This window comes from Bacillus sp. LR_5, assembly GCF_042709275.1.
In genome coordinates this window covers 54,994-111,219 of record NZ_JAVAXX010000002.1, presented here as the reverse complement: position 1 = coordinate 111,219, position 56,226 = coordinate 54,994, and the positions used below count along the sequence as shown (strand labels likewise).

The window sequence follows — 56,226 nt, the reverse complement described above, 5'->3', positions numbered from 1 at the left end:
ATTGCCGGTGCCGCCATTGCGTCAGCCGGATTTGCTGCGTTAAATTATAAGGGATTCATTAAAATCATTGAAGCACTTATCTTTTCACCGATTATTGCCTTTGTCCTTGGCTTTATTCTTTACAGCATCGTCAAGCTGATTTTCAAAGACAGCAATTTGGCGAAAACGAACAAGCAATTTCGCAGAGTGCAGATTATAACAGCTGCCCTGCAATCGTATACACACGGAACAAACGATGCTCAAAAAGCAATGGGAATTATCACAATGGCTCTCATCACAGCGAATTTACATACTTCGTCTAACGATATTCCAACTTGGGTGCAATTCGCCTGCGCGACAGCCATGGGTCTCGGAACATCAATCGGTGGCTGGAAAATCATCAAAACCGTTGGCGGAAAGATCATGAAAATTCGTCCGGTAAACGGTGTTTCTGCTGACTTAACCGGTGCAGCTATTATTTTCGGCGCCACATTTATTCATTTGCCGGTCAGTACAACCCACGTCATTTCTTCATCAATCCTTGGCGTCGGCGCGTCACACCGGGTAAAAGGCGTAAACTGGGGTACGGCCAAGCGGATGCTCATTACATGGATCATCACGCTTCCGATTTCAGCGACACTTGGTGCCATCGCCTACTTTCTTTTAAATATGATTTTTTAATGTTACACCGCTTCTGTCAAAGGAGCGGTTTTTTTGATGGAACAGGAAAACCACCCGTATCTCTCGAATACAATAAGCAGAACCTATTTCAGATGTGAGGGATTGATGTATGCTTTTATTCTTTCAGATCATGGTCTGGTGCATCATGGCCGGATTGGGCTTATACGTGTATGCCACATGGCGTTTCGAATCGAAGGTCAAAGAAAAAATGTCCGCCATCCGGAAAACATGGTATTTGCTGTTTGTTCTGGGCGCTATGGTATACTGGACATATGATTCCTCTTCCCTGTTTACTCACTGGGAACGGTATCTCATTGTCGCCGTCAGTTTTGCTTTAATTGACGCTTTCATCTTCTTAAGCGCATACGTCAAAAAACTGGCCGGCAGCGAACTGGAAACAGACACAAGAGAAATCCTCGAAGAAAACAACGAAATGCTTCACATGTATCTCAATCGGCTGAAAACATACCAATACCTATTGAAAAACGAACCGATCCACGTTTATTATGGAAGTATAGAAGCATATGCTGAAGGTATTGATAAACTGCTGAAAACCTATGCCGATAAAATGAACTTAACGGCCTCCCTTTGTCACTATTCGACACAGGCTGATAAAGACCGGTTAACCGAGCATATGGACGATCCGGCAGACGTGCAAACTCGGCTTGATCGAAAGGATGTTTATTACGACCAATACGGAAAAGTGGTTCTCATCCCTTTTACCATCGAGACACAGAATTACGTCATCAAGCTGACGTCTGACAGCATTGTCACGGAATTTGATTATTTGCTTTTCACATCATTAACGAGCATATATGATTTAGTGCTGCCAATTGAGGAGGAAGGTGAAGGATAATGGAACGCGCATTTCAAAACGGATGCGAGCCCCGAGCGGCGAAGCCGTTTAAAATCCTGAAAAAACGTTCAACCACCAGTGTCGCGAGCTATCAAGTCAGTCCGCATACTGCAAGAATCTTCAAAGAAAACGAACGGCTGATTGACGAGTATAAACGAAAAAAAGCATGATCACACTAAAAGGACAAGAGAAAACAGCTCTTGTCCTTATTCCTTTTCTTATAAGGGTTACATATAATAAAACAAACAGAGGATATTGTCAGGTGATACAGTGAAAAAATTGGTGAGGCGTGTGAAGTTTGTTGATTACGGAAAGTTTGGCCTTTCTGGGTATTCGCTTCGGGTGAGAGAGCGGAGTGCAGGAATTTTAAAAAAGTTAAAGAAGAAAAAATAAATCCCGGAGAAACTCCGGGATTTTCCGTGCGCTGTGATCAGCTTAATTGTGCTGCGATCTTCGCTTTTGTCGCCGGCCCGTAAATACCGTCGGCGGTTAGACCGTTAACAGACTGAAAACGCGCAACTGCATCAGCTGTTTTCGGTCCGTAAATGCCGTCAATTCCGTTGTTAACAGCTCCTTTATCAGGATAAAAATAGAGGGCCGCCAATGCTCTTTGCACCTGAAAGACGTGTTCTCCTGAGGTGTAAGGCGTTGTTAGTTTGATAATGCCGTCAGGTAGCGGATAGAGTTCTGGTTCTTCAGCGTACGATGGCGCACTTACAATTAACACTTGACCGACCTGAATGAGATTCGGGTCTTCGATATTGTTCCACTCTTGCAGCTGAGCAACAGTAACACCGAACGCTCTCGCTATGGATGTAAGCGTGTCACCTTGTTTCACAACGTAAGTTTGGCTGCCGCCTCCCCCAATCCCTGCTTTAAATGTATCCCACGTATCCAATAGTCTGCGCGGACATTCCTTCCCAGACCAATATTTATGAGGGACGACATTGGCGAGGCTGATATTGTGTTCAGCCATTAACGTTTTAATAAGCCACTGGGCATTTGCTGTTGCTTGCGCAAAATCTCCATCCGCATTTTCACAAATTTCAATTCCGATAGAAGCCCGGTTGCCGCTGCCGTTTCCGTCTCCTGCATGCCAGCCGTTTTCATTTAAAGGCAGATGCTGATAAATTTCTGTATCATCAACTGTAAAATGCCAGCTTGTCGCCGTATCAGGATTTTTCAAATAGCGGGCATGCGCCTCAGCATCCGCTCCGGCTGCAGTGTTCGCTGTATTGTGCACTGTAATGTAAAGGGGCGTCATTGCGTAGCCTGGACGGTTATTTGCACCAACTGGAATAAAGTCTTGAATAATGTTTACCATTTAGCTCTCTCCTTATTTGGTCAGATTGTTTTCCTTTAACAAGTCACGCTGTTTTTTCCCTTTTTCTGTTACATAATTGTTTTTAAACCAAGCGGCAAGTGTCGTTCCAATTGTGAAAATGACAGATCCGGCAGAATAAAGAGCGTCAGCAAGCTGATTGACCTGCTCCTCTTGAATGTCCAATGGTGATTTGCCAAGCATCAGCATGGTCTGGTTGATTAATGCAACCAAAAGAAGCACCGTCCTAATGACCGTGCCTTTGTCAAACGTTTTCATAAAAATCCCCCTTTAATGCTGCAGCAGGTTGTACATAATGGCGATGGCTCCGCCAATGATCCCTGTGCATACTGCTGTAATGATGGCACCTGTGATGGTGCGTTTAATCCACGTTGTATTTTCATCAATTTTGTTTAATTTTTCGTTCAGCGTCATGATTTGCTGATCTTGCCGGTCAGACACTCGTTCTAATACGGAAACCCTCTGCTCCAGCGCTTTGTGCTCACCTTTCATGTCTGCTAAATCCTGCTGAACCACATTCACATCTATCTCTTGCTGCATCACTCACTCCTCCTTTACATGCGGATCACCTCCCTTCCGAGGGCCGAAATGGTTATGAAACCACGGTTCCTTTTATCGAAAGAGTCCCGCCGGTGATACTGGCGATCTCCATGATGATCTCCTTAAACCCTTTAATATTAAAGGCCCACGCCTCAGCTTTACTTAACGTACTCGAGGCTGAGGACGCATCATCAGATTTCACGCCTCTGATCGGAAGTTTCTGTCCTGACACTGATTTCCCCCAAAATTTCACCTCACTCGTTTCCGCTGTGCCGTATACTTCAACGAGTAAATGCGCGGCACCGTCCACTGGTAAAGCGGCACCCTCGCCGGCGGACTCGACATTTTCATGAAAGACAAAGTCAAACGTTTGGCTGGCTTTTACTTTTAGCCGTCCATCGCCTGTTTGAATCTCCGAAAAGTCTATCTGCAAAGGGGCTTTTTCATTTACACGCACGTCCATTTCTCCCGCGCCGACTGATTGATATAATACAAACTCTGATTGCTGAAGGTTCCCGTTCACATAACGAAAGCGGTAATAGCGTTTAGAAAGGTACACCCAGTCCGTCGCTGTCAGGACACCCGCTGTGACATTAACTGTTGCTGTCGTTGTCCAAGCATTGTTATTGTCGCTTTCTTCTATAAAGAGCGTGCCTTCACGATCTGCATACGCCCATCCCTTCACTTTCGAAATCAGAACTGCACCCAGCCTGTCTTGCCCGAGCTGACTGTATGCCTCAGTCGCCTTTAAGGCAGCGTTTGTTAAAATCTCCCCGACACCTGACAAGTTCGAAACAGGTGTCACAAAATCATTTTTTTCTCCTCTATAGGGCTTTACAGCTCCGGCTTTTCCAGTCTTATCGAGAGGAAATTCATATTGATACTTCACCATCTTCACCCTCCTTTTGATCTAAAAACAGGCAAAATAAAAAAGCCTTACATGGCTTTACCGGTAATTTCTTCATACTGGTCAGATGTAATCAGCTTTTTGTTCACCCCCTCTGCCAAATCCTCAATTGAACAGTCTTGATATGCTAAAGCCTGTTTCACCATATCCGTTGTCGCCCACTCATAATGGAGGGCAAGCACCCAATAATTCATTCAACATGATCTCCTTTCAAAGAAAGTAATGAGAGCTTTATATCTGCCAGTTCGCTCCCCAAAGTTTTGTTCAGCTCTTCTAGCTGCTTACGAGCCAGCTTTTCTTGTGACAATTCCTGAGCGAGAAGCTCCACCTGATCAGGCGGCTCATACGGTGGGTTTTTTTGTAGCTCTTCCCACCAGGATTCGAGTTCTTTTTGAGTTGGGATTGGGGCGCGCAGGTTCCATTCGGCTATATAAGACCCTTCCCCATCATTTTGAACGATAAAATCTTTTGTTGGATCTGTATTGGGGTATTTATACATGATTGCTTCTGCGATCATCGTTTTTCCTCCTATACTTATATTGTAGGATAGTTAAGCCCTCCAAGTTCTTGAATGTCTATATAATTGTATACCTCGTTATAATCGGATACACCTCTTCTATCATCACCATGATAGTTGCAATAGCAATAGATCTCTATATAGTCACCTTTGTTCATAGGAACGGTTACATTCCCATTTAAGTCAAGATTCATTTCACTTTCCTTATTATTAAAGTCCCCTCTCTTATGGTCAACCGGTTTATACAATGATCCATTTAGATAGAGTTTCAAATGAAAATTAATGTATGCCGGTGTATTTATCATATACAGCCCAACTCCTACTAAAAACATCCCATCATTAGGGGCAACGAATCTACTATTTTTTGTATCAAAAGCATTATGGCTATCTTTTATTTTGCGATTGAACTGAATTTTTGTATGGGCTGCTTTATCAAGATACTGAATACCTGTAGTTCGGATATACGCATGAGCGAATCCAGAAATTTTATGCCAAGCTGTCCAGCCGGAATCTGCCCACCAATGACGAATCCAAGAACCTGTGTTAGTAAAGTAGGAGCTAGATTCATTTCCAGTTCCATAAAAGTATTGAGAAAATCTATAGTTACTGTGTTTTTCATTTTTTACAATACCATAGGTAAGCGGGTATCCTGTTGTATTATTTGCTCCTATATCCATAAAAGTCAGCCCAGCAGGATACTCATTGCCACTTGTTCTAGCGTCTTGAATTGCATTGGATCCTGTAAGAACTGTTAATTTATTATTCGTATAATTAGAGTCAACATAGTTTTTAGCATCAGCTAAAGCTTTATTTGCTTTACTTTGTGAACCTTCTGACGTTTCTAATATATACCAATCAGTATAATCAGTACCATTAACAGCTACCCTTGTATAAAGTGTTTTCGTAGAGATGCTAAACCAATCTTGACGTGTAGCCCATTTATTTGCAGAAGGGTAGATAATTAATAAACCTGTTCTGTTATCATTTATCGGAAATTGATTTTGCAATACTGGATTTGCATTCATGTAATTAGTGTCTAAACGATAAGTGCCAGGCGGAAGATTTAAATCATTTGCATCGGTTATTGAATTTAGTGGCCTAGTAATAAAGGCAGTGCTATTAGTATAATCTTTTGATTGATTCAAAGCCGTATCAGCTTTTTTCTGCGCACCATCCGGAGTTTCCTGCTTAACATTCTCAACATTTCCGAGGCCTATTTGTTGTTTAGTAACAGAATGGGGATTAGTTTTATCATTTTTATGAAGTTCTAAAACAGATTGAACTTTATCTACCATATCTGTTGTCGCAATTTGTTTCCATCCTCTAAACTCACCGTCTGTGTGAACCATTCCAATCCACATTGTAATGCCCCAACTTTGGTAAGCTACTATTGTTTTCCTTCCTGAACCACCTTCTATAATATCGTAGTTATACCAAGCTACATCTCCTTCCACCGGATTGTTTACAACTGATTTACCAACTGCATAATAAAATCCAGAAGATAGTGTTAGAATATCGGTACCGTCTTGGAGTTGTATTCTTTTACCGTCATCTCCAGTAAGTTTAATTAGTTGTGCGGCATTCCATTTGTTTCTCTCACCTTCAGATACATGAACTTTAGTATTGCTTAAATGAGCATCAAAATCTGCTTGTGAGGCTTGTTTCACATTTTCGACATTCCCAAGTCCGACTTGTGCTTTTGTTACTTGGTTAGGATTATCCCTTCGCGCAGCAAAGTTGTCTGTATAGGCTTTTGCGTTTACTTCAGCTTGATCGGCCTTATTCTGAGCTCCGGCAGGTGTTTCCTTCGCATTCCATTCCTTACGTTCTGTTGATGTAATATGCCGTGTTGAATCATTATTATGTTCATTAAATTCCGCCTTTGAAGCCTGCTTCACATTATCCACGTTCCCCAGTCCGACTTGCGCCTTTGTTGTGTTATGGGGGTTGTTCATGTCGTTTTTGTGGGCGGCCAGGTCTGTGTGGGCGTCTTTTATTCCTTTTTCCCAGCGGTTGACGTCATCTTCGTTGATTGGGTCATCCGGAAGCCAGTCTGTTTTTTCTTCGTATGCCATGTTTACACCACCTCAAAAGTAAATCTGAAATCGAGTGTTCTGTTTTCGCTGACGTCCAGGTCTGTTTTTCTTTCTGTAATGATGTTGCCCAGTTCGTCAAAAATTTGTACCGTTTCGATATGCTTGATGTCTTCCTCACGTTTTGTCAGAACGGTGACTGTCGCTCCGTCAATGGAGAGCTCTACTATTTCTGTTTTTTGTCCGTTAAGCAGCACGTGAGCAATTCTGCTTTTTAGATCAGCAGCTGTACGTTCTCTGTATATGGTTGAAATCAAGTTAAAACCACCTCATTGTTGTTAAGGGTGACAGAATAACCGACTTTCAGCTCACTGGCTGTTCGGTATCTGCGGTGATTCAGGATAACTGTATCTTTGATTTGAATCGTCTCATTTAATCCGCCTCTGAGCGTATACGCCAAATGAGCGGGCTTCATGTTTTCGATGACTTCGATCAGTTCATTCATGTGCTGAAGGTCATCAACATTGATATCTACGTTAAATCGGTATTCGCCGGGCAGCAGGCGGATCTGTGCAGACGGTTTTTTTAAGAAACGATTCACGGCCTGCTCAATGGCCCTGTAGGTGATTGGCGGGATGTTCGACATTTTAGAAATGAGCCGCAATCGTCTGATTTCATCGGTGTCACCTGATTCCCGCGGCACGTTTAAAATCTTTTCCCAGCGGCTGAGCCCCCATGTCGCTGTCGGTACAAATAGCTGATCCGTCAGATCAAATATGCTGTTATTCTGTTTATCAAACTCAGGCGCTTCCGCTTTCAGCAGCTCAGCCATTTCTTTAAGGCTGGTGAGAAACGGAGGCAGATACGCTGTCATGTCATCTTGTTTGCTCAATGATCTTCACCTGCCCAAGCTTAGGAATTTCCACGTCGCTCAGCACCAAATTTTCGGAGGTGCCGTTGATTTTAATGTTGGAATAATCACTGACTGACGGTGAATTATAGACGATATTGTTAATTTGAGAAAGACGGATGACGTTGTCTTCGAACGCCATTTTTTTAAAGAGATTTAAAACGCCCTCTTCAATTTCTGACTTCACTTCATCAATTGAGTGATTGATCTCAGGCAGCACTTCGGCAGAAATCTCAACTTCCTTCCAGACGGCGCTTTCTACTGTGACAACGGCTCCGATTGGCGCCTGCCCCTCCCCTCGTCCTGGTTCAGGGTCGATATAATCTTTCACTTTTTGAATTAAGATATTGGAAGCCGGCTCAAGATTCGCATTCGTGACGACAATTTTGACCGTGCCGTCTCCGTTCCAAAGCGGGAAGATCTTTGCTTTTCCAACACCGTCCACTTCTTCAGCCCACTCTTTATAGTGCATTTTGTTAGCGCTGACAGCCTCGCGCCGAACCCTTGTAAAATACCGTTCTCTTAAGCTGTCATCTCCTTCTTCCTCTCGCCCCGGGATCAGGATTTCTTTGACAATGGCTGTTTCTAATCCGGGAATGGTATCCAGCGACAGTAAATTGCGTCCGGTCAGATTGGCGTTTCCTGCTTCACCAGGTGTTTCACAGATGAGCGTCCCGTCCGCCGTATATTGAAAATAAAGATTATCCACATAGAAGCGGGAGCCCACAGGAATGGTAATCCCAGACGTAAACTCTCCCGCTCTGACCGCCTTTGTCGCGGCTGTCCGTTCAATCCCAGCTTCCGCTGCACGCCGGTCTAAAAATTCGCCTTGCGCGGTATCAGAGAAGACTAGCTCAAGCACTGTATCCAGCCATATATATGACTTCGCAAGCTCGGCTGCCGCCGGAGCTAAGGCATTATAAATGACGCTGCCTTCTCTTGTGTCAATATCTGCGGAGATGCTGTTCAGCATACGCTCCATAATCTCTTCAAAGGTCTGATCTTCAAACATCTTCGCCAATCACCTCCTCAATCTCAAGCGTCCCTTCATCTGTCTCCACCACAAAGGAAACATGAAACGCATCGCCTTGTTTTTCTATCTCAAAATCGGTTACAGCAGATATCCGGTCGTCATAAACCAGTGCCTCTTCTATCAGCCTCGGAATCTCCATTTTTTTGTAGGCATCAGTCGTCTCATGATCTGTAAGCACGTCTTGAAGCTCATTTCCGACATTATGACTGTATACGGAGTACGCATATCGTTCTGTTTGTAAGGCGATATACACGAACTGTCTGATCGCTTCAAGTCCGGTAATCAGTTCATTTGTAATTCTTCCGTTTTTAAAATCTATTTTGTATGTTGTAGAGGTTTCAATGACTTCGCTGTCATCTCCGATATCCTCAAACTCCACTTCTGGTGTCAGGGCCATGATGCCCACTCCTTTTTACAAGCTAAATAAAAACCCCTTCATAAGAAGGAGTTTGTCTATACTTTATCTAAAATAAAAAACGATTGCCCGCCAGTCAGAGCCGCGGTCATGACGCGATCCCCCGGCTCGAGTGCATCGTCTCCCCCGGACTGCATTCGTTTTGGGATGATGATGGCGTCAGCCGGTATGATCAGTTTGCTGTTTTCTTTTAATTTGATTTCCACAGGAGAAACCGAAACCACCTCAGCCGGCAGCAACTCCACCGGAGACTCAGCATCAACTGCGCCGACGGCCAAATGTTTAATAGCCTCACTCAATCTCATCAGGAAACTCCTTCCGGCATCGTATTCTTTTCGACAACATCAATGGTCATCGTATGTTTCGTTCCTTTAAACTCGTGCCGGTCCGTATCCACCCAGTAGGTTTTCTTGATCCCGGCCTCCGGTATGGAAATATAGACAGGCAAACCGCTTTGCACTTCTGGGATGCCGACTGCCTGAATATTTTTCAGTTCTTTTTTCACGCCCTTTTTTTCAGCAAGGCGCACATCTGCCCGCTGCTGAAGCTGTGCCTGGTTGATGTCATCAGTGACCGTTTCCGTATATTGAAGCACACCGTATTTGTTTACGCCTGAACTGTCCTTGGCAGAGGCTTTATACGTCTTATTGTCCTTCTGCCGGCGGAGCACCACCCGTGTGGCAGTGTCGTTTATAGAAGTGCTGAATTGGTAGCCCGTGATGTTGACGCCTGTTTCCAGCACCCATACCTCTGACGGATCTGGCCAAGCGCGCAGACCGAGCTTTCCTTTTTCCGAATACAGCTGATAATGTCGTCCCGTCTGGCTTTTCGTCTGTTTCAACGCTTTTAGTATGATGTCATACAGGGTCGTATCATTTTTAATGACTAGGCTTTTAATCGTATGGCCTGTGTTCGCAATCGAGGTTGTCGGTATTTGAAAATCATTGGCGATCCTTTTGATCATTTGATCAGCGCGCTGATTGGAAAACACGTACACATCCTGATTTTTGACCAGGTACTGAAGCATATCGTATGCGCTGAAAGCAAGCGTATGCTCGTCCGGGGTTCTTGCAAAAACAATGCCCCGAAAAAGCTCTTTTCCCTTCCACTTAAATAAGACCGTATCTCCTTCTGTGACGCTGTAATACGTCTGGTCGCCCTGTTTGATGACGATGGTCGCTTCAATGGAGCGCGGCGCCTGATAACGGTGGCCTTCCAGCGATACGCTTTCTGCAACCAGCTCAAGCCACTCTGTGTCTTTAATGACGAACAGTTCAATCATCATACATCACCTGTTTCATTGCGGTATCTTTAATTTTTGGCCGGGAAAAATCCAGTGGCCCGGCTGCCTGATATTTCGTTTGCTTCGTTTAATCATTGCTGTTTTATTGGCGTTCCAAATTTTGCGCCATTGCGTGTTGTTCCCGTAAAACCTGCCGGCAATGTCCCACAGCGTGTCTCCCTTTTTCACTGTATAGGTTTTCGGAGATGCCTTCGACGGCCGTTTTGCCTTTGTTTTTTTCTTCTGCTTGATTTTTCGGGGGGAAGCGGTTTTGTATTCTTTTAATTGAATATCAAACGAACGATCGCCGATATCCTGCTGGCCTTCGCTATAGGAAAAACCTTCAATGCTGCAAGTCAGGTTCACTTTAGTTCCCGTAATCAAAAACTGGACCGGTTTTTTGGCCTTCATCCATTTTTCAATTTTTGTTATCGCATTTTCCGGCGACGGGAAGTTTTGATATTCAGCTATCGGGCTGTATTTCTTTGGAAAAAACGAAGAGAACGAAATTTCTTTCGCTCCCTGTTCGTCAATAAATGTAAGGTCACCAAACTTGGCTACTTTAACCGTCTCATTCTGAACCGTATTTGAAATGTTCAGTTGGTCGGGAAGTACGGGGAGCCGCAGCTTGTCCTTCCCTTGTGAAATCCAAAATTCATATACGGATTTAGTCAAATGCAACGACTCCCTTCGTTCCAATATTGATATCCTTTTGCAGCTCGTCTATAAGCGCCTGCTTGATTTTCGCTGCAAGGCTTTCGGCATCTTGTCCATTATGGAAATGCTGGTCACCATTAAATTGAATATAAATCTCTTTTGATCCGGAAACCGCTGCGGTTGGCCGGCTAGCTGAAGTAACAGCGGAAACTTGGCCTGATGAAAGCTCAGACTGCTGAGTTTGTGATGGATCTGTCACTTCCATTCCTAAGGCTTGGGCTGCTCTCTGAAGGAGGTAGCGGCCGCGTATGCCCCGCTCCTCCGGAATGATCCATTCCCGCTTGTTCCCTTCACCGACACGGGCAATTTGTTCTTTTGTAATCAGCCCGCCGTTGGCATAACCGACATAGGGACCGCCACGTTTCAGGCTTTTAATGCCAGGTACATTATCAATTGAGCCGTATCTGCTTTTGATATAGCCGATAGCGGCAGCAGCGTTGTGAATCGGATTTCTAATGTTACCCATGCCCGGTGCTTTATGAGCATTAAATGTGGTCGGAACTGTCTGCATGAGTCCTTGTGATGGATTCCCCGCCCTCGCGTTGCTATCCCACAGGTTAATAGAGTTCGGGTTGCCCCCTGATTCATACTGTGCAATCGTCATTAATCCCGAGAGCCAGCTCAATGGTGTCTTTGTGGCCATCATTGCTGCCATAAGCCACTGTTTCACATTTCCCCCTACTGCACCCATTCCGGAATAAGCAGCTGCCAGTGAACCGGCTTGCTTTTCAGCGTATTTTTTCACATCGACAGAATCCAACCCTTTTACTACACCGACAGATGCAAAGCGACCGAGACTCATCATAACTCGAGAAGGCGAATGGATATCTAATTCTTCACGGAAAGCCTTCTCCACTTTTTTCGCGAGTTCCTTGGCGGCTTCATGGACTTCACTTGCCTTTGAAGTCATACCTGAAACAAAATTCCCGATCATACCGGTTCCCCAGCCGTTTGATGATTCTTTAGATCGCATAAACGGCTTATTTACATGAGTATTCACGTATTGATCAGTACCGGTCTGGGAACTATTTTGTCCGGAAGCAAATCCTTTGATTGTACCGCTTCCCCATGAAGAGGATTTATTCACAGTGTTCTGGAATGGTGTTTTGACTTTCGTCTGCAGGAATCCATCTGTTCCGGTTGCCGTACTGTTCTGACCATTAGCATAACCATTGACCACCTGTTTTCCGTAATTCGGAGTGTAAGAGATCAAATTTTTCATAGGCTGGCCGACGTTTTTCTGTTTCCAAGTGTCCATTGAAACGACATTATCGCCAATACCTTGATCGAAGCCTTGTGTGAACTGTTGACCGAAAGAAGCCGCCTGTTCATTTAGGCTCGACGTATCAACAGTAGGAGCTACCGTAGCGGTGACTGATGCTGCGCCGCCTAATGGAGAAACTGCTGATTCTCCGCCTGCAGATGAAGCAGAAGCCATGTCGTCAACAACGTTCATCCCCAGTTTTGAAGCAGCCTGAGAAAGAAGCATTTTTCCGCGGCCCTTGTTGTTATCAACAGGGATCACAAACTCTTTACCCGCTTCACCAATCCATGAAATGGTTGGTTTCGTAATATATCCGCCCGTCGCGTTCGTTTCAGTTTCAAGAACGCTTTTTTGTTTAGGAAAAATACTTGTTGGCGCTGATGACTGAGACTGGACAAGACCAGCAATTCCTCCGCCACCGCTAGAATTTTTACCAGATGAAGACTTACCGGATTTCTTTGTTGGCAATCCAGTAGCTTCCTCACCTCTACCTATAAGGTTATTTATGAACCGTCCTCCAGCGCCGGCCAATTCTTGGAGTTTAATGACCCATGCAAAAGTATCTTGGAATTTCTCCTTAATTCCGTCAGCTATACCACCTAACGGATCACCCACATTTTCTTGGAACCAAGTCTCAATATCTTTCCAAGCGTCTTTAACTGCTGTTATAGCTGACTCGAATTTTTCTGAAATGGATTTTTTGGCATCCTCTACTTTTGTAATAATTGGATTCCACACATTTTCACTGAACCAAGCTGAAACAGCACTCCATTTGTCAGATATCCACGTCCATGCTTCGTTAAGCTTTGTCCAGATCCAGCTTGCTGCATTAGTGACAGCATCACTTACCGGCGTCCAAACATTATCCATGAACCAAGTTGAGACTGTAGACCATAAATCTGAAATAAAAGTCCATGCTTCGTTGATCTTCGTCCAAATCCAATTTGCTACGTTACTAACTGCTGTACTGATTGGATTCCAGACGTTGTCATAAAACCAAGTTGCCACTTGAAGCCATTTTAGTTGGATCCAGATTCTCGCATAATCAATATGTGCTTGTATCCAGCCAGCCACAGTTGCCACTGCATTACTAATCGGATTCCAAACATTATCCATAAACCAAGTTGAAACAGTGGACCATGTGTCTGAGATCCATGTCCAAGCGTCATTTATTTTTGTCCAAATCCAATCAGCTGCATCAGTGACACCGTCAACTAATGGATTCCAGACATTATCCATAAACCAAGTTGAAACAATACTCCAGAGAGCTTGGATACCATCCCAGGCAAATAAAAAAGCACCTACTACTAAATTTATGATCGGTACTGCCGTGTTATAAATAGGTGTCCACACGTTGTCCACAAACCAGGATGACACGTCATTCCAGGTATCAGTCAGCCATTTCTTAGCATCCTCGAATTTTTCGGTGATCTTATCAATCTTATCTCCTGCCCAATCACTAACAGGAGTCCAGACATTATCCGTGAACCAATCCGAGAAATCAGACCAAGTATCGCTGATCCAATCGACAGCATTTTTTGCACCGTCAACAATTCCATCCCAAGCTTTAGAAGCGCCGCCATCATCAAACCATTTGCCAATGGATGATCCTAAATCAGAACCCCCTATACCGCCTGCTATACTCCCGACAACTCCGCCAACAGCAGTGCCAACAACAGGGACAACAGAACCAATGGCTGCTCCCGCGGCTCCACCTGCAGCAGCTCCGCCAAGATTCCCGGCGAAAGAACCAACTTTCTCACCTGCATTTTCTTTGTTCATACCTAGCAAATCGGTTGCCGCTAATGCAGTTCCCAAAAGAGGTATACCTTTCGTAAATTTCCCCAAACCTTTTAAAGGCGTTAAAACTTTCCCCCATTTTGATGAGTCGGTGGCAGCGGACCTCATGCTTCCGAGCCAGTTTCTGAACTTAGAACCAGAATTTCTTCCGCTTATGGCATTTTCTCCTGATGCACCGCTCTGACGTCTTCGTAATACCTCGCCTGGAACTCTCAGTGTTCGTCCTGAAGTCCTTGCACTTGTCGGACTTTTTCTTTTTTTATATCTTTTGTTGACTTTGCTTCCAGAGCTATTACCTCCGCACCCACAGCAGCAGCAACAGCATCTCTGCCCGGTGTTGCGTTTATCAACTTTCTCATTACTCTGCGTATTCCCAGGCGCATGATTTGGGGTATTTTCTTCATTATCATTTTTTTTAAACCAAGGAATTTTTTCAAATAACGAGTCAAGAATCTTTTCTATCACTTTATCTTTAAAAGCTGTTCCGAAGTCTTCTAATGTTTGCATAAACCAATTCTTTTTTTCTTCCGGTTTCTTCTCGTTGATCTTATCAGCAGCTAATTTTTCTTTAGCGATAATATTAACTGTATATGTTTTTTCAAAATCTCTTAAAAGGGCTGTAATTCGATTAACGGTTTTTGTTATTTCATCAATCACTTTTAATTTAACTGAATACCCATTTTTAAGGTTCTTTTGCAAATATCCCAATATTCGTTTTGTAGCTGGGGTGATTTGATCATTGACGAAAAGACCGACTGAAAACTGATTTCCGCTCAACATTTTTCTTATTTTTTTATAAGCATCTGTTACATGTTCAATTAGACTTACAGTAATGTTTCTTTCTTTTGGGAGCCGTTTCAGCTTATGCTCAATAACATTAAGTCCGGCAGTAGCCTGATCATCAAGAACCACTTTAACTTCAAGTGATTTTGCGAATTTCAAAACAATATAGTCATTGATCTTTCTCAATCTGTAAAAGGCTTGATCCTCTGCCTTAATACTGATTTTGATTTGTCGATTAATGGTTTTCACCTTTTTTTCGACCATTTGAAACCCTTTATGAATTCGTTTTAACTTTTTAGAAACTTTATCTTCCAGGTCAAAACGAGCTGTCAATTTAGCGATATTATGTACCTCCTTTCCTCGATTCTTTTTCCATTAATTCAAGCTTATATCCAATCAGTCCATACAACAACGCCTTGAAGTTTCGAGGCGCTTCATACAGTTCTAATAAATCTGATGGGGAATAGTGAAGCTCGTGCATCGCATAGTAGAGATACACGGCTTCTTTATGCCCATCTTTTATTAGTTTTTTGCTTCTTCTTCCAGGTCTTCTAATTCATCTTCGAATCCATTAATCTCAATCGCTTTGTTGAGCCAGTTTGCGTATTCGCCTCCTACAGACAGGACACGTTTCGCAACTTCTACCGGGTCAGCCGTTTTGTAAGCTTCTCGAAGATCTTTTGAACGGAAGTCAGGGTAAACGGTTGATTCAACTGCGATTCGGGCATAAAAGCGCTGGCTGTCTAAATCTTTTACACGGCCTCTGCCTTTGACATTTTTATACGTTGTTGTTTCTTTTTCCAATTCATCAATGCGCTCCGTCGTGATCGCTTTAAAAATAAATGGCACGATATTCCCTTTTTTATCAACAAAACGCTTTGAGATCGGCACTTTGATTTCCTCAGCTTCAATTGTTTTTCCCGGCATAAAAAAGGAAAGATCATATACGTTTTCGTTCTTCTCGCTCATGTAAAAAACTCCCTTATCTTTTAATTGATTTCATCATGTAAAAAACAGACCTTTCTGAGAAAGGTCTGCGTATGGCTGGTTCAGCTTTGATTAAAACGTGTCAGAAAGTTTTTCAGGCACGTCGAAGTCTTCGAAGGTAAATGGAACTTCTTCCTCTAGCGCTTCTGAATCGACATCAAGGCTTGCGATTTTGGCAGAGTCAAAGTTGACGTCGTACAGCGTGACTCGCTCTGTGCCTCGTCCGGAGGACTTATCATCCAGCACAGCTTGCAGCGTAAAGTAAGGATCACTGCCTTTTTTGACATAGTCCATCATCAGAATCACGAATTTTGATGTGACTTTATAGAACGTTGCTGTTCCAGTTCCGTTTGCCCCTGTTGTTTTATGGCCTGTCATGCGGCGGCCCATAATGTTTACTTCAGACTTGTTTTTCTCCACATTTGCTTCAAATGTTTTGATGTGCGCCATTTCTTCACCATCGAGAAATAAGCGGCCTTCTTTTCCTGAGATTGTGTTCTGTGCTTTTAATGCCATATTAGTTTACCTCCACATTAAAGTAGAATTTTTCTGCTGCGTCGACAGGCTGTACAGCCAGGTCAATCAAGAAGCCGTCACGGTCTTCATTCATTGAAATTGTGATATCTTCATCAGAATCAAAGCCAGTGATGCCGCCAGCATCCTGAAGAGTTGTCATATATTGTGTGATCATCGTTTTCACATATTGAAGTCCGTCTTCAGACGCCGGAATATCGCTTCCGCTGCCTTTTCTTGATTTAATTAAGGCTTTCAGTTCGCGTGTTAAATCATTATTCACAGCGTCCAGGACACGGACGATTTTGTTTTTCGCAAATTTTTTGTTTTTCTCAGCTGTGAACGTAACGAGTGAGTTAATGTCCTTTTCTACGCTGACAGATTTATCGCGGGCGTCGAATGTGAATAAAAATTCGCCTTTGCCCAGGCGTTCAACAATCGTATCGTGGTCAAGGCGGTGTAACACATCAACCGCGCCTTCGTACTCTACAAATGTAAGTGATTGATTAAAGGTTGCTCCTGCACTCGCTCCAGCTACCCAAGCCGTTGCTTTGTCTGGCGTAACTTCCGTGCCATCTTCCAGCAGCACACCTTCTGTTACGTTGATGATGCCTTCATAGTCACCTGCATAATTGGCTGTGACCCCTTGCACTTTTTGTCCTTGGCCGTCGCGAAGACGCTTAATGAAAGCAGCAAATGTCGCCTTCAGCTGATCACCTTCCGCAACAGGCAGCACAATCACATCAAAGTTCTCCGTTTCAGCCGCGGCTAAGAAATCTGTATAGTCGGAGTTGACAGGAGCTTTATCCGTACCGCCGGATAAACGGATTCCTGCAGATGCATTCAATGTCTCAGCTGAAGTGTCTCCTTCTGATCCAGTGAGCGGAATCGTCGAAGAAAGATCGCCTGTTCCAGTAAAGGTGACATAGCCGTTAGCTGTTAATTCTTCAGCCTTTTTGACGGTTTGTTTATCAACCTCTGATTCATCCATATACGTTGTTACATCAAAAGAAGCAGCATCCAGCACATTTGGATTAATGCGGATGATAATGTCATTTCCTTTTGTTCCGCCATATACCGCAGTGGCTTTGACGCCTTCAGCAATATCAGCAGACGCTCGGACACCTTCGGTTAGACGGTACATCAATACCGTTTTCGCATTTTTCTTTGCTTCACGCAAAAGCAATAAAGATGGATCATCAATGCTGAGGCCCACTTTTTTGTTGAGATCCTCAACGCTGGAAATGGAGACGAACGTTTTCGCTTCGCCCCAGCTTGATGCAACCGGAAGTGCGACTGTCCCCCGTTCACCGAGTGACACCCGCTCCTGCGCTGTCGTTTTAAAGTTAAAATAAATGCCTGCACGTTCTTTTTCTTTGCCTGTTGTAAATGTTCCGCCATTCATGATGACATGACCTCCTTGGTTAGAAATGTTTGAATCAATTGACTGGCTTCTGATTTCGTCATACGTGTTTGATCCACGCCAAATAAAGCCCCCTGAAGGATATCTGGCTTAACGCCAAACAGCTCCTTCGCGTGCTTAATCAAATCCGCTGTATCAAAAAGAGCTTCCCGGCTCTCCGTATGTACAGCCTTCTTCTGTTGTTTGTCCTTTGCCACCGCTTATTTCACCCCGCTGTTCATGTCGATATCCTGTAAGACAGGCTGTTCTGTTTTGTGATAATAATATCGGCTGCTCCACCTGATCACCATGACCGCCTCGCCCCTGTCTCCTACCCTTGTCTCAATTCGGGTAACGCGAACCATATCCCCCGTCTTCTCACCGGATTCACTGAGCAGCGGAACCATATTTCTCGCTTCTCTGATGGCATCCGCGAGCCTGTCCGCTTCATCCAGCGCCTGAACGGAGTCATGATGAAACAGCTTCACATTGAGACTGTAGGTTTTTTTAAATGTGGAGACCGTATCTGTTTCCTCGAAAACAGATGGCGATGGGACGTATAACGACGGCACCTGAAATTGATCAGGCAGCTCACGTTCATAAATGGGAACAGACCACCAGCTGTACAAAAACGCCATGATCGATCCTGTTTCGCTGTTCATCCTGCTCCTCCTTTACAGCTTCTTCAGCCAATGGCGCAATTTGCTTTCCAGCGATTTTTCAAACAGCTGTTCATATAAAAGCAGCGCATGATCCCAGTAGCTCGTGCCCGGGATCCATTTTTTCTTGAGCGCCATTCCCGTTGAAGCCGCGGGATCATAAATAAACCGCGAGCCTTGGAAATGCCCCGGCACCCATCTCACATCTTGTTTTGACGTCCAATGGCCGTCATTAAGAAATGAGGCGTAATCAAGCTGTGTACCCACCTCAAGCGATAGCCCGCCGCTTTGCACAATCCAGAGATTGTCTTCGGCGCCTTTCTCGAACGAGCTGAGCAGTTTTTCTGTATCAATCGTTTGTGTGCTGATGAGTTCAGATTGGACGATCTCCAGAAAATCTTGCCCGCACTCCTCAAGCCACCGGGATGCCTGACGTGAAAAGCCGCCTGCCGCTTTTTTTAATGACGTGTTTAGCTGTTTCAGTCCCGCTATTTTCATAGGCTTTCATCCCTGACCGCGATGACTTCCCAATGATGATGTCTGATCTTTTTCGGCAGCTTTAGTATATATTTATGATTCTCCCAAATGATTTTATCGTTCACGCGGATGTCCGCTGACAACGGAAAATGGACGAGAAAGCTGTGATATACAGTTTGATCCGGCTCCTCCTGGATCAGCTGCTGCGTTTTTTCAGAAAAATAGCAAGGGACATCTTGTTCATCGGGTGTGTCCGGATATGAAATTACCGGCTGCAGCTTGTCTGCCGGAATCCCAAATCGGCCTGCAGACGGCGCTTGCGCCGCTTCATGATAAATGTCGCAGCGGTGAATGAGCATCTGCTGATAACTCATAAAGACCTCACCTTCAGTCTGGAGGATTCAGGGACGTAGCCCGGTATGATAAACTCTTCGAGCAAATGATACACCTCTGGCCGCTGAATGCCGCCTTCTCCGGAAATCGTGTACGAATAATCCCCCATTTTTTCAGACTGATAGCTTGATGATGCTGATTCATCGCTATTTACAAGCGCAAAATACTGGGCAAGCTTCAGCAAAGCCAATTTCGCCTTGTTGGGCAGCGGGTCATAAACGCTGTCTTCAAAGCAGTGGCCCGTGATGAGAGCCGCTTCCGCTTCCGCCTCAATGATATCCTGCGCCAGCAATTCTTCCGGCCTGTTTTTCACCCGATCATAGACCGAATAGGAGGCTACGTCAGATGGTTCAATGAGCATGAGCTGACCACCTCGTTTCTATTATTCTTTTACGTTAATTAATTTCGCACAGGCATCCTCTTCTTCGAACTTGCTGTCCAGCTTGGCCGTTAAGACAATAATGAATTTACGGGAGCGGATGTCTTTGTCGACTTCAATTCGGATATTGCGGGAGAAGCCGAGAATGATATTTTTCGGATGTGTGAGAATGATATCAGAAGCGTCATATTGCGCGTCTCCCTCACCGACTGTGTACGGCTGAATATTGGATACCCCTTTAACCGGTACGCCGAATGCTGTTGATAACCCCCCCTGAACAGCCAGGTCCCCAAGGTTTGTCTGGCGGTCTGCCACACGGTCCTTCCATTCAACTTCTAAGCCGTGAGACGTATAGAATCTGAATTCCTGAGGAATACGCAAATATTTCGGCGGAACAGCCTTTAAGCCTTTCTTGAATGTCGCTCTGGACAGTTCTTCACCATTCATGTCAACGATGTGGGACACCGCTTGTTTGCGGATGCCGTCCAGCTGCGCCAGATACGGATCAGCTGATGCTGTATCGCCGTTTACAATCAGCTCTTCAATATCAACGGCTGCGCGCTCTGCTAAAATTTGCATGATCGTCTGCTGTAGGCCGTCTTTTTCAATATTGTTTTCGAGTGTGTCATACGTAATGTTGATTTCCGCAATGACTTCTTTCGTGTTCAGCTGGACAGTGCTTGTCGTTGGAACTGTCAGCTCGTCGTTTGATAGTGCTTTTCCTTCTTGAGCAGCCCGCAGAATACGCTGGCCGAACCCGATTTTCTCAAATTTTTGCGAGTCATTTTCCATTTGAATCACGCGGGATTCACTAAAAATGGTCGGCGTGTTTTGCACCATGCGGATAAAAGCCGATGCTTGCGCAGGATTCATAAGCCCTCCGCTTTTTAAAGCAGAAAGCGACATTTCCGCTTTCCGAATGATCTCTTGATTTCTCAATTGATTTCCTCCTCTTTGACTGGTTTACAGCAGTCCGCTCCAGATTGATTTTTTAACTTGCTCTGTATTGCCGCCCGCATCGTCCGCTGTCTGCTTAGACGCGCCTCGCGCTTTTTCCAAAGCCTCGATTCGTTCAATCAGCGGGGCGAGCAGGTCCTCAACGAGCTTTTTCAGACGCTCGTCATCACCCGTCTGCTCCGGCTTTTCCTCCGTGTCTGTGTTTTTTTCAATCCGCTCAAGCCGTTTGAGCAGAGGGTAAAGCGCATGCTCGAATGATTCTTTCATGTCTTCTTTTCTCATTTCTTCAGTCTCCTTCCCTGTTTTGTCAGCCAGCATCTGCTTGAACACACTGAAAAATCCCGCCTTTTCAACCGGTTCTTCCTCATACACATCAGCAGTGCCCGCCATGCTGTAGCCGGTGATGATTCCAGCCTTAATCTGTTCCCACACCTCGTCAGACGCTCTCGTCACGAGCACCCACGAACCCTTTGCAATCTGCTTTGACCCGATCATAAAATCATCGGGCGCCACATATGACTCGACCACGACGCCGGTTCCGCCCTCAAAGCTGTGATTGATATCAATCTCCCGTGCCTCCGCGAGAAAGCCGTGCGCCGCTTTTTCAATTTCCTCAGCGGTCATAAAATCGCCGTGGGCATCAGGAACATCAGGCTCATACACGATTCCGTACACGAGCTTTTGTTCATCCTGCTCACTTTTTGTAAACAGCCGAACCTTTTTTTCAAATGACGGAGGTCCGGCTGACTTCGTAAAGAAAAATTCTGTAAGGTTAGCCGCCTTGTCCACATAGCTGACAAAGCTGATTTTGGCATTTCTTAATTCCCGCGCCACCTGCTTGATTCACCTCCCTTCAGGACGTTTTGATGTCTTCGATGCTTTCTTTCAGCTCCTGCATGAGCGCAGTCAGGTTTGTCTTTTCCGCATCCTGTCCTGCAGGCCGTTTATAAATTTCCTCAGGCCACTCCTCCAGCGTTTTTCCAAGCACCCGTCCGGCAAGGTCGCGTAAATCATTCGGCGAGACCGCTCCGGCTGTAATAAAAGGACCGAGCACTTTCGCAATCTCAAGCGGATCACGAAAGTCCGGTCCTTTTAATGTCAGCCTGACATCATGAATATTCAGCTCCGGCAAAAGCAGCGTGTTCAGTTTATTCACGAGCGTTTTTCGCTCCGGCTGAAAGACCTGCTCCTCCGTAATTTTTCTAGCCGTATCAGCTGTCGCCCGGTTGTATTCCTGAGCCTCGCCTGTATACAGCGGCGGGAGGCGGAACGCCGAGCGCAGCTTATTTCTGCTTTTTTCATCATATTCAAGAAACAAGGCGTCATTTTGCAGAATTTCCGCCAAGGATTTGATTTCCACGGACACTGGCGTAATATCCTCGCCTCCATGGAGATCCTTCTCTTTTGCGATTCCTTCCGCTTCAATCAGAAGAAATTTATGCGCGTTTTCCACGCCTTCAAGATCATTCATATACTCTTGCAGCTCTCGGTAAGAAGTTTCCGACAGCATCCCGTTTTCCACTGTGATTGCAGCGGGTACGTGACGGCCCTGCTTAAAATACATAAAATTGAGCTCTTCCGCTTTTCGGGCTCCGTATAAGTTGACGATATTGCCGACCCAGCGGGGCACGCCGTACACGCCGCTTCCGATTTTGAGGTGAATGGCTTCATTCGCTTGATGCTTTTCTGCTAATGTGTTTACATATTCACCCGTGCGCATGTCCATTTTTCGCGGATCGCCGTATTCCTTGAAAAATACTTTCTTTCCATTGATCATCTGCACATATTTTCGGAAGCGTTTTTGCCTTTTGATCCTTTTCATTTTCCCGTTTTCTTCATATACAAATGAGACCTCAACAGGTTCACCGGCTCCGCATACACGCATATTTTTCACATCTAAATATTCAATGCCGGCCGGTTTTCCCATCCCGTCGCGAAGCACTTCCATAAAACCGTTGCCTGTTTTTTCTCTGTCTTCGATGGCATAGCCTAAAATCATTTCGGCTGATTCGTCAAAGTGAAGACATTTATAGAAGGCTTCAAGTCTGGCCCATTCTTTTTCCGCTCTTTTCTTTTTCGTCTGATCAACGTCACTTGCGTTAACATCAAACGTGTACTCAACATCGAATCCAAAACCTGTAATATTCACTCTGTACGCATCAATGCATTGCTGAAGAATCGTCGAATATTCAGCAATGGTCTTAAGCTCGATGATGTTGTAGGGCGGTGCGATAATATCCTCTCCGTACAGCTCAGAAAAGTCATCTTCATAGATTTGCTTTGTCTGAGGAACGGCGGCATTGGCTTTGAACACAGTCGCTCTGACTGTTTGATTGTGCATCATTTATGACCTCCTCCTTTCCCGGTTGGGCCGGATTCGTTTGTGTGCTGTCTCTTTCATATCAGCAACCTCATAGTCATCTAGCGCATACCAAATGGCAGAAAGCGTATGCGGGTCAATCGTAAATTCATCCTCTATCAGCGCGCCGTTTTTATCTTTAGCATACGTTAGCGTCTTGAGCTCATAGATGACATTTTCACAGCGGTCCGAACAGAAGATTTTTTTGAATCGTTTCACCTTTTTGGTGTATTGAAGTCTGGAGCCGGGAAACTTTCTGGCTCCGACCATCCGAAAACCCTGCTGGCGGAAATATTGGATGCTTTTCGGCTCAGCAGAGTCGGCTTTGATCAATTCCTGTGTGTCAATAAACTCACGAAGCTCCTCAGCCGTCCTGTCATCTGTCATTTTGTTTTGATAATACTCCCAATAAATGTAGAGGTATTTTTTTTCAGGGTCGACAGCGAGCCGGACGACGGCATTGTAGGATTCCTCGAATCCAAAATCCATGCCTGTGCGAAATATCGGCTTGCTGATGGCTGCGATGCGTTCTTTTACTTGGCCATGCGGGAGCACCTCGAACTGCGGCAGCACTCTGATCCCGTTGACGCCGAATCGTCCTTTACGGGCAATCCGGTACAGGTCGGGATCATACGCCTCGAGCCCGTCGAGCTGTTTCACATAGCTTTTCGGGAGAAAGAGGTTGTCGTTCGCTGTGGAATGATGATAATACGTATCTCCCTTAACAATCGTCCGCTTTTCGTAAAGTTCGCTGTCATCAAGCACAAACCGTTTATTGCGTTCATCCCGAAAAAAATGCCGGTACGTCCAATTGGAGATGCCGACGGGATTAGTGGTGCAGATCATATGAAGCTTCAGCTCAGGATGGCGAAGACGTCCGATTAATTCCTTAAAGCCTTCATACTTCACCTCTGAGCACTCTTCAATCCATATTAATGAAATGTTATGAACTGACTTCAATTTCGCCGGATTGTCCATTCCTTTGAACATGATCCGGCTGCCGTTTTGAAACCGCAGCTGCAGCGGGGAAGAAAGGGATGCCACAGCCTTTGTGAGGCCGAGCTCTTCAATCACCTCTTGAAACAAGGCAAAGGTCGAATCCCGATGGGTATCGAACACCTCGCGGATGACAAGGGCCGTCCGTTTTTCCTTCAACAGCTTTAACACGATTTTCAATGCGGTATGATAGCTTTTGGATGAGCCGTAGCCGCCGACGAGAAACTGGTACGTCTGCTCCCAATTGAACACATAATCTTCGAAATGAGGGTTGATTTCTTTTACAATCATGGCTTGGCCTCTTTTCGTTTGATCATGATTTCAATCGGCTCTTGGCTGTCATCTGTTTTCTCCGCTTTTTGTTTGGCAAGCTTTAATTTTTCGTTTTCAATTTTTTGTTTAAATTGATCCGGAAACAAATCAAAATATAAGGACAGCTTCTCAAGCGCCTTCATTTTATCGGCAAGCTTGATGGCGATGCCCTCTTTGCCAAGCTTCGCTTCCGTCACAATGGTGCCGTCAACGAGCCCGGAATCTTTGACATCGACAAAGCTGATTTCCTTCATAATCGGGTTATCATCTTCATCAAACAGCGGTCCCGATTTCCCGACAGCCTGGACCTCTTTTTTTCCGAAAGTCACATAGTCCGTAATATCCGCAAAAGCGATCTTGATATAAACCTGCAGCACGTCCATCGCTTCAATAAACATTTCACTGACCATTTCTTTTTTAATGCGTCTGATTTCAGCAGCGACCTTTTCATTCTTTAACAGCCGGCTGCCCGTCACATGGGCGCTGTCCGGAGAATAGCCCGCTTTAATTGCTGACTGTGTGGCATTGAAGCTTTTGACGTAATACAGGCAAAACAGCCGCTGGCGTTCATTTAATTCTTCATTGTCTATCCGGCGCTGTGTTTGTTCGTTTCTGGTTTCAGAAAACATGGCTTCTTTCCATTTGTCTTGTTTTTTCCAGATGCCGATTGTTTTCGCGGAAACGCCGATTGTGTCCGCGATCGCCCGATTTGTGATCTTTCCTTGATGTTGTTGATAGATTGCTAATGCTTGTTCGCGCTGTTGTGTTTTCATGCTACGGCATCACCGCCACCTCCAGCATGGATGTCTATTCATAAAAGCGGCTGATCGTGCCAGCCGCTTATGTGTCATGCTCTATTCACTTATAGGTGGCAAACGTATGACAAGCTTTCAGGCAAGCGATCGATTCATTTCTTCCTGCTGTCTTTGCATCTTTGCGATTGCCCGTTTGATGGTCGTTTGCACAGTCGATTTTTTCACACCGAGAAGATCAGCGATCCGTTCATAAGAAAAGCACTCTACCTTATGCAGCAAAAACATTTCTTTTTCTCTGTCCGTTAACAGGGATAACGCTTCTTGGATTCTCTCTCTGTCTTCTTCTGATACCTGCCCGTCCGGCTCAACCATCATTGTGCTGGAAAATGATTCGATGATTCTCGGGTCCTTGATCATCAGCCGCTGGTAGGCATCACGCCGGTCAATCGCCCGTCTGATGCCAGGCTGTCTTCCTTTTTCAAGCCATTCTGTTATATATTCAAGATCCGTGATGATATTTCTAATGATCTTTTTATCTTTCAGCTCCTCAGCTGAAAGCACGGATTCATCTGCTTCAGCGAGCGGTTTATATTGTGTTCTTGTTTGTTTTAGCGTGCGTTTATATTCAAATAGTAAGTCTTGCATTCTATGATCCTCCTCATTTTTGGCAATAAAAAACGGACACCAATCAACGCACAAATGCTGTGCAGTTGATCAGTGTCCGCAGGCTTTCCGTCTTGGACGTATTCTGTTTTCGCTTTAATTTAATTTGTAGCCGATTTCAAACTCCACGCGGGCAAGGTCTCCCTTTCTCGTTTCGACGAGCGTTTTTCCATGCTCCGGCGCTTCTGTGATCCATGCTTCTTGCTTGATGCCATCCACAATGATCACGCGGATTTTTCCCTCCTCCAGCTGGCTCTCCAGCGTGATAGAATCAATATGTAGCAGTTTTTTAGGATTGATCATGTTTCTTTTCCTCCCTTTCCGGTGCAGCGCTTGTTTTGGCTTTTTCTAATAGCTGAATAATGCGCTCCTTTGAATGAACAGAATTCCCTTTCAGAAAATCAAGAGCTGCTTTAGCCGCTTCCAGCAGTTCAGGTGCAGCCGCCATCAAGGCGGCATTGCTTTTTTGCGAATAAGAGCTGAGGTCAAATACAGCGGCGATCAGCCGGCCGTTTGAATATGGGAATCTTTCTTTTTCTTCTTCACTGTACGCTGAATAAATATAGATCGGTTTCGTATCCCCGCACGGGACAGCACGCCACGGTGCAGGACTTTTCTCTGCTTGTTTTGTTTTTGCCAACACTTTCACTTCCCGTCATCCTTATACCATTGTTCAATGTTTTTTTCTGTTCGCTTTGCCCGAAACAGCAAAGCAATTAGAGCAGTCAGCTGTTTAATCATGGACATCCAGCCTCGCTTTTTCCGCTGTCAACATTTGCTCCAGCTTTCGAATGACCGGCGTTAAATCAGTGCCGGACCGGCAGTTCGGACATGGATGAAAAACGGCTCCAATTTCGGTATGCTCCACAATGACTTTCTTTGTTTGACAAAGCTTGCACATTATCTGACACCCTCCAATCTATGATTCAGCTCGTACGCTGCTCCTTTGATAATCACTAAATAGTCGCTGCACATTTCGTAGATTCTCGTGCCGAGCGCTTCATCGACCCGTACAAGTGTTTCAATCGTCAGCTCGCTTGAAAGCAAAATTGGTTTATGATTTAAGTAGCGGTAGTTAAGTACCGAATACATTTGCTCTAATTGCCAATCTGTGGCGCGCGGTTTGCCGTTAACCGGTTTAAACAGGTCATCTATGAACAGTACATCTGCTTGCTTCATCCGGCTCAGCTTCGCTTCCAAAAGGTCAAAGTCATTTTTCAGATCGGTAAAGCCTTCCACGAACGGAAAATAAATGACCGGCACATGGCGTGTTCTCATTAATTCATTGGCAACAGCGGTCAAAAGGTGCGTTTTCCCTGATCCGGGCTGTCCTAAAAGGGCAATGCTGTTTTTCCGGCTCTCCTTGATTTGTTCATAATCGGCCACATACTCTTTTGCGCATTCAAACGCGTCTTTTATGGCCTGCGGCTTTCCCTCCGTGCGGAATTCTCTGAAGCCCAGCTGTCTGAAGGCGTGAGTAATCTCGCTGGCACCGAGCAGCCGCTTCACTTTCCGTTCTGCCATGCAGCTGCACATTGTCCAGACTTCCAGGCCGTTCTGCCGGATGAGATAGCCTCCCTGATCCTTGCAGCGCGGGCAATCATACCGGCTTGCGTCTGATTCGGCCGGTTTGTCCGCCAGTAATGGACGTCTCCCTCTTCGCAGCTCCTCTAAAATTTGCTCGATTGTTCGTTTTGTCATGTCTTTCCACCCTCTCTTGTTGAATTGCGGCATTGTTTTTGGCCTGCTGCGCTAAAAATCGGTCTTCAATGAATTTTGAGCAGTAGCGAAAGGCCTTGATTGTTTCTGAAGCGGCGGTCCGCCGGTTTTCAAAGGCTTGAAAGCATTCCTCAAGCCATTTGATTGTTTGTGTTACAGGAACGCCAATGGCAACAATACGGGCGATGGCTTGATAATCTCTGGAGGAAGGATACACGGTGCGTCCTTCTTGAGCCGAACGTAATTGTGTAAACCGCTTCGCAATGTAATCCACTGCATCATCAGCAGCAGTATTTATATTTGTGTTATCTTTATCTAAGCGGACGTCTGTGTCCGGTGCCTGCGGCGAAAATGGCCGTTCCTTTATGCTCCGGTGTGCAGTTTTGTCCGATCTGAAACTGAATTTTTTGGAATGCTTTACAGAAATCATCAGTCCGTATGGCGCGCGGACAGCCTTTATGTACTCATGGGTTTCGAGAAGCTCCAGCCATCTTCTGACGGTTTTCTCACTCACCCCAAAAACAGCCGCCATTTCTCTCGCTTTTAACGGCTTATGGCCAAGTACGATTCCCCAGCATACGCCGTCTTTTTCAATTTCTTTTGTTGTTGCACTGATGAACCAGAGAAACAGCCATAGCGCCGGACCAATTTTGTCATAATGTTCTGAATTCAATAACCCTGAATATGTAGGAAAAGGATAGCTTTTATCGGTTTTCATTGTACGCCGCTTCTCCTTTTAACATCATGTATGTTTGAAACTGTTCTTGCGTTTCAAAGTGGAACACCGGAAGGCCGCATGCCGTAAACGATATGGTGCCGCCGGCTTGTCCGAGATGGCGCTGATCTATGGGATTTTCACTAAAAACAATTTGGATTGGATACATGTGATCACTCTCCTGATCTGTTTTCGATACAATTCGTATCAACTGTTACCAAGTATAAACGATACAATCTGTATCATCAAGTTATTTTTGATACTTTTTTTATCATAACTTTATTTTGATACAGATTGTATCTATAATCATAAGTAACTTAGGGAGTTTAAAAAAGAGAGGTCATAGTATGATAGGCAGCAGATTGAAGAGTCTCAGAGGGAAAAGGACACAGGAAGAAATCGCATCTCACATCGGTGTGTCAAGGGCACGATATTCCCACTATGAAAACGGGCGAAGCGAACCTGATTACGACACACTCCAAAAGCTGGCTGATTACTTTCAAGTAACGACTGATTACTTATTAACAGGGAAAGACAAAAAATCCGATGACGATATGTTCTCAGATCCGGACTTGCAGGTAGCATACCGTGATATGCAGGATTTTTCCCCAGAAAGCAAACAGCAAGCCATTGAATTTATCAACTATTTAAAAGAAAAAGAGAAAAATCGGAAACCAAAAAATAAATAAATATTTCTCTGTTCTCTAAAACATATGAAAAATAGACCGATATAAAGAAAAAAGTGTTTATTTTTTTAAGAAAAGGGAAAGATTTCAACACACTTTCCAGTCCTATAAGGGCTTTTCTTTCTCGCTAAAAACAGAACACACGTTCGAAAGGGAGTATTCAATTGGGCGATTACCTATCACATCTGGAGGAATACGTAAAAAATTTATACAGTCGGCTGGGCATCACCTCCCCCCATCACATTGACATGCTGAAAATCGCAAAGGATCTGGATATTTGGGTTCATTTTGAGGATATGGGGAGCATGATGGTCAAATACGACGGCATGTATAGTATCGTATTGAATCAGAGAAAATCACGGGAAGAGCAATGGGAAGATTTTGGCCATGAACTGTGCCACGTGTTAAAGCATGCAGGCAATCATTTTCAGATGAACAAGCTCTTCAGGGAACTGCAGGAATTTCAGGCGAATCAATTTATGTACCACTTCTGTGTGCCAACCTTTATGCTGTTGCAGATGGAACTGCCGCAATGGAGAAGCCAGGCGCTTGCCACAATCGCGGGGGTATTCCGGGTAACAAAGGAATTTGCTGAAAAAAGGCTTGAAATGTTTGAACGGCGTAAAGCAGGTATTCAATTTCAGAAGAGGCTCGCTTACTTATTATCACACAAGCGGCCAATTGTGTACGAGGAAGGCGATCAGCAGCACTTGCAGGTCGCTGAAGAAAAAGCATTATATCATATCGGCAAATACAGCTGATCAAAAGCGGGCTGGGAATATATATCCTCAGCCCGGCAGAAAAACTAGCATTTTGACATTGGAGGCATCGTATTATGCACCCACATTGGCGCCGGTTTAAGGTGAGGCGCAGGCCCGAATGCAATCGGGGCCGGAATATACCGGAATTCACCTCGGCCGTCAAAGGCTTCGCCATGAGCCCATCTCCCCTGTGAGCTTTCATCCCCTCTGGAAAAGTTAAACAGGTCATAGGCCACTTCCCGCTTTTCGAGCTCACGCGGGAATGTTGTTGGCACGACAATATCCCGTTCTCTTTCTTCCAGCTCTTTAATAGCCGCATACCACATATTTTGATGATAAGTATCCCTTGCAATCAAAAATGACAGCATATCTCTTACCCCTGGATCATCGGTCATCGCATACAGCCGAGTCACCTGAAGGCGTCCTTGAGATTCCGCATTTAAGTTTGCGCGAAAATCCGCCAGCAAATTCCCGCTTGAAATAATGTATTTGGCATTCCAAGGATAGCCCTCACTATCTGCTGGCATTGCACCCAAACCGGACACAATCGCATGCTGAGGATTCATTCCTGACATAACTGCTGCAATGGCAGGATTGCTTTTATAAGCATCCTCCTGTACATCGGCTGGTGCATTATCCAGAAGCCTGGAAATCATCGTCGCCAACATTTCTACGTGTGCAATCTCTTCAGTACCTACGTCACATAACAAATCTTTATATTTGGCGTCCGCCCTGCAGTTAAAGCCTTGGAACAAATATTGCATCATGACACTGATCTCACCGAATTGGCCGCCCAGTATTTCTTGAAGTTTTTTTGCATAGACAGGATCAGGACGTGCTGGCTTTGCTTGATATTGAAGCTCTTTTATATGATAAAACATATTCATTCCTCCCTACACTTTCGCACAACCCCAGCGTATGAAGGAATAGGCCGATCGTGCAGGTCCCGTTATATTTATTCATAAAAGCCAAGCTTAATGGCTTCCACATATCGATAAAACAGATCGTTTTGTGTGTAACTTTCATCACGGCAGCCAAAATTGCGGAATAACGCCTTTCGCTGTGCCGTGCTTACTTCCAATTGCAGTCCCATTTCCCTCTTCGTCCGATTGACAATATTTTTCGGATGGACACCTGCCAGCCGGTCTTTCTCACTCGTGAGCTCGGCGCTGAAGCCAGCTTCATTCAGCTGCTCACAAATGCGCTTGGCTTTTTTACGGTCCGCACCTCCGACCAATGTATGCGGAGTTTTAGGATCATGATACCCATGAAATGCTAATGCGTAATGGTGGGCATTCACTTTTTCTAAAGCCAGCGGCTCGTCAAAACGAGTGCTTGTCAGGTGCAAGGAACGGTTGTTTCGCTGCTTCACACCTTCAAACAAATAAATGGAACATTGATCGGAAAATGCCCGCACCAGCTCACTGACGCCAGGCTCAATTCTGCCGCCGTGGGGACCGAGGACGATAAGCTCACTTTCGTTTTTCTCCTCATAAATAATCCGGTACTCCGATTCAGAAGCAGAAAGGGCTGCAAAGCTGTCATACATATCTTTCATTTTGAATGCTCTCCTTTACCAGTCAGCACCAGTTTACTCTACTCGCCTATGTATGAAAACCTTTTTTATAGTATGATTTGATAGAATACGTATTAGGAGGTATATCATGGGATTTATTGATGGATTACTTGGCAATGCGTCAACACTGTCAACGGCTGCGGTGAAAGAAGAGCTGGCTCATATTTTACTCGATGGTGAGGATGTCGATGCCGCGTTTAAATTGGTTCGCGATTTAATTGTCTTTACTGACAAGCGCCTTATTCTTATAGATAAGCAGGGAATCACAGGAAAGAAAACGGAATTTCAATCGATTCCGTACAAAAGCATTTCTAGATTCAGCGTGGAGACTGCCGGCCGCTTTGATCTTGATTCAGAGTTGAAAATTTGGATCTCCGGCGCAGAACTTCCCGCTGTCTCAAAGCAGTTTAAAAAAGACGATAGCATTTATGATATTCAAAAGGCTCTTGCCGCAGTTTGTATGTAAGAAGAAAACGGAAGCTTGGCTGCTTCCGTTTGTTGATTACAGCTTTTCCTCTATTTTCGCTTTCGTTTTCGGACCGTAAATGCCATCTGCCGTTAATCCGCTGACAGACTGAAAACGTTTCACGGCATTTGCTGTTTTCGGGCCATAAACGCCGTCAACGCCGTGATTTTTCGCTCCTTTATCAGGGTAAAAATAAAGGGCAGCTAAAGCAGTCTGCACCTGCTTTACGTTTGTCCCTTTCGTTAGCGGACTTGTCACTTTGATCACTCCCGATGGGAGCGGATAGGAAGACGCGGCATGGCTTTTAGAAGAAGTTGCCGCCTGAGACAGTTTAATCACCTGTCCGACTTTGATGTGATCAGGGTCGGTGATATGATTTATGCTTTGCAGCGTTTTCACACTGACACCATGTGATGCGGCAATCCCCGACAGTGTATCGCCTTTTTTCACATGGTATTCAGACGACGAAGAAGAGACTGAAGCCTTTTTCGCTGACACGGCTCCGTTTAACTCCTTCTCAATTGCCGCCTTCACTTGATCCCAGCGCCCCTCTGATAAAATACGGTGTGGGCAGTACTTTCCGCTCCAGTCCTGATGCTTTCTCACTCGGTCTATTCCCCAGCCGCGCTCTTTCAAAAGCTGAGCCACGAAAGAAATCGCCAAGGCTTCGGCGGCCTCATATTTTGGACCTCCCGATTTGCTGTAGCAAATCTCAACGCCGATTGATTTGCGGTTTCCTGTACCGTTAGTGCCGTCACCCGTGTGCCAGGCGTTTCGGTTTAGCGGCAGACCCTGAATCACCTCTTTATCATCCACCGCAAAGTGAAAGCTTGTTGAGCTGGTGTTCCCAATCATATAGCTGATTTCATTAGCCGCTGACGCATCATTTGCCGTGTTGTGAATGGTAATGTATTCAGCGGACATCGCATTGGGGCACTTCAGCGCGTATTTCGCTTCAGAAACCAAATTTTTCTTCACTTGAATGCTCACCTATCATCTCTCCTTTTTCTTTTTCATAAATAGGTGGCATTCGTAGGACGAAAAGCTCATACCATCCGGCGTCACCGGTATATGGATAATTGTGTTAAACTGAAGTTCAATAGGAGGGGTATGAGATGAATACGTACTTAATGCTGACAACGAGAACAGATCAATTCAATCAGGAGCATGTAGCCGGCCACTATGAATTTTTGGATCGCTTACAGGCAGAAAAGCGCTTGAAAATGTTCGGGCCATTCAGCGACGCCACAGGCGGAGCCTACGTCATCGAAACTGGTTCGCTGGAAGAAGCGGCGGAAATCGGACATGCAGATCCTCTGGTGGCAAGCGCATCTTCTGAGCTGACCATAAAAGAATGGAAGCTAAAATAAAAAAGACCCCTGAGGGTCTTTTTTGTCATCATCATGTTTGATTGCGTGCCGCAATATGGAATGTTTTCCCCTCTGCGTCTGCTGTTTCTCCTGCATGGACCATTACCTGAGTAAAGCTAAACCCGATCGCAACGAGCAACAAACCTGACATCCATTTAGATTTCATATAAACAATCTCCTCTCTGGATTTGTTTTTGTGCGTGCACCATTTTCTCATAAAATGAAAGTGCTTTTTCGGGCTGTCCGTTTTCTATATAGAATTGGGCAGCATCATGCGCCAGCTCTTCAATATAAGGATACAGCATATGTTCTTCAAGAAATTGAAAGGTGTGTGAGACTGATTCTGTGTCAATGTTTTTTCCATATAACGCATGTAAAAATTGAAAAAGCTCCACAAATAATTCATCACTGTATTGACGGGCGATTTCCAATCCTTCACGATACTGTTTTTGCGCTTCGGCATCATTTTTTTGTTTATACAGAACCTGTGTTAAAGAGTAGATAGAATGCGGAAGATTATCGAACTTTTCCGACTTGCAAATAGAAACAGATTTCTCAAAGTATTCGGCTGCCTTTTGCAGTTCACCCATTTTCTCATAGCAGTTGCCGAGATTGTACAGGGCGGAACTGATCAGGCGGGGATTGCCTTCTTTCTTTGCAAGATCTAAAGCCAGTTCTAAGTGGGGCAATGCTCTTTCTGGATACTGCATATCATCATAATTTCCTGCAATAACGAATTCACATTGGATTCTGCGGACGGTGTACGTTTCATACATTTGGTACGTTTCTAATGCCTGAACGGCGTAGCTCATCGAAACATAGGTTTGCTTTAAATTGTAAAAAATCTCGGCCATCTTAAAAGCAAACTCGGCCTTCTCAATATCATCCGAGACGAGGGCAAGATTCTTTTCTGCCCGTTTATAATACATCATGGCACTGACAAACATTTTCTGCTTAAATTCATACATTCCTCGAAAAAAATTAAAGTAATACTCGAGAAGCCCTGTCAGCTTGTACTGATTCCCTTCAATGTCTTCTAATAATTCTGAAAACTCTAGCTGCGACGTGTCCTCTCCAAAAGGCTTAATGTAATCCAGCATGACACGATGTCTGAACTCCATTAAAGAATAATACAGCAGCAAGTCTTGGTCTTCTTCCATATCCTCGATTTCTCTTTCTACTTCGAGCTTGACCCGTTCGGCTTCAGCAACGTGGAACTGCCGGATATGGGTATACCATTCATTAATTTTAAGCCCGACATAAGAGGACGGAATCGTCTGCTTCATCCTCAATTAATCCCCCCTTTTGAGTTACCCGAGATATGTCATATTTTATCATATTTACAAGAAAAAGAAGAACGCAAAAAGACCGCAATTGTCGAATTTCGGCTAACCGCAACAAAAAAGCGCGGGTTTTTCAAAAACCCGTGCTTTCTTTTAGTGAAAACCGACTTTGTTTCTTTCCATCCAGCTTCCCTGCCGGCTTTTTCTTTGCTCTCCTGTCATGTCTTTCACCATGGTTTCAATATGATGATTCCCTTCTTGGTGCCATTGAAGCGCTGAAGATACATATAATTCTCCCAGCTGTGCAAAGGAAAAGCCTTCTGTAAGCTTTGCGGCGTTTTTTATTTCTTCTTCACTCAAAAAGATGTCAAAGCCTCTCATTTTCATATATTCCAGCCGCAGTTCCTTATCCGGAAGCCCGATTTCATAGGCACGGTCAAATCGTCCTGCACGATTCATCAAACCTGGATCGATCTCTTCGGGATAGTTTGTCGTGCCGATGAGAAATAGCCCCTCTTTTGATGTCGCGCCGTCCAGCGTATTGAGAAAAAAGGATCGCACATCTTCCGGCATCGAATCTATATCCTCGATGACGAGAACTGCAGGAGCGAGGCGTCTCGCTGCCTGAAAGACTTCTTCTATTGTCTCGCTCGACGTAAATTCAGTAATTTGCCAATAGGCAACAGGTGCATCGATACTGCCTGCGATCGACTTCACTAATGTCGTCTTTCCGTTTCCAGGAGGTCCATATAACAGAATGCCGCGCTTGTACGGGATGTCATACGTTTGATAAAACGATTTATCACTATGAAAAAACTGATCAATTGATCTGTATATCTCTTTTTTCAATAGCGGATTCATGATTACCTGACTCCGCTGAACCTCTCTGACAATCGCTTCCTGCTCTCTTGAAGTTCCTCCATCTCCATCCGTAAAAACGGTCACTTTCCGCTTGCTTTTTTCCCAGAGACGCGGTCTGACTCCCTCCAGAAATGCACGCATCTTTTCATCGTTAACCGCAAACAGACAATCGAAACTCATGATGCTCCCATCTTGAAAATAAGGAATTCTGGCAAAAGCAACTCCCTTTTCAGGATACGCGTATACACTGTTTCTTATAGACTTATGGACGGTATAATCCGGTTCTTTTTCATCTTCATCGTAAGCAAAGGTTTTCTTTTCAAGCTTTTCAAATATATATGCCACATGCTCAGGCTCCAATGAACCGCTGCGGACATCTTCTACAAGAAGCTCCCAGTATTCCGTGTTCGGGTCATCACTGGCATAGAGCTCATAGAATATACCGTATTGATCATAAAGCGTTTCTTCAATCCGTGTGATAAGGTAACCGAAAGTGCCGTAGCCCGCTGCAGCTCTTTCATTCTCTTTTTCTTCGTACTGATAAATGAAAGGTATGTTTGTCATGTTTATACTCCATTTCATATTTTGTGAACGTTATATATACGATTGACATAGCATTTTGTTTCATCCCACAGCATATTACTTGTGAATTGATAACCGTTGATATAGGATTTCATTGCACCATTCATTTTTACATATGGAGGAGATCATATTGAGCCAATCCAATCAAATTGTCAGCCATTTTTTATCCCATCGAAACGTGACCAATGAGCTTGCTGAAAAAATCAGCAAAGACCATTACGGCTACAAACCGGCTGAAACGTCAATGTCAGCGGAAGAGCTGGTCAAACACATTCTTACGTCTTTCCACTTGTTCGCAAATGTCATTAAAGAAGGCAATGCTTCACCATTTCAAAACAAGCAGGAAGAAACAGAAACAGATCTCAATGTTCTGGCAAAAGCTTATACAGAAAAAACGGCCGCTATTCTTGAACAGCTGACTGAAGAGCAACTGGATAGAGAAATTGATCTGACAGCCGCTTTCGGCAGAAAAGTCACAGGCAGCGCCCTGCTTCAGCTAGCAATGGAGCATGAAATTCATCATAAAGGCAACCTGTTCGTTTATGTGCGGGAAATGGGCCACACAGAGCTTCCTTTCTATCAGCAGCGCATGTAACGTAAACGAGAAAAAAGATACCTGTTTAGGGTATCTTTTTTTATGCCTCCGGCTCACTTCCAGATTTCGTCCAGACACTCATTATAGGTCAAATGAATAAAGATATTGAGCAAACCAAAATCCCAAGAAGCTAACGTGCAAAAATTCAAAAAATTTAATTGATTAACGCGACCTAATCATATATAATCTGATAAAAATAGTCGGGTTTTCAGGAGGCCTTTATCATGAGTGTAAGCATCATATTGATGGGTTTGTTTGTCGGAGCCTTAGTCGGATTGACGGGAGTGGGCGGAGCGGCCTTATTAACTCCTCTTTTAATTGTGCTTGGCATTAATCCTTCCATCGCGGTCGGTACGGATCTTGTATATAACTCGATCACAAAGCTGTTTGGCGTTGCCTCCCATTGGCGGCAGAAAACGATTAACTTTAAATTAGTAAAATACTTAGCCATCGGCAGTATTCCGAGTGCGTCGCTAGCCATTGGCATACTGCATTTGTTCCCCGCCTTTCATCAGCATCAGGAAGAAATTATTAAGCACGCTCTTGGCTATGTGTTAACGCTTGTTGCCATTTCAATCATCGTTCGTTTGTTTTTGGATAGAAAGCTTCGCCCGAACCGCTGGCAGCTGATGCCGCTTGAAAATAAGCGGGCGCTGACGATTTTTATTGGTGTTGTGTTTGGATTTATTGTCGGATTAACATCCATCGGTTCCGGGTCATTATTTGCAATTGCCATGATCTACTTATTCAACATGAAAGCGTCACAGATTGTCGGAACAGATATCGCGCATGCTTTTCTTCTCGTTACGGCAGCAGGCATTTTGAACGCAAGCTTCGGAAGCGTGGATTACATGCTGGCAGCTAATCTGCTGATCGGTTCGATTCCCGGCGTGCTTATCGGGAGCCATCTCTCGCCTCGATTCTCCCCGCGTCCGCTGCAATTTATTATGGCGTCCATCATTTTGGTCAGTGGCTTAAAATTGATCTAATGAAAAAGGCTATCCTCCGGAGGATAGCCTTTTTCATTATAACGTCACACCCGATTTAAAAATGGCAAGTTCTCTGAAATCATTTTTTTCATGGTTCACAAGCTGACCGCTGGCCACTTCAATCATATAGTGGATAAACTCCCGCAGCACAAATTCCTCATGCACATCATCCTCCGCTAAAAGACCTGCGTTAAAATCAATCCAATGCGGTTTCGCCTCGTACAGCTGAGTGTTTGTCGCTACCTTCACTGTCGGGACAAAGGTGCCGAACGGCGTGCCTCTCCCCGTTGTAAAGAGGACAATTTGGCAGCCCGCCGCCGCCAATGCGGAGGAAGCGATCAAATCATTGCCCGGCGCGCTCAAAAGCGTCAGCCCTTTTGTCTTGAGCACTTCGCCGTATTTCAAGACATCCGCGACAGGAGAAATCCCCGCTTTTTGCGTGCAGCCCAGCGATTTATCCTCAAGCGTAGAAATCCCTCCTGCTTTATTGCCCGGTGAAGGATTTTCGTACACCGGCTGATCATGTTTTATAAAGTATTGTTTGAAATCATTGATTAAATGGACAATCTTATGAAACACTTCTTCATTGGCAGCCCGCTGCATCAGGATGGTTTCCGCACCGAACATTTCCGGGACTTCCGTCAGCACCGTGCTCCCTCCCTGTGCGATGATATAATCTGAAAAACGGCCAAGCAGCGGGTTTGCCGTTATACCGGAAAAACCGTCCGAACCTCCGCATTTCAGCCCGATTTTCAGTTCGGACAGCGGAATGTCTTCTCGCCTATCCCCTTTGGCCGCTTCATGAATCTCCTTCAGCAAAGCAACGCCTGCCTCCATTTCGTCGGTCACAGACTGGGATTCGAGAAATTTCACCCGATTCAGGTTCACGTCCTGCAGTGCTTCCTTCATTCCTGCCAGCTCATTGTTTTCACAGCCAAGCCCTAACACCAAGACACCGCCGGCATTTGGATGGCGAATGGCATTCAGCAGGATTTGCTTCGTATTTTCGTGGTCGTCGCCAAGCTGCGAGCATCCGTATTGGTGTTTTAACACGAGCACGTTATCGAATGGAGCGATATCCCCCGTTTCTCTGACAAAACGCTGGAGCATTTTTTCAGCTATCCCATTGACGCAGCCGACAGTTGGCACAATCCACAATTCATTGCGTACACCGGCAGCTCCGTTTTCTCTTTTAAATCCTTTAAACGTCCGGTTCTCATTTGAGTACGGATTTTCATCAAATCTCGGTGTATAGCTGTATGTTTGGATATCAGACAGGTTTGTTTTTGTATTATGGACATGAATATGCTCTCCGATGGATATATCTTGTGATGCATGCCCGATTGGAAACCCGTATTTGATGATGCTGTCGTTTTCTTTGATAGGCTGAAGCGCAATCTTGTGGCCTCTTTTTATATCATCCTTCACTTCAATCGACATGCCATCCGCATTCAGCCGCTCTCCCTTCTCAATATCCCGCAGAGCAAGAAGGACATTATCTTGTTTATGAATCTTTATAAATGACTTCATCGTACCTCTCCCCTTTGTGTGCAGCATTGTTCAAGAGCCCGCTGCATGCCCAGCTCATGAATATGATTCAAGTAATCAGCGACTCTCTCAGTCAGCCTCGGTATCTCGTTCAGATCTGCCCCCCACAGCCGCTCCTCGCCTAACACCCTTGAGGCGATACGAAGCATGTCTCGATTCTCCTGATGCCACACCTCTTTGAAAAATTGAAGAACAGCCGGATCATCCTCCAATTTCTCGTTTCCCTGATAAAAATACAAAAGAGCGCTGAAAGAAAACACCAAGCGTTCAGGAAGCTGTCCCTTCTGTTCAGCATATTCCTGAATGGTCGGCAGGTTTCTCGTTTTGAATTTGGAAACGGAGTTCAATGCAATGCTTTCTAGGTAATGCTTAATATACGGGTTTTTGAAACGATTCAGCACATCATCAGCATATTGAGAAAGCCCTTCCATTTTTAAAACAGGAAGAATGTCGTCACCGATCATCTCTCTAATAAACTGCCCCACTTCCGGATGCTCGACAGCATCCCGCACAGTTTTTAAACCGTATAATAAAGCAACTGGCGTCATTGCCGTATGAGCGCCATTTAAAATTCTCACTTTTTTAATCCTGTAAGGTGTCAGGTCGCTGACAATCTTTGTATGGAGCCCGGCAGCTGCAAAGGGCAGTTCTTCCCCAATCCAATCCGGCCCCTCGATAACCCATAAATAATACTGCTCTCCCACAACTATCAGTTCATCTTGATAGCCCAGATCTCCAGTAATCTCATCAATACTGTCGACAGGAAAGCCCGGGACAATGCGGTCTACTAAACTATTACAAAACGTGTTGGCATCATGAATCCACTGTGTAAACCCTTCTTCCAGCTTCCATAGATCTGCATAATGAAGAATCGTTTCCTTCAGCTTTTCGCCATTATTCTCGATCAGCTCACATGGGATCAAGACACAGCCTTTAGTCTGATCTCCTTTAAAAGCTTGATAGCGAAAGTAGAGAAATGCCGTTAATTTCCCAGGGAATGTTTTTTGCGGCCTATCCTCTAAACGATCTTTTTCATCACATACGATACCGGCCTCAGTGGTGTTGGAAATGATAAACCGCAGCTCTTCACTTGAAGCCAATTCTTTGTAAGCTTCATAATCAGAAAACAGATCAATTCCGCGGCTGATTGAGTTGATAATCATATGCTCGTTTACCGCTTCTCCGTTTTTCATTCCTTGTAAAAAAAGCGTGTATAAACCATCTTGCTGATTTAACCTTTTGATTTTTTCTGACCCTCTTGGCTGCACAACTGCGACGCTCCCATTAAAATCAGTGTGTTGATTCAATTGATCAATCTGCCAATCGACAAATCCTCGAAGAAAGTTCCCTTCTCCGAATTGGAGAATTTTTTCCGGATACTGAGTATAGTGATCGTACACACTTTTATTTAGCTTCTGCATCTTCATTGCCTCCCTCTCTCATTTATGCACACGTTAACATTTTTCTGTATAAAGAATGCCCGCTGAAAACGGGCCATCACGTCGTCAATCGTCTGACTGAATCACGCACCATGAATTCTGTGTTTTCCAAGATTTTTTCTGCTTTTGTTTCCGGCTCGCTGATCAGCGTCAATAGTTTTTGCGCGCCAAGCACGCTGATTTTCTCTACTGGACGCTTCACTGTTGAAAGCCTTGGCGTAATGTATTGTGAAAATCCAATATCATCAAAACCGATCACTGAAATATCATCAGGGACGCGCAGGCCCTTTGCGAATATCGCATTCATCGCTCCGATTGCCATGTCATCATTCGAACAAAAGACAGCAGTTGGAGGATTCGGCAGTGCCAGCAGCCGCTCCATCGCTTGAAAGCCGCTTTCCATATCGTATTGCCCTTTGACACTGTATTCATGTTTGATCGGAATATGATGATGAATCAGTGCGGCTAAGTAGCCTTCCTTACGCTGCTGGGAGGATTTAAAGCCTTCGATTCCCTCGATGATGGCGATATCTTGATGTCCGTTCTTAATGAAGTATTCTACAGCTTCCTGAGAGCCTTCTTTGTCATTGGACAAAATATTCGTGATGCTGCGGTCATCAATATCGCGATTCAGTACCACAAGCGGGATGTTTTTTTCTCGAATATGATAAATAAAAGAATTATCAATGTCACTTTGGCTCATTAAAATGATGCCGTCATATCTCATCGGCGTAACGGAGTCATAGTTTTTCAGATCATCGATGCCGCGGACATAGAGATTGTAATCCTCACTTATGGCTTGATTTACGCCTTTGATTGTGTCAGCAAAGAAGCTGTGTGAAGTTCCGTTTGTGATGCTTGTAAAGAAAAGCCCGATCGTATGTGACTTTTGCATCGCCAGGCTTTTCGCGTTTACATTTGGTGTATAGTTGAGCTGTGCTGCGAGCTCTAGTATTTTTTTCTTCGTATGTTCTTTGATGTAAGGACTGTTGTTGAGTGCTCTGGAAACGGTTGTGTGGGATACGTTTGCGAGTTTTGCGATATCTTTTATGGTTACCATCTAATTCCCTTCCTTATCATACCGGCTGCGATTAGTTACTGTATATTGTATCATCAAACATACCGCCTCTCCCACTATATTTCCAGATTAATAAGACACCGGATTCTCCGCTTCTGTTCCTGCTGGTTTGCCGATGATCGGACGGACAAAACGAATAACAGCTAGTGAAGCAAAGACAGCTAACCCTCCGGCAAGCAAAAATGCTCCAGAAAACGTGCCCGTTCGGTCAACAATAAAGCCGGTTAAAGCCGGGCCTATAATTCCTGCCGTGTTAGCAAGGAAATGCATGAATCCGCCTACAGAACCGACATTGTTTTGATCAACCACATCTTGAATGACAGCCCAATAGATAGCGCCTGTCAAATAGAGAAAGAACACTGATAAAGCGACAAGTGTGACAGCGCTCGCAGTAGTTGTCACAAGCCCGGCCAAACCAATCAGGACCGCTGAGGAAAACAAACATGAGACAAGCACAACCTTGCGCGAGAACAGCACACCTTTTCGGGCTGTTTTTTTGTACACATAGTCGGAAACAAATCCCCCCGCTGCAAGGCCGATAAAGCCTAAAATCCACGGAATGACCGTGATGACACTCATCGATTCAACACTTAGTCCCCGCTCTTCAACAAGGTAGCTCGGAAACCACGTCAAAAAGAAGAAGAGGATGTAGTTGTAAGCGAAAAAAGCAAACGCCGTAAACAGGACTGTTTTTTGCTTCAGGTAAAAGGTGAGCGGAATTTTTTCTCTAGGAGGCGTTTCTGCTTTGATTGCCGGTGCATCCCCCATCGCTACTGGCGGCTTCTCTTTGACAAACTTGAACCAGAGCACTGCCCATATTAATCCAATAATCATAATGAGAACGAAGGATACCTTCCAGCTGAACGCGATTGCGATCATGCCGACGATCGGGCCGGAAATGGCTCCCCCGAGCGGCGTTCCGCTGTTGGTCACACCGACAACAGACGCCCGCTGGGTCGGCGGGAACCAGTTATTCACCATTTTGTTGATGGTCGCAGACAGCGGGCCTTCTCCCATTCCGAAGAGGATGCGTATAATCAGCAGGCTGACAAAACCAAAGGCGAGGGCGACTGCTCCGCTGAACAGCGACCAAACGACCATGGCGACAAACAAGGTCATCTTTGCCCCGTAGCGGTCAGATGCCACGCCCCCAAGAAAGTTAAAAATGGCATAACCAATCGAAAAACTGCTGAAAATCAAGCCCATTTGCGTGGCAGATAATGTGAGATCATCTTGAATAAAAGGAGCTGCAATGGAAAGTGCCGAGCGATCCAGGTAATTAATCACTCCTGCCAGGAACAAAAAAAGGATAACGGGAAGCTTATCTTTTGAGAACATCTCAACCTCACCCCTATGTTGGTTCAGCTTCTGTTGCGCTGCTTTCGTTACACGCCTGAATAAGCCATAAATCCTCCATCGACAGGAACAGTGACCCCGGTGACAAAACCGGAATAGGATTCATCCGCCAGCCAAAGAAGTGTGCCGAGCAGGTCCTCCGGTTTTCCAAAACGCTTCATCGGTGTTCCCGCAATAATTTTGTTAGAACGTCCGGTTAAGGTTCCGTCTCGATTGATCAGCAGATCATGATTTTGTTTTGTCAGAAAAAAGCCTGGGGCAATCGCATTGACCCGCAGTCCGGTTTCAGCAAAATGAACGGCCATCCACATCGTAAAGTTATTGATCGATGCTTTGGCGGCACTGTATGCCGGAACCTTCGTCATAGGTGAATAAGCACTCATGGAAGATAGATTGATAATCGCCGGTGAATCAGCCTTCAGCAGCTCTTTTCCAAACACTTGAGAGGCCAGAAACGCACCGGTGAAGTTGGTAGAGAATACAGTTGAAAAGCCCCCCTCATCCATATCAAAAAAGGATTGGCCTTCTCCTGCTTCTACATATGTCTCCACATCGGTTATCGCGTCAGGATGATTGCCGCCAGCCCCGTTAATTAACAGTTCGACAGAGCCAAATCGGCCGAGGATGTCCTCCTTTGCCTGCACAAGTGACCTCCTGTCCAGCACATCCGCAGAAACAGAGCAAGCTGTGCCGCCAGCCGCCATAATCTGCTTCACGACCGCTTGGCCTTTTTCAGCCGTCCGATTCAATATCGCCACCTTCATGCCATGGCGGGTAAGCTCCCGGGCCATCGCTGAACAAAGCACGCCGCTGCCACCAGTGATGACAGCCGTTTTACCAGCCAGGTTCTCATGCAGCGGAATCATACTTCCACCTCTTTTTTTGCCATTGCTTCATAGGCGTCCCACAGCCCGTTCAAATACATGATGCCAAGTGCCCGATCGTATAGGCCATATCCCGGGCGGCATTGCTCGCCCCAAAGATGGCGCCCATGATCCGGTCTGACATATCCTTTGTAATCCTGCTTATGCAGTTCTTCCATCACGCCTTGAATGTTGATCGAACCGTCTTTCGTCAGATGAGATGTTTCAATAAAATCGCCATTCTCAAAAATTTTCACATTGCGAATATGTGAAAATGGAGCGATGCCGGCATACGTCTTAGCAATCTCCACCATGTCATTAGCGGGATTGGCTCCCATTGAACCTGTACAAAGAGTGATGCAATTAGACGGTGAATCCGATATCGCCCTTAGCCTCCTATAGCTTGCCTCCCCTGTGATAATACGCGGCAGCCCGAAGATCGGCCATGGCGGGTCATCCGGATGAAGGGCCATTTGAACACCGTGACTTTCTGCAACCGGAAGAATTTCCTGCAAAAAGAATGATAGATTGTCCCATAGCTGTTCTTCATCGACCGTTCTGTAGGCTGCAAACAGCTCTTTGATCCGAGCTAATTTTTCGGGCTCCCACCCCGGCAGTGTCATGTCAGATGCTTGCTCCACCGTCCGAATCAGCTCTTGGGGCTCAAGGCTCTCCACCTTGGCCTTTTCAAAAAACAGAGCGGTTGATCCATCTTCCAGTGGACGAAACATGTCCGTGCGTGTCCAATCAAAAACCGGCATAAAATTATAGCAGATCACTTTCACGCCAAATTCGGCAAGATTGCGGATGGTTTGTTTGTAGTTTTCAATATATCGGCTTCGTTCATCGTTTCCGAGTTTAATCGCTTCATGAACATTCACGCTTTCTACAACTTCAGTATGAAAACCATAGGATTGAATATATTCGGTCTCGGCTCTGATTTCTTCTTTTTCCCATACATCGCCGACAGGTTTTTGATGGAGAGCCCAGACGATGCCTTTGACTCCGGGAATTTGCTTCACGTGTTCCAGTGTGACTGTATCGTTGCCTCGGCCATACCATCGAAATGTCATATTCATGTGTACACCTCCGGATTCAGTGGATTAATCAAACGTGATAACGGCTTTTCGCACCTGATCTGGATGCTCCTTGATAAACTGAAATGCGTGATGGACGTCATCTACTGAAAATGTATGGGTCACCAGCCCGTTATGCGCTAACCGTCCTTTATTCAAAAGCTCTACCACCTTGGGAAACTGATTGGTCTGCAATCTCGATCCGGTTATCGTGACTTCTTTTTTTGTAATCGGCAGCTGAGAAATTTGTGCCGCTTTTTCATCAAATCCAAGCACAACCACATGTCCCGCGGGAGAAACGACCTCAACTGAAAGCTCAAAAGTCGCCGGCAGACAAACCGCATCAATGACCACATTGGCTCCTTCATTCCCAGTCCATTCCCGGACCCGCTCAGCAACATTTTCTGTTTGGGCATTCACGACAGCGTCGGCACCGTTTTCTTTCGCAAATGCCAGCCGCTCGTTATTCAAGTCAGTCATCATGACGGCAGCGCCCGCCAGCTTAGCCATTTTCAACACACAGATCCCGATGGGTCCCGCTCCCTGAATCAGAACGGTATCACCTTTTTCCACCTGGCCTCTCCACACTGCCTGGGCGCCTATCGTGTAAGGCTCGGCCATGACCACTTCTTCCCAAGGCAAGTCCTTTGATACAACGTGAAGCTGCCTTTCTGGAAGCACAACATATTCCCGCATGCCGCCATCCTCATGTACGCCAAACACAGAAAGCTTGGCACAAACATTCGGGCGCCCTTTGCGGCAGGCGTAACACGTTCCGCAATAAGAAATCGGCTCAATCACAACGTGGTCACCGGTTTTAAGGCTCTGTACATTCGCCCCAACTTCCTCTACTTGTCCCGTTACCTCGTGTCCGATGACTCTCGGGAGGGTGGCGAGCGGATTCGTGCCATGATAAATGTGCATGTCTGAGCCGCAAATCCCGACTCGCTTGACTTTCACGAGCACTTCATCATCCTTTGAAAGAACCGGCTTCTTCATCTCCGCAGTCACCAGATCATACGCTTTTCGCACTTGAACCGCTTTCATTTTTCTCACCTGCTTTTTAAGAATTCATACACGCTCCGAGCAATTGATATTCCGTGTTCCTTATTTCTTTCTTCATGCAGCTGCTCGATCTCGCCGGGCACATACACTCTCTCGACTCCAGCAGCCGGCGGTGACTGCTGGAGTTCATCGAGCATGGCATCCATCTGCTCTAAAAACGTATCCCGGTCGGTAAAAAAGGACGGATTGATCGCGCAAACGTAATGTCCCAGCTTTCTTTTTTGATCAAGGCCGCTGTACATTTTGGCGATATGAGGGCCAAAAGCCGCGCCCGCCAGCAATCCGGAAAACACATCTACCACAATAGATAGTCCATAGCCTTTCGGGCCGCCGAAGGTTGAAAGTGAGACGACCTTGTAAGGATCGGTTACTGCTTCTCCGTTTTCATCAACCCCCCATCCCTCAGGAATGTCTTTGCCCTCTTCACGGGCCTGCAAAATCTTCCCAAAGGCCACTTTGGATGTCGCCATATCTAAGATAAACGGTTTCTTATGCTTAGCCGGAACACCGTAAGCAATCGGATTTGTCCCTAAAAAAGGAGACCTCCCCCCAAATGGAACAACGATACTGTCCGTATGTGTCATTGCCATTCCGATCAGCTTTTCTTCAGCTGCTTTTTGCACAAAATAGCTTAGCGCTCCGCAATGGCTGCTGTTTACGGCCGTGACCATGCCGACTCCGTTTTTCTTCGCCATGTCAATTGCACGGTCCATCGCCATATCACAAATTACATGGCCGAAACCATCATCTCCGTCAAGCACGCCGGTCACAGGCCCCGTTTCTTTAAAATCAGGATGTGCTTCGGGATTGATCCCTCCCGCCCTTAGCCTGTTCACATAGTGCTCTGTTCGCAGCACCCCATGCGAATGTACAGTGCGTAAATCGGCGTGCACGAGGACATCTGCTACTTTTTCAGCATCTTGTTCATTCAAATGGGCACCGATCAGCTTGACCCGAACGAGTTCCTTTGCTTCTTCAGCCGGTATCGTTACCGTTTTCAATAAAGTGCCTCCTTTCTTTCTTTTCAGTTCTTTGGGCACCCCTAAGCGAAAACCCTTACAAACACATCATATTTACAAATTATTTTAAATATTCTTTATATTACGTTGTCAGCTCTTTTGATGAAGATCCTGAACGATCTGTGCATGCTGCTGGTCTGTGAGTTTATAAAGAAAGCCGATAATGATCATCGCTAATGCCAAAGCAATGGCCGGATACAGAAGCAGAAGCGCTTTGATGCCAATCAGCGCCTGTGCTGTCTGGACTGCATTCGGCACATAGCCGATAATCCCCAAACCGATCCCCGAGAGAAAACCGGACAATGACTGAGCAAGCTTTCTTGAGAAATTGAAAAGTGAATATGTCGTTGCTTCTTTCCGTTCACCGGATTTCCATTCGCCATAGTCAATAATATCGGAGACAAGCGCCCACGTGATGCCATTTGGAATACTGATTCCGATAAAGGCGATACTGGCTAGAATCGTAAACACATAAACGTTTGATGGCAGCATAAAGTTGATGAGATCCGCGGCTACACTGATGCCGAAGCCGATCATTGCCGTTCGTTTCTTTCCAAACATCTTGACGAGCTTTGGCAGAAATACGACGCCCAAAAAGGAAGAACCGATAATAATAAAGTTCATATAAGCCATTAATTCAACATTGCCCAGGTTATATTGTGCGAAATAGACTAGCATGGCGGATTTAATGTTGTATGCGGAAATTGAAAAAATCGTCATCAGGACAAGGGTTAACAGCGGTTTATTCGAGATAAATGTTTTGACGACAGATGAGAGTGTTAATTTTTCTTTTGGCGCTTCCGATATGACAATGCGCTCTTTGCAATTGCGGTAGCAAATATAAAACCAAATCACACCAAGTGCGGCGAACAAGCCCATGACCACCGGGTAGCCGACCTTCGGATTATCAAACTTGACGAGCAGCGGCATCACGGCCACACTTGTGATAAACAAAGCCCCAAGTGATCCGATTTGGCGGAAAGTCGAAATAGAGGTCCGATCCTCAGAATTTTGAGTCATCGCTGCCCCTAATGAGCCATACGGAATATTCACAAATGAATAGCCGATGCCCCAAATCATATAGGATGCATATGCATAAATGAGTTTTCCGGTCGTTGATACATTGGGAGACAGAAAAATAAGAACAGTAAGCACCGCAAGCACGATGCTGCCGATTAATAGATAAGGCCTGAATTTCCCCCGTTTGCCGATATTTTTGCGATAATCAATAGATGAGCCGACAATTGGATCTGTTATCGCCGCAAACAGCTTGCTGACTAAAAAAATGCCGCCGGCCATCGCAGCCGGGATTCCCGCTACATCAGTAAAATACTTTAATAAATAAATCTGGCCGAGATCAAACATAAAACCGTTGCCAAAATCACCAAATCCATAGGAAATTTTCTCTTTCAACGAAAGCTTTTTCTCCGTTTCGATCGACACAACCTTATTTGCCAGTTCAGTTCGCATCTTCCACCTCTGTGTCTTAAGAATTTTCGGGTAGTGGTCCGCTCAGGATGACGCATGATCGTGTTGCTGAGCGGACATTTGGTTACACGTTTGCTTTCTCTTCTTGAAATTGAAAGTAGTGTTTCGCATTGTCATAGCAAATTCCCTGAACAATGCTTCCCAGAAGCTCCATATCATGCGGCACTTCGCCGTTTTCCACCCATTCCCCGATCAAATTGCAGACGATCCGCCTGAAATATTCGTGGCGCGTATAGGAAAGAAAACTTCTGGAATCGGTGAGCATGCCGATAAAGCGGCTGAAAAGCCCGACATTTGACAACGCTTTCATTTGCTCGAGCATCCCGTCTTTTGTATCGTTAAACCACCATGCTGTACCGAATTGTATTTTTCCCGGGGTAACACCGTCCTGAAAACTGTTGATCATGCTGGCGATGACATAGTTATCGTTTGGATTAAGTGAATATAAAATCGTTTTCGGCAGCTTGTTCTTCATCTCGACTGAGTTCAGCAGCTTGTATAAAGGCTTAGCAATTTCTTCATCATTCATAGAATCATAGCCTGTATCAGGTCCAAGTCTCTTCATCATTTTTGTATTCGTGTTTCTTAAAGCGTTGATATGAAACTGCATCGCCCAATCGAGCTCCGCATACAAACCGCAAAGAAACTGAAGCGTATACGTCTTAAATTTCTTCTCATCTTCATAAGAAACCTCTGTTCCTTGTAATCTGTCAGAAAAAATCCGTCCCGCTTCCTCTTTTGTCGTTTCGGCAAATACCATCGAATCTATCGCGTGATCAGACACTCTGCCGCCGGCTGAGTGGAAGAATCGCACCCGTTTTTCCAGTGCCTTTAGAAATTCATCGTAGGTTGTAATCGATATGGCTGCGGCATCTTCAAGTGCCTGCACCCAATCAGGAAAGCCTTCACGATTGATCTCAAGTCCCTTATCCGGCCGAAATCCAGGCAGCACGCTGACAGGAAAATCTTTGTCTTCTTTTAATAATAGATGGTATTCAAGAGAATCGACAGGATCATCAGTTGTGCAAACGACCTTTACATTTGATTTTACGATTAAATCCCTTGCCCCGAAGCCTTCTCCTTGAAGCAGTTCATTCGTCCGTTTCCATATAGCCGGCGCGGATTGCTCATTTAAAATCTCATAAATGCCAAAAAAACGCTGCAGTTCTAAGTGAGTCCAATTGTAGAGCGGATTGCCAATCGCCATCGGCACGGTTTTCGCCCAAGCCATAAATTTCTTCTCATCTGCCGCTTCGCCGGTAATGTATGTCTCTTCAATCCCATTGGCTCTCATGATGCGCCATTTGTAATGGTCTCCATACAGCCAAGCTTCCGTGATGTTTTGAAATGTCTTATTTTCATAGATTTCTTTCGGGCTTAAGTGGCAGTGGTAATCAATAATCGGCATGTCTTTCGCATAATTGTGATAGAGGCTGACAGCGGTTTCATTTTTCAGCAAAAAATTCTCGCCCATAAAGGGTTCCATGTCCTCACCGTCTTTCATTCTATTTCAAAATGTTAACGTTAACATTTTGATTTAATTTTATTTTACCTTTATATTCCTCTAGGATCAATCTCTTTTTTGAAAATGAAATGTTAACGTTAGCAAAAAAACAAAAAAAGACATTGCCGGAAAGCATCCCGAAAGGAACGCTTTTGGCAATGTCCGAGTCCACAAAAAGGATTAGTAAGCCAGGCTGAAAAGTCCTTTAATGTGTGTTAAGTAGCGTACGTTACTTGCTTCTTTCATCAAGGAAGCAGGAAGACCTTTAAGCGGTGTAGAATTAGCACCAATGATGGCAACCGCGTCTTTGCGTCCGAGGCTTGCAAGTGTACCAGAGTTTACTGGCTTGAATGTTTCAAGCGTTTTGCCTTCTAAGTAAGCGAATAGGTTGTAACCGATCAGCTCACCCATTTGCCATGCGATTTGTGCAGTTGGCGGGTATGGACGGCCGTCTGGAGCGAAGTAAACTGCGCTGTCACCGGCAACAAATACATCTTCATGAGATGTAGATTGCAGGAAGTCATTTACTGTCGCGCGTCCGCGATTCACTTCAAGACCTGATTCACCGACCAATGGGTTACCTTGTACGCCGCCAGTCCAAACAAATGTGTTGGCAACAACTTTAGATCCGTCTTTCAGATCAATCACGTTTCCTTCTACATTTGTAACAGGAAGACCTGTTAAGAACTCAACGCCGCGTTTTTCAAGGCTTGCAGTCGCACGTTCGATAAGATCATCCGGAAGAACAGGAAGGATTTTCGGACCTGCTTCAACCAGTTTCAATTTGATTTCTTTATGGTCTACGCCGTATTTTTTCGCAAGGTTCGGCATGATATCAGCAAGCTCACCGACAAGCTCAACACCTGTTAAGCCGCCTCCGCCGATAAGGATTGTTGCATCAGCTTCGTTTTTCGTTTGAGAGTACTCGCGCACACGATCTTCAACATGTTGGAAGACTTTGTTCGCATCAGCAGCAGATTTCAATACCATGCTGTTTTCTTCAAGACCTGGGATGCCGAAGTAAGCTGTTACAGAACCAAGACCTACAACAAGCGCATCGTAAGATAATGTAGAACCGTCAGCAAGCGCAACTTCTTTTTTATCAACAGAGAAAGAGCTTACTTCCGCGATTTTAAGATCAATGTCTTTGCCTTTAAAAAGTTTTTCTAATGGCATTGCAACCGCTTTTTCAGACACGTTGCCTGCTGCAAGACGGTGTAATTCCGTAATGATTTGGTGAGTTGGGTATTTGTTTACCACAGTCACGCGTGCTTGTTCTTTTGTGTAATGTTTGCGAACTGTTAGAGCAGAAAGAACTCCGCCATAACCAGCGCCTAGAATGACAATATGTTTTGACATCGTATATCCTCCGTCCTTTATATCAATTTGAATCTGAGATTATTTTTGGTTTTCGCGTTCGTTCATGACTTCAAGGTAGCTGTTAGCAAAACGGAACAGCTTTTGAGCTTGAGGATCTTTCAGCATGCGCAACAGGCCGAAAAGACCAATCGTTTCGTTGCTTGCATCCGCGCGGTCTTTCGCTTCGATTGCAGTCGCAGCTACTTCTTTCGCTGTTTCTTTTACAGGCTCAAGAATTTCAGTGATAGCACCGACAGTGTCGCTTTTTAGCACTTCGTCAGTTGCTACAGACTGAGCGAAATCATAAGACTTCGTTAAAATATTCACTAACTCAGTCAGCTTCGGAAGCTGGTCAACTAAAACGGTCAGTGATTCTTGAACTTCCGGCTTTAACAGCTGATCAATAAGATCTTGCTGGCTTTGGCTGACAGACGCATTTGTTTGATCGATTGTTTCTGGCATATCCAATTCTCCTTTACTATAAGCAGTTTGCAGATTTTTTTGGAAAGGGTAGTGCCTCTCCCTGGTCTCATGCATGAAAGCATAAGAATAAGGATTGTGAATTCATGCACAATCATTTACAAAAATAAATGTTTACTACCCAGTTTTTCATCTTGCCATATTCAGTATTATTTTTATCTCAAAAATAAACAATTGAATAAGTCAAAAATCCTTTACTCTCTCTGAAAATAGCAAACACAAAAAACTCCAATTCGATTACCTTCTATATGATAACACTTTTTGAACAAAATTTGAACGTGAATTGCTTCGATTATGAAATTAATTTATATGGAGCCCATGTCATAACATTTCTGCGACACTAGTTATTGACAACCCAGCAATTTTCTCCCCTTCACTTTACCCATATTCCCAATAGAGGTTCTCTTTTTCCTGTGATCGGATCTTTCGCCGGCAATGACACCTGCTTGATCTGTTTCATCGCTTCCTCCCATTCATTCGGCTCTCCCGTCTTCATATCATAATGAACGCCTCCCGGATAGGCGCCAACGACGGTAAAATCGGCGCTTGAGCTTAGCTTTTTATGGCCGACTCCAGCTGGAATCACGACTGCGTCGCCGGATTTGAAAGGAATGGCGGCCCCTTTTTCTCCCCCAAATTGAATCACAGCCTCTCCCCTAACTGCAATCAGGACTTCATGCGTATTGCTGTGATAATGATGGTATGGAAAAACACTCCCTGACCAGCTGTTAGACCAGCCATGCCGGTTGACGATCCGCTCTGCCTGACCGGTGTCCTTGAGTGCGTTTTGATACACAACAAGCGGAAAATCAGGGTGATTCGGAATCCTGCCGTCATCCTGAAAGAAGTACGTCTGTGTCCTTGCTTCCAACAATCTCACCTCCATTTTTTGTCTTCCACACTTAGCGGTTCGCAAAACATGCTTATTTTCTCACGACTCCATTGATCTGTGCGATATCGAATAGTATAGTATAAAAAAATAATGCCAGAATGAGGGATATCATGAAAGCAATCGTTATCGGAATATTGGCTTCACTCTTTTTCGCCGTTACCTTTATTTTAAACAGAGCGATGGAGTTATCCGGAGGCAGCTGGCTTTGGAGCTCTTCGCTGCGCTTTATTTTTATGGTTCCGTTTTTATGTTTGATAGTCATCATGAGAGGGACATTCGCCCCTCTCTTACAAGAGATGCGGAAAAAGCCGTTCTTTTGGATTAAATGGAGCTTTGTCGGCTTCGTGCTTTTTTACGCGCCGATCACATTTGCAGCTGCATACGGTCCAGGTTGGCTCGTAGCCGGGACCTGGCAAATCACAATTGTAGCCGGTGTTCTGTTATCTCCATTTTTCTATGTCAAAAAAGACATGCCGGACGGGCCGCAGCTCGTTCGGCAAAAGATTCCCCTTGTTTCACTTGGCACTTCCGTGATCATCCTGATCGGAGCGGCACTGATACAGCTTCAGCATGCAGAATCGCTTTCTGGGAAGATGCTGCTTTTCAGTGTGCTGCCGGTTGTCATTGCGGCTTTTGCTTATCCGCTAGGAAACCGGAGAATGCTCGAAGAATACGGGGGCCGGCTTGATACATTTCAGCGTGTGCTGGGGATGACCTTGGCTAGCCTTCCATTCTGGCTTATAGTAGCAGCTTACGGCTGGTGGTCAGACGGCCTTCCGACAGCTGGCCAAACCGTTCAATCCTTTATCGTGGCCGTCAGCTCAGGCATCATTGCGACCGTTTTATTTTTCTGGGCCACTGATATGGTAAGAGACAATCCGCAAAAACTCGCAGCCGTTGAAGCAACTCAATCCGGTGAAGTGATTTTCGCGCTGCTTGGTGAAATTGTTCTGCTGTCAGGCGTTTTCCCATCTCTTTTATCATTTGCCGGTTTATTCATTATTATAGCGGGGATGGTGTTACATACCTTCGCTTCACAGCCGGGAAAACCGAAAAAGAAAACACGGTCAAATCTGACCGCGTAGCATCTGCCGGAGAACGGGTGAAAGCCTGTTCTCCTTTATTTTTGCTACCAAAAGGCATCTGTTTCACGTTATAGTTAAATATAGTATAAGCCTACTTTACTGAAAGGTGATTATTGTAATGGAAGCAAACAATCAAACACAATACAAACCAGCCATCTCCTTCAGATCAGTCAAAAAAAGCTATGAACAAGACGGACAAACCTATGATGTATTGCAGGATGTCACCGGAGACATTCAACAGGGCACAATCGTGGCCGTTTTAGGTCCTTCCGGTTCAGGCAAAAGCACCCTCCTGTCCATGTGCAATTTAATGAGAACGCCTGACAGCGGCGAAGTAAATATATACGGAAAGGAAGTCCGAGAATGGAATGTCAATGAGCTGAGGCGAACGGCAGCCCTCGCATTTCAATCGGCGCCCGTCCTCGACGGGACAGTGCGTGATAATCTAAGTCTGGTCCAAAGGCTTCACCAATCACAGCTGTACTCCCCTGAAGAGCTCGCTTCTCTTACAGGGCTCCCGCCAGAGCTGTTAGACAGAAGCGCCAAGGACTTATCGGGCGGACAGCGGCAAAGGCTGTCACTAGCCAGAACGCTCGCAAATCCTTCCTCTATTCTATTATTAGACGAAATCACGTCGGCCTTGGACCCGGTTTCTGCTCTTGAAATTGAAAAGCTGATCAAACGTCAGCATCAAGAGAAAAAATGGACGGTCATGTGGGTGACTCATAATATGGAGCAGGCAAAACGAGTTGCCGATACCATTTGGTTTATGGCGGATGGACGGCTTCTGGAAACTGCAGCAACCGAAACATTTTTCTCCAATCCGCAACATGAAGCAGCGAGAGACTTTTTGAAGGGAGGCACTCGGTAATGGATTACCTTTCCCTCTCTTTAACGATGATCTTTGTTTTGATCGCCTTGTTTTTATCAAAATCCTTTAAAGCAGGCGTAGAAAAAGACATGATCATCGCCACCATCCGGGCCGCGGTACAGCTGCTTATCATCGGTTATGTACTGTCGCTGATTTTCCGCGGAGACCATCCCGTTTTTATCCTGCTGATGGTGCTGTTAATGCTGGCAGTGGCGGCGCAAAATGTCATCAAACGAAAGAAAAATACAATCGGCTCGTTTTGGAGAGTGTTCGCCGCGTTAGCGATTGTAGAAATTGTAACGCAGGGAATTCTGCTGTCTCTTCATATCATCCCGCTTACGGCCCGATATGTCATTCCGATCAGCGGAATGGTCATCGGAAATTCAATGGTGCTCTCGAGTCTGTTTTTAAACCGGCTCAGCTCAGAAGTCGAAGTTCGCAAAGAAGAAATTCAATTAATATTGTCTCTTGGAGGCACACCGAAGCAATCTATACAGCGTATTCTTACTTCTGCGATGAAAATGAGTATGATCCCGACGCTGGAAAGCCAGAAAACACTGGGGCTTGTTCAGCTTCCAGGCATGATGACAGGCCAGATTTTAGCGGGCGCGGACCCGATTCAGGCGGTTCGCTTTCAGCTCTTAATCGTGTTTACAACGATGGCGTCAGCGGCGCTGACATGTGTGATTTTAAGCGTGCTGACATACCCGACATTATTCACCGCGCATCAGCAACTGAAACAGAATGGATGACAGACAAAAGCCGCTTTTCCCTTGGAAAGCGGCTTTTTGTACTGGTTATTCCTTTTCTTCATAATACTTGGACAGCTCAACAATCATCGCGCCCATCCGCTCAATCTCCGGCGCAAGCAGTCTCGTGATGCCTTCTTCCCGAAGTGCTTCAGCAGTCACTTTTCCGACAGCCGCAGCGATGGCGCGCTCTTCGAATACAGCCTTCACTTCATCAATATAGCCGTGCCCCTTGGCAAAATCAAACAGGGAACGAACCTGAATTGCCGTTGTAAAACAAACGGCGTCGATCTCACCGTTCATCAGCTCCCGGCATAACCGCTCCACCGTTTCCTCCTCTGGCGGGATGTGCTGATAAGGCAGAATCGGCAGGACAGACGCGCCCTTTTCTTCAAGAAATGCCATGAGGACCGGTGCTTTTTCTCCATGAAGCTGCACCATGACTGTTTTTCCTGAAAAGTCGTGAGGTTCCAAGGAACGGATTAAACCTCTTGTTGTCCCGTCTTCATCCGAAGCTTCCGGGGTGATCCCAAGCTTTTTCAGCGCAGCCAGCGTTTTGTATCCTCGGCATGCCGCTTTCGCTTGGCGAATGGCCTGCAGAAACTCATCTTTCAGACCGATTTTCTCTGCCATATCGACAAGAGTCTCCGTGCCGATGCCTGTCGTGAAAATGACCCAGTCAGCTTTTTCCTCCACAAACGTCCGCAAATCCGGCTCCACCTGCTTCTCTGCTAAGTAAACCGTGCCTTGGAGAGGCCGGATGACAGGAGTTCCGCCCTGTTTTTCAATAATCGTGCTGATTTCTTCCGTTTTTCGGGAGCCCCCGATTGCCACGCGCTT

The 56,226-nt window shown here is 45.2% G+C and carries 69 protein-coding genes (2 of these 69 cut by a window edge); 13 read left to right on the top strand and 56 right to left on the bottom strand.

The window, feature by feature from the left end; translation table 11 throughout:
• The 4 genes from RAC86_RS01460 to spoIISC all read left to right on the top strand — a co-directional run.
• Positions 1–660, top strand: the 3' portion of a protein-coding gene (locus RAC86_RS01460; protein ID WP_377885341.1) for an inorganic phosphate transporter. The gene continues 342 nt to the left of window position 1, outside the view; only the last 660 of its 1,002 coding nucleotides appear in the window; its start codon lies off the left edge, out of view; it ends in the stop codon at positions 658–660.
• Between the two features lie 109 nt (positions 661–769).
• Positions 770–1,516: a toxin-antitoxin-antitoxin system toxin SpoIISA gene (gene spoIISA / locus RAC86_RS01455; RefSeq protein WP_061187299.1), complete on the top strand. Its 747-nt coding sequence runs from the start codon at positions 770–772 to the stop codon at positions 1,514–1,516.
• On the top strand, positions 1,516–1,686 hold the full coding sequence (spoIISB, locus tag RAC86_RS01450) for a three component toxin-antitoxin-antitoxin system antitoxin SpoIISB (protein ID WP_003239095.1): 171 nt from the start codon (positions 1,516–1,518) through the stop codon (positions 1,684–1,686). The genes spoIISA and spoIISB overlap by 1 nt, the downstream gene beginning before the upstream one ends.
• An 85-nt stretch (positions 1,687–1,771) precedes the next feature.
• Positions 1,772–1,909: a three component toxin-antitoxin-antitoxin system antitoxin SpoIISC gene (gene spoIISC, locus RAC86_RS01445; protein WP_136654612.1), complete on the top strand. Its 138-nt coding sequence runs from the start codon at positions 1,772–1,774 to the stop codon at positions 1,907–1,909.
• A 37-nt stretch (positions 1,910–1,946) separates the two neighbouring features.
• Here the strand turns inward: spoIISC and RAC86_RS01440 are convergent, their stop codons facing one another.
• The 36 genes from RAC86_RS01440 to RAC86_RS01265 form a co-directional block, all read right to left on the bottom strand.
• Entirely contained in the window at positions 1,947–2,840 is an 894-nt protein-coding gene (locus tag RAC86_RS01440; RefSeq protein WP_072566155.1) for an N-acetylmuramoyl-L-alanine amidase, read from the bottom strand.
• Positions 2,841–2,852: 12 nt separating this feature from the next.
• Positions 2,853–3,116 (bottom strand): phage holin, encoded by a 264-nt coding sequence (locus tag RAC86_RS01435; protein WP_061187296.1) that lies wholly within the window; start codon positions 3,114–3,116, stop codon positions 2,853–2,855.
• 12 nt (positions 3,117–3,128) lie between these two features.
• The gene (locus RAC86_RS01430; protein ID WP_014113495.1) at positions 3,129–3,398 is read right to left on the bottom strand and encodes a hemolysin XhlA family protein; all 270 of its coding nucleotides are present in this window, start codon (positions 3,396–3,398) and stop codon (positions 3,129–3,131) included.
• A gap of 52 nt (positions 3,399–3,450) precedes the next feature.
• Positions 3,451–4,290: a phage-like element PBSX protein XepA gene (gene xepA, locus RAC86_RS01425; RefSeq protein WP_072566154.1), complete on the bottom strand. Its 840-nt coding sequence runs from the start codon at positions 4,288–4,290 to the stop codon at positions 3,451–3,453.
• 44 nt (positions 4,291–4,334) lie between these two features.
• Positions 4,335–4,499 (bottom strand): XkdX family protein, encoded by a 165-nt coding sequence (locus RAC86_RS01420; RefSeq protein ID WP_072566153.1) that lies wholly within the window; start codon positions 4,497–4,499, stop codon positions 4,335–4,337.
• Positions 4,496–4,822 carry an XkdW family protein gene (locus tag RAC86_RS01415; protein ID WP_072566152.1) on the bottom strand — a complete coding sequence of 109 codons (327 nt, stop codon included), beginning with the start codon at positions 4,820–4,822 and terminating at the stop codon, positions 4,496–4,498. Before RAC86_RS01415 ends, RAC86_RS01420 begins: the two co-directional genes overlap by 4 nt.
• A 17-nt stretch (positions 4,823–4,839) precedes the next feature.
• On the bottom strand, positions 4,840–6,897 hold the full coding sequence (locus RAC86_RS01410; protein ID WP_072566151.1) for a terminase: 2,058 nt from the start codon (positions 6,895–6,897) through the stop codon (positions 4,840–4,842).
• 2 nt (positions 6,898–6,899) lie between these two features.
• Positions 6,900–7,172: a hypothetical protein gene (locus RAC86_RS01405; protein WP_014113490.1), complete on the bottom strand. Its 273-nt coding sequence runs from the start codon at positions 7,170–7,172 to the stop codon at positions 6,900–6,902.
• Positions 7,169–7,747, bottom strand: a complete 579-nt coding sequence (locus tag RAC86_RS01400) for a YmfQ family protein (protein ID WP_014113489.1) — start codon at positions 7,745–7,747, stop codon at positions 7,169–7,171. Before RAC86_RS01400 ends, RAC86_RS01405 begins: the two co-directional genes overlap by 4 nt.
• Positions 7,731–8,777, bottom strand: coding sequence for a baseplate J/gp47 family protein (locus RAC86_RS01395; protein WP_072566150.1), 1,047 nt, complete (start codon positions 8,775–8,777; stop codon positions 7,731–7,733). Before RAC86_RS01395 ends, RAC86_RS01400 begins: the two co-directional genes overlap by 17 nt.
• Positions 8,770–9,195: a DUF2634 domain-containing protein gene (locus tag RAC86_RS01390; protein WP_072566149.1), complete on the bottom strand. Its 426-nt coding sequence runs from the start codon at positions 9,193–9,195 to the stop codon at positions 8,770–8,772. The genes RAC86_RS01395 and RAC86_RS01390 overlap by 8 nt, the downstream gene beginning before the upstream one ends.
• 56 nt (positions 9,196–9,251) lie before the next feature.
• Positions 9,252–9,518 carry a DUF2577 family protein gene (locus RAC86_RS01385; protein WP_019714098.1) on the bottom strand — a complete coding sequence of 89 codons (267 nt, stop codon included), beginning with the start codon at positions 9,516–9,518 and terminating at the stop codon, positions 9,252–9,254.
• Positions 9,518–10,495: an XkdQ/YqbQ family protein gene (locus RAC86_RS01380; protein WP_014113485.1), complete on the bottom strand. Its 978-nt coding sequence runs from the start codon at positions 10,493–10,495 to the stop codon at positions 9,518–9,520. The genes RAC86_RS01385 and RAC86_RS01380 overlap by 1 nt, the downstream gene beginning before the upstream one ends.
• 15 nt (positions 10,496–10,510) lie before the next feature.
• Positions 10,511–11,170 (bottom strand): LysM peptidoglycan-binding domain-containing protein, encoded by a 660-nt coding sequence (locus RAC86_RS01375; RefSeq protein WP_072566148.1) that lies wholly within the window; start codon positions 11,168–11,170, stop codon positions 10,511–10,513.
• Positions 11,163–15,401 (bottom strand): transglycosylase SLT domain-containing protein, encoded by a 4,239-nt coding sequence (locus tag RAC86_RS01370; protein WP_377885344.1) that lies wholly within the window; start codon positions 15,399–15,401, stop codon positions 11,163–11,165. The genes RAC86_RS01375 and RAC86_RS01370 overlap by 8 nt, the downstream gene beginning before the upstream one ends.
• A 1-nt stretch (position 15,402) precedes the next feature.
• On the bottom strand, positions 15,403–15,540 hold the full coding sequence (locus RAC86_RS01365; protein WP_072566146.1) for a hypothetical protein: 138 nt from the start codon (positions 15,538–15,540) through the stop codon (positions 15,403–15,405).
• 41 nt (positions 15,541–15,581) lie between these two features.
• Positions 15,582–16,028, bottom strand: coding sequence for a phage tail assembly chaperone (locus RAC86_RS01360; RefSeq protein ID WP_014663652.1), 447 nt, complete (start codon positions 16,026–16,028; stop codon positions 15,582–15,584).
• Between the two features lie 90 nt (positions 16,029–16,118).
• Complete coding sequence (locus RAC86_RS01355) at positions 16,119–16,562, bottom strand: phage tail tube protein (RefSeq protein ID WP_003220592.1); 444 nt, start codon at positions 16,560–16,562, stop codon at positions 16,119–16,121.
• A 1-nt stretch (position 16,563) separates the two neighbouring features.
• Positions 16,564–17,964 (bottom strand): phage tail sheath family protein, encoded by a 1,401-nt coding sequence (locus tag RAC86_RS01350; RefSeq protein ID WP_003220591.1) that lies wholly within the window; start codon positions 17,962–17,964, stop codon positions 16,564–16,566.
• Positions 17,961–18,179 carry a YqzN/YkzM domain-containing protein gene (locus RAC86_RS01345; RefSeq protein WP_072566145.1) on the bottom strand — a complete coding sequence of 73 codons (219 nt, stop codon included), beginning with the start codon at positions 18,177–18,179 and terminating at the stop codon, positions 17,961–17,963. The genes RAC86_RS01350 and RAC86_RS01345 overlap by 4 nt, the downstream gene beginning before the upstream one ends.
• Before the next feature lie 3 nt (positions 18,180–18,182).
• On the bottom strand, positions 18,183–18,623 hold the full coding sequence (locus tag RAC86_RS01340; protein ID WP_072566144.1) for a phage tail terminator family protein: 441 nt from the start codon (positions 18,621–18,623) through the stop codon (positions 18,183–18,185).
• Positions 18,624–18,635: 12 nt separating this feature from the next.
• Complete coding sequence (locus tag RAC86_RS01335) at positions 18,636–19,118, bottom strand: HK97 gp10 family phage protein (RefSeq protein WP_072566143.1); 483 nt, start codon at positions 19,116–19,118, stop codon at positions 18,636–18,638.
• Positions 19,115–19,471 (bottom strand): YqbH/XkdH family protein, encoded by a 357-nt coding sequence (locus RAC86_RS01330; protein ID WP_061187285.1) that lies wholly within the window; start codon positions 19,469–19,471, stop codon positions 19,115–19,117. The genes RAC86_RS01335 and RAC86_RS01330 overlap by 4 nt, the downstream gene beginning before the upstream one ends.
• Positions 19,468–19,851 carry a protein YqbG gene (gene yqbG, locus RAC86_RS01325; protein WP_061187284.1) on the bottom strand — a complete coding sequence of 128 codons (384 nt, stop codon included), beginning with the start codon at positions 19,849–19,851 and terminating at the stop codon, positions 19,468–19,470. The genes RAC86_RS01330 and yqbG overlap by 4 nt, the downstream gene beginning before the upstream one ends.
• 21 nt (positions 19,852–19,872) lie before the next feature.
• Positions 19,873–20,808, bottom strand: coding sequence for a phage major capsid protein (locus RAC86_RS01320; RefSeq protein ID WP_003220578.1), 936 nt, complete (start codon positions 20,806–20,808; stop codon positions 19,873–19,875).
• Positions 20,809–20,832: 24 nt separating this feature from the next.
• Complete coding sequence (locus RAC86_RS01315) at positions 20,833–21,660, bottom strand: XkdF-like putative serine protease domain-containing protein (RefSeq protein ID WP_072566142.1); 828 nt, start codon at positions 21,658–21,660, stop codon at positions 20,833–20,835.
• 19 nt (positions 21,661–21,679) lie between these two features.
• Entirely contained in the window at positions 21,680–23,167 is a 1,488-nt protein-coding gene (locus RAC86_RS01310; protein WP_072182470.1) for a phage portal protein, read from the bottom strand.
• A 3-nt stretch (positions 23,168–23,170) separates the two neighbouring features.
• Positions 23,171–24,472, bottom strand: coding sequence for a PBSX family phage terminase large subunit (locus tag RAC86_RS01305; RefSeq protein ID WP_072566141.1), 1,302 nt, complete (start codon positions 24,470–24,472; stop codon positions 23,171–23,173).
• The gene (gene xtmA / locus RAC86_RS01300; protein WP_014113472.1) at positions 24,469–25,266 is read right to left on the bottom strand and encodes a phage terminase small subunit; all 798 of its coding nucleotides are present in this window, start codon (positions 25,264–25,266) and stop codon (positions 24,469–24,471) included. Before xtmA ends, RAC86_RS01305 begins: the two co-directional genes overlap by 4 nt.
• 117 nt (positions 25,267–25,383) lie before the next feature.
• Positions 25,384–25,893 carry a sigma-70 family RNA polymerase sigma factor gene (locus RAC86_RS01295; protein WP_072566140.1) on the bottom strand — a complete coding sequence of 170 codons (510 nt, stop codon included), beginning with the start codon at positions 25,891–25,893 and terminating at the stop codon, positions 25,384–25,386.
• Between the two features lie 114 nt (positions 25,894–26,007).
• Entirely contained in the window at positions 26,008–26,214 is a 207-nt protein-coding gene (gene xtrA / locus RAC86_RS01290) for a phage-like element PBSX protein XtrA (protein ID WP_064813284.1), read from the bottom strand.
• A complete protein-coding gene (locus RAC86_RS01285) occupies positions 26,201–26,560 on the bottom strand; it encodes a phage portal protein (protein ID WP_072182447.1) in 360 nt (119 codons plus the stop codon). The genes xtrA and RAC86_RS01285 overlap by 14 nt, the downstream gene beginning before the upstream one ends.
• 84 nt (positions 26,561–26,644) lie before the next feature.
• Positions 26,645–26,812, bottom strand: a complete 168-nt coding sequence (locus tag RAC86_RS01280) for a hypothetical protein (protein ID WP_072566139.1) — start codon at positions 26,810–26,812, stop codon at positions 26,645–26,647.
• Positions 26,812–27,612 carry an ATP-binding protein gene (locus RAC86_RS01275; protein WP_072182446.1) on the bottom strand — a complete coding sequence of 267 codons (801 nt, stop codon included), beginning with the start codon at positions 27,610–27,612 and terminating at the stop codon, positions 26,812–26,814. The genes RAC86_RS01280 and RAC86_RS01275 overlap by 1 nt, the downstream gene beginning before the upstream one ends.
• Positions 27,512–28,348, bottom strand: a complete 837-nt coding sequence (locus tag RAC86_RS01270) for a phage portal protein (protein ID WP_072566138.1) — start codon at positions 28,346–28,348, stop codon at positions 27,512–27,514. The genes RAC86_RS01275 and RAC86_RS01270 overlap by 101 nt, the downstream gene beginning before the upstream one ends.
• A complete protein-coding gene (locus tag RAC86_RS01265; RefSeq protein WP_072566137.1) occupies positions 28,335–28,514 on the bottom strand; it encodes a hypothetical protein in 180 nt (59 codons plus the stop codon). Before RAC86_RS01265 ends, RAC86_RS01270 begins: the two co-directional genes overlap by 14 nt.
• A gap of 178 nt (positions 28,515–28,692) precedes the next feature.
• On the opposite strand from RAC86_RS01265, the gene xre reads away from it, so the two are divergent.
• Both xre and RAC86_RS01255 read left to right on the top strand, forming a co-directional pair.
• The gene (xre, locus tag RAC86_RS01260) at positions 28,693–29,034 is read left to right on the top strand and encodes an HTH-type transcriptional regulator Xre (protein WP_003220555.1); all 342 of its coding nucleotides are present in this window, start codon (positions 28,693–28,695) and stop codon (positions 29,032–29,034) included.
• 161 nt (positions 29,035–29,195) lie between these two features.
• The gene (locus RAC86_RS01255) at positions 29,196–29,792 is read left to right on the top strand and encodes an ImmA/IrrE family metallo-endopeptidase (protein ID WP_014113465.1); all 597 of its coding nucleotides are present in this window, start codon (positions 29,196–29,198) and stop codon (positions 29,790–29,792) included.
• A 44-nt stretch (positions 29,793–29,836) separates the two neighbouring features.
• Here the strand turns inward: RAC86_RS01255 and RAC86_RS01250 are convergent, their stop codons facing one another.
• Positions 29,837–30,673 carry a manganese catalase gene (locus RAC86_RS01250; RefSeq protein ID WP_014113464.1) on the bottom strand — a complete coding sequence of 279 codons (837 nt, stop codon included), beginning with the start codon at positions 30,671–30,673 and terminating at the stop codon, positions 29,837–29,839.
• Between the two features lie 74 nt (positions 30,674–30,747).
• Complete coding sequence (locus RAC86_RS01245) at positions 30,748–31,350, bottom strand: poly-gamma-glutamate hydrolase family protein (protein WP_072566136.1); 603 nt, start codon at positions 31,348–31,350, stop codon at positions 30,748–30,750.
• A gap of 106 nt (positions 31,351–31,456) precedes the next feature.
• Between RAC86_RS01245 and RAC86_RS01240 the strand changes: the two genes are divergently transcribed.
• On the top strand, positions 31,457–31,834 hold the full coding sequence (locus RAC86_RS01240; protein ID WP_072566135.1) for a PH domain-containing protein: 378 nt from the start codon (positions 31,457–31,459) through the stop codon (positions 31,832–31,834).
• A 36-nt stretch (positions 31,835–31,870) separates the two neighbouring features.
• Here the strand turns inward: RAC86_RS01240 and RAC86_RS01235 are convergent, their stop codons facing one another.
• Positions 31,871–32,824 (bottom strand): N-acetylmuramoyl-L-alanine amidase, encoded by a 954-nt coding sequence (locus tag RAC86_RS01235; protein ID WP_072566134.1) that lies wholly within the window; start codon positions 32,822–32,824, stop codon positions 31,871–31,873.
• 125 nt (positions 32,825–32,949) lie between these two features.
• On the opposite strand from RAC86_RS01235, the gene RAC86_RS01230 reads away from it, so the two are divergent.
• Positions 32,950–33,204 (top strand): YciI family protein, encoded by a 255-nt coding sequence (locus tag RAC86_RS01230; RefSeq protein WP_072566133.1) that lies wholly within the window; start codon positions 32,950–32,952, stop codon positions 33,202–33,204.
• A 31-nt stretch (positions 33,205–33,235) separates the two neighbouring features.
• On the opposite strand, the gene phrA is transcribed toward RAC86_RS01230, so the two are convergent.
• The 3 genes from phrA to yjoB form a co-directional block, all read right to left on the bottom strand.
• Positions 33,236–33,370, bottom strand: a complete 135-nt coding sequence (phrA, locus tag RAC86_RS01225; protein WP_014113458.1) for a phosphatase RapA inhibitor PhrA — start codon at positions 33,368–33,370, stop codon at positions 33,236–33,238.
• Positions 33,360–34,496: a response regulator aspartate phosphatase RapA gene (gene rapA, locus RAC86_RS01220; protein WP_079288553.1), complete on the bottom strand. Its 1,137-nt coding sequence runs from the start codon at positions 34,494–34,496 to the stop codon at positions 33,360–33,362. The genes phrA and rapA overlap by 11 nt, the downstream gene beginning before the upstream one ends.
• Positions 34,497–34,640: 144 nt before the next feature.
• Positions 34,641–35,912 carry an ATPase YjoB gene (gene yjoB / locus RAC86_RS01215; protein ID WP_061187270.1) on the bottom strand — a complete coding sequence of 424 codons (1,272 nt, stop codon included), beginning with the start codon at positions 35,910–35,912 and terminating at the stop codon, positions 34,641–34,643.
• A 148-nt stretch (positions 35,913–36,060) separates the two neighbouring features.
• On the opposite strand from yjoB, the gene RAC86_RS01210 reads away from it, so the two are divergent.
• Positions 36,061–36,525 (top strand): DinB family protein, encoded by a 465-nt coding sequence (locus RAC86_RS01210; protein ID WP_061187269.1) that lies wholly within the window; start codon positions 36,061–36,063, stop codon positions 36,523–36,525.
• A 224-nt stretch (positions 36,526–36,749) separates the two neighbouring features.
• Entirely contained in the window at positions 36,750–37,514 is a 765-nt protein-coding gene (locus tag RAC86_RS01205) for a sulfite exporter TauE/SafE family protein (protein WP_014113455.1), read from the top strand.
• Positions 37,515–37,550: 36 nt separating this feature from the next.
• On the opposite strand, the gene RAC86_RS01200 is transcribed toward RAC86_RS01205, so the two are convergent.
• The 13 genes from RAC86_RS01200 to RAC86_RS01140 form a co-directional block, all read right to left on the bottom strand.
• Positions 37,551–39,044 (bottom strand): UxaA family hydrolase, encoded by a 1,494-nt coding sequence (locus tag RAC86_RS01200; RefSeq protein WP_072566132.1) that lies wholly within the window; start codon positions 39,042–39,044, stop codon positions 37,551–37,553.
• Complete coding sequence (locus RAC86_RS01195; protein ID WP_072566131.1) at positions 39,041–40,483, bottom strand: tagaturonate reductase; 1,443 nt, start codon at positions 40,481–40,483, stop codon at positions 39,041–39,043. Before RAC86_RS01195 ends, RAC86_RS01200 begins: the two co-directional genes overlap by 4 nt.
• Before the next feature lie 76 nt (positions 40,484–40,559).
• Positions 40,560–41,561, bottom strand: a complete 1,002-nt coding sequence (locus RAC86_RS01190) for a LacI family DNA-binding transcriptional regulator (protein WP_072566130.1) — start codon at positions 41,559–41,561, stop codon at positions 40,560–40,562.
• A gap of 87 nt (positions 41,562–41,648) precedes the next feature.
• Positions 41,649–42,917 (bottom strand): MFS transporter, encoded by a 1,269-nt coding sequence (locus tag RAC86_RS01185; protein ID WP_072566129.1) that lies wholly within the window; start codon positions 42,915–42,917, stop codon positions 41,649–41,651.
• A gap of 47 nt (positions 42,918–42,964) precedes the next feature.
• On the bottom strand, positions 42,965–43,801 hold the full coding sequence (locus tag RAC86_RS01180; RefSeq protein WP_072566128.1) for an SDR family oxidoreductase: 837 nt from the start codon (positions 43,799–43,801) through the stop codon (positions 42,965–42,967).
• The gene (uxuA, locus tag RAC86_RS01175) at positions 43,798–44,877 is read right to left on the bottom strand and encodes a mannonate dehydratase (RefSeq protein ID WP_072566127.1); all 1,080 of its coding nucleotides are present in this window, start codon (positions 44,875–44,877) and stop codon (positions 43,798–43,800) included. Before uxuA ends, RAC86_RS01180 begins: the two co-directional genes overlap by 4 nt.
• Before the next feature lie 24 nt (positions 44,878–44,901).
• On the bottom strand, positions 44,902–45,921 hold the full coding sequence (locus RAC86_RS01170) for a zinc-binding alcohol dehydrogenase family protein (protein WP_072566126.1): 1,020 nt from the start codon (positions 45,919–45,921) through the stop codon (positions 44,902–44,904).
• 5 nt (positions 45,922–45,926) lie between these two features.
• Complete coding sequence (gene allD, locus RAC86_RS01165; protein WP_072566125.1) at positions 45,927–46,940, bottom strand: ureidoglycolate dehydrogenase; 1,014 nt, start codon at positions 46,938–46,940, stop codon at positions 45,927–45,929.
• Between the two features lie 108 nt (positions 46,941–47,048).
• Entirely contained in the window at positions 47,049–48,428 is a 1,380-nt protein-coding gene (locus RAC86_RS01160) for an MFS transporter (protein ID WP_072566124.1), read from the bottom strand.
• Between the two features lie 82 nt (positions 48,429–48,510).
• Positions 48,511–49,932, bottom strand: a complete 1,422-nt coding sequence (gene uxaC / locus RAC86_RS01155; protein WP_072566834.1) for a glucuronate isomerase — start codon at positions 49,930–49,932, stop codon at positions 48,511–48,513.
• A gap of 198 nt (positions 49,933–50,130) precedes the next feature.
• Positions 50,131–51,309 (bottom strand): NAD(P)/FAD-dependent oxidoreductase, encoded by a 1,179-nt coding sequence (locus tag RAC86_RS01150; RefSeq protein ID WP_003239165.1) that lies wholly within the window; start codon positions 51,307–51,309, stop codon positions 50,131–50,133.
• Between the two features lie 39 nt (positions 51,310–51,348).
• On the bottom strand, positions 51,349–51,771 hold the full coding sequence (locus RAC86_RS01145; protein ID WP_003239166.1) for a DUF1641 domain-containing protein: 423 nt from the start codon (positions 51,769–51,771) through the stop codon (positions 51,349–51,351).
• Between the two features lie 391 nt (positions 51,772–52,162).
• The gene (locus RAC86_RS01140; RefSeq protein ID WP_014113443.1) at positions 52,163–52,660 is read right to left on the bottom strand and encodes a cupin domain-containing protein; all 498 of its coding nucleotides are present in this window, start codon (positions 52,658–52,660) and stop codon (positions 52,163–52,165) included.
• Between the two features lie 131 nt (positions 52,661–52,791).
• On the opposite strand from RAC86_RS01140, the gene RAC86_RS01135 reads away from it, so the two are divergent.
• The 3 genes from RAC86_RS01135 (at position 52,792) to RAC86_RS01125 (ending at position 55,389) form a co-directional block, all read left to right on the top strand.
• On the top strand, positions 52,792–53,766 hold the full coding sequence (locus RAC86_RS01135; RefSeq protein WP_072566123.1) for a DMT family transporter: 975 nt from the start codon (positions 52,792–52,794) through the stop codon (positions 53,764–53,766).
• Positions 53,767–53,884: 118 nt separating this feature from the next.
• Positions 53,885–54,637, top strand: a complete 753-nt coding sequence (locus RAC86_RS01130; protein WP_061187256.1) for an ABC transporter ATP-binding protein — start codon at positions 53,885–53,887, stop codon at positions 54,635–54,637.
• The gene (locus tag RAC86_RS01125; RefSeq protein ID WP_061187255.1) at positions 54,637–55,389 is read left to right on the top strand and encodes an ABC transporter permease; all 753 of its coding nucleotides are present in this window, start codon (positions 54,637–54,639) and stop codon (positions 55,387–55,389) included. The genes RAC86_RS01130 and RAC86_RS01125 overlap by 1 nt, the downstream gene beginning before the upstream one ends.
• 45 nt (positions 55,390–55,434) lie before the next feature.
• Here the strand turns inward: RAC86_RS01125 and RAC86_RS01120 are convergent, their stop codons facing one another.
• Positions 55,435–56,226, bottom strand: the 3' portion of a protein-coding gene (locus RAC86_RS01120; RefSeq protein WP_061187254.1) for a uroporphyrinogen-III synthase. It continues 21 nt past the right edge of the window; 792 of the gene's 813 nt are visible here — the last part of the coding sequence; its start codon lies off the right edge, out of view — the gene reads right to left on this strand; its stop codon occupies positions 55,435–55,437.

Coding starts and splice junctions, on each gene's coding strand:
- spoIISA (WP_061187299.1), top strand. CDS start 770: ATGCTTTTATTCTTTCAGATCATGGTCTGGTGCATCATGGCCGGATTG.
- spoIISB (WP_003239095.1), top strand. CDS start 1,516: ATGGAACGCGCATTTCAAAACGGATGCGAGCCCCGAGCGGCGAAGCCG.
- RAC86_RS01440 (WP_072566155.1), bottom strand. CDS start 2,840: ATGGTAAACATTATTCAAGACTTTATTCCAGTTGGTGCAAATAACCGT.
- RAC86_RS01435 (WP_061187296.1), bottom strand. CDS start 3,116: ATGAAAACGTTTGACAAAGGCACGGTCATTAGGACGGTGCTTCTTTTG.
- RAC86_RS01430 (WP_014113495.1), bottom strand. CDS start 3,398: ATGCAGCAAGAGATAGATGTGAATGTGGTTCAGCAGGATTTAGCAGAC.
- xepA (WP_072566154.1), bottom strand. CDS start 4,290: ATGGTGAAGTATCAATATGAATTTCCTCTCGATAAGACTGGAAAAGCC.
- RAC86_RS01420 (WP_072566153.1), bottom strand. CDS start 4,499: ATGAATTATTGGGTGCTTGCCCTCCATTATGAGTGGGCGACAACGGAT.
- RAC86_RS01415 (WP_072566152.1), bottom strand. CDS start 4,822: ATGATCGCAGAAGCAATCATGTATAAATACCCCAATACAGATCCAACA.
- RAC86_RS01410 (WP_072566151.1), bottom strand. CDS start 6,897: ATGGCATACGAAGAAAAAACAGACTGGCTTCCGGATGACCCAATCAAC.
- RAC86_RS01395 (WP_072566150.1), bottom strand. CDS start 8,777: ATGTTTGAAGATCAGACCTTTGAAGAGATTATGGAGCGTATGCTGAAC.
- RAC86_RS01390 (WP_072566149.1), bottom strand. CDS start 9,195: ATGGCCCTGACACCAGAAGTGGAGTTTGAGGATATCGGAGATGACAGC.
- RAC86_RS01385 (WP_019714098.1), bottom strand. CDS start 9,518: ATGAGATTGAGTGAGGCTATTAAACATTTGGCCGTCGGCGCAGTTGAT.
- RAC86_RS01380 (WP_014113485.1), bottom strand. CDS start 10,495: ATGATTGAACTGTTCGTCATTAAAGACACAGAGTGGCTTGAGCTGGTT.
- RAC86_RS01365 (WP_072566146.1), bottom strand. CDS start 15,540: ATGCACGAGCTTCACTATTCCCCATCAGATTTATTAGAACTGTATGAA.
- RAC86_RS01360 (WP_014663652.1), bottom strand. CDS start 16,028: ATGAGCGAGAAGAACGAAAACGTATATGATCTTTCCTTTTTTATGCCG.
- RAC86_RS01355 (WP_003220592.1), bottom strand. CDS start 16,562: ATGGCATTAAAAGCACAGAACACAATCTCAGGAAAAGAAGGCCGCTTA.
- RAC86_RS01350 (WP_003220591.1), bottom strand. CDS start 17,964: ATGAATGGCGGAACATTTACAACAGGCAAAGAAAAAGAACGTGCAGGC.
- RAC86_RS01340 (WP_072566144.1), bottom strand. CDS start 18,623: ATGAACAGCGAAACAGGATCGATCATGGCGTTTTTGTACAGCTGGTGG.
- RAC86_RS01335 (WP_072566143.1), bottom strand. CDS start 19,118: ATGAAAATAGCGGGACTGAAACAGCTAAACACGTCATTAAAAAAAGCG.
- RAC86_RS01330 (WP_061187285.1), bottom strand. CDS start 19,471: ATGAGTTATCAGCAGATGCTCATTCACCGCTGCGACATTTATCATGAA.
- yqbG (WP_061187284.1), bottom strand. CDS start 19,851: ATGCTCATTGAACCATCTGACGTAGCCTCCTATTCGGTCTATGATCGG.
- RAC86_RS01310 (WP_072182470.1), bottom strand. CDS start 23,167: ATGCACAATCAAACAGTCAGAGCGACTGTGTTCAAAGCCAATGCCGCC.
- RAC86_RS01305 (WP_072566141.1), bottom strand. CDS start 24,472: ATGATTGTAAAAGAAATCAACCCTCATTTCGAAGATTATGTGTTCAAT.
- xtmA (WP_014113472.1), bottom strand. CDS start 25,266: ATGAAAACACAACAGCGCGAACAAGCATTAGCAATCTATCAACAACAT.
- RAC86_RS01295 (WP_072566140.1), bottom strand. CDS start 25,893: ATGCAAGACTTACTATTTGAATATAAACGCACGCTAAAACAAACAAGA.
- xtrA (WP_064813284.1), bottom strand. CDS start 26,214: ATGATCAATCCTAAAAAACTGCTACATATTGATTCTATCACGCTGGAG.
- RAC86_RS01280 (WP_072566139.1), bottom strand. CDS start 26,812: ATGTGCAAGCTTTGTCAAACAAAGAAAGTCATTGTGGAGCATACCGAA.
- RAC86_RS01275 (WP_072182446.1), bottom strand. CDS start 27,612: ATGACAAAACGAACAATCGAGCAAATTTTAGAGGAGCTGCGAAGAGGG.
- RAC86_RS01270 (WP_072566138.1), bottom strand. CDS start 28,348: ATGAAAACCGATAAAAGCTATCCTTTTCCTACATATTCAGGGTTATTG.
- RAC86_RS01265 (WP_072566137.1), bottom strand. CDS start 28,514: ATGTATCCAATCCAAATTGTTTTTAGTGAAAATCCCATAGATCAGCGC.
- xre (WP_003220555.1), top strand. CDS start 28,693: ATGATAGGCAGCAGATTGAAGAGTCTCAGAGGGAAAAGGACACAGGAA.
- RAC86_RS01250 (WP_014113464.1), bottom strand. CDS start 30,673: ATGTTTTATCATATAAAAGAGCTTCAATATCAAGCAAAGCCAGCACGT.
- RAC86_RS01245 (WP_072566136.1), bottom strand. CDS start 31,350: ATGAAAGATATGTATGACAGCTTTGCAGCCCTTTCTGCTTCTGAATCG.
- RAC86_RS01240 (WP_072566135.1), top strand. CDS start 31,457: ATGGGATTTATTGATGGATTACTTGGCAATGCGTCAACACTGTCAACG.
- RAC86_RS01230 (WP_072566133.1), top strand. CDS start 32,950: ATGAATACGTACTTAATGCTGACAACGAGAACAGATCAATTCAATCAG.
- phrA (WP_014113458.1), bottom strand. CDS start 33,370: ATGAAATCTAAATGGATGTCAGGTTTGTTGCTCGTTGCGATCGGGTTT.
- yjoB (WP_061187270.1), bottom strand. CDS start 35,912: ATGACAAACATACCTTTCATTTATCAGTACGAAGAAAAAGAGAATGAA.
- RAC86_RS01205 (WP_014113455.1), top strand. CDS start 36,750: ATGAGTGTAAGCATCATATTGATGGGTTTGTTTGTCGGAGCCTTAGTC.
- RAC86_RS01200 (WP_072566132.1), bottom strand. CDS start 39,044: ATGAAGTCATTTATAAAGATTCATAAACAAGATAATGTCCTTCTTGCT.
- RAC86_RS01195 (WP_072566131.1), bottom strand. CDS start 40,483: ATGCAGAAGCTAAATAAAAGTGTGTACGATCACTATACTCAGTATCCG.
- RAC86_RS01190 (WP_072566130.1), bottom strand. CDS start 41,561: ATGGTAACCATAAAAGATATCGCAAAACTCGCAAACGTATCCCACACA.
- RAC86_RS01185 (WP_072566129.1), bottom strand. CDS start 42,917: ATGTTCTCAAAAGATAAGCTTCCCGTTATCCTTTTTTTGTTCCTGGCA.
- RAC86_RS01180 (WP_072566128.1), bottom strand. CDS start 43,801: ATGATTCCGCTGCATGAGAACCTGGCTGGTAAAACGGCTGTCATCACT.
- uxuA (WP_072566127.1), bottom strand. CDS start 44,877: ATGAATATGACATTTCGATGGTATGGCCGAGGCAACGATACAGTCACA.
- RAC86_RS01170 (WP_072566126.1), bottom strand. CDS start 45,921: ATGAAAGCGGTTCAAGTGCGAAAAGCGTATGATCTGGTGACTGCGGAG.
- RAC86_RS01160 (WP_072566124.1), bottom strand. CDS start 48,428: ATGCGAACTGAACTGGCAAATAAGGTTGTGTCGATCGAAACGGAGAAA.
- uxaC (WP_072566834.1), bottom strand. CDS start 49,932: ATGGAACCCTTTATGGGCGAGAATTTTTTGCTGAAAAATGAAACCGCT.
- RAC86_RS01150 (WP_003239165.1), bottom strand. CDS start 51,309: ATGTCAAAACATATTGTCATTCTAGGCGCTGGTTATGGCGGAGTTCTT.
- RAC86_RS01145 (WP_003239166.1), bottom strand. CDS start 51,771: ATGCCAGAAACAATCGATCAAACAAATGCGTCTGTCAGCCAAAGCCAG.
- RAC86_RS01135 (WP_072566123.1), top strand. CDS start 52,792: ATGAAAGCAATCGTTATCGGAATATTGGCTTCACTCTTTTTCGCCGTT.
- RAC86_RS01130 (WP_061187256.1), top strand. CDS start 53,885: ATGGAAGCAAACAATCAAACACAATACAAACCAGCCATCTCCTTCAGA.
- RAC86_RS01125 (WP_061187255.1), top strand. CDS start 54,637: ATGGATTACCTTTCCCTCTCTTTAACGATGATCTTTGTTTTGATCGCC.